43 protein-coding genes and 2 tRNA genes (2 of these 45 running past the window's edge) are annotated in these 57,671 nt (G+C 59.3%); 22 read left to right on the forward strand and 23 right to left on the reverse strand.

What is annotated here, in order from left to right:
- From ACZ5RI_RS14815 to ACZ5RI_RS14835, 5 genes are all read right to left on the reverse strand, one after another.
- Window positions 1-1,356 carry the start of an efflux RND transporter permease subunit gene (locus tag ACZ5RI_RS14815; protein WP_464513977.1) on the reverse strand. It extends 1,980 nt beyond the left edge of the window, so only the first 1,356 of its 3,336 coding nucleotides appear in the window; the start codon lies at window positions 1,354-1,356; its stop codon lies beyond the left edge, outside the window.
- Between the two features lie 4 nt (window positions 1,357-1,360).
- Complete coding sequence (locus ACZ5RI_RS14820; protein WP_464513978.1) at window positions 1,361-4,474, reverse strand: multidrug efflux RND transporter permease subunit; 3,114 nt, start codon at window positions 4,472-4,474, stop codon at window positions 1,361-1,363.
- 52 nt (window positions 4,475-4,526) lie between these two features.
- Entirely contained in the window at window positions 4,527-5,999 is a 1,473-nt protein-coding gene (locus ACZ5RI_RS14825; protein WP_464513979.1) for an efflux RND transporter periplasmic adaptor subunit, read from the reverse strand.
- A gap of 243 nt (window positions 6,000-6,242) precedes the next feature.
- On the reverse strand, window positions 6,243-6,821 hold the full coding sequence (locus ACZ5RI_RS14830) for an invasion associated locus B family protein (RefSeq protein WP_464513980.1): 579 nt from the start codon (window positions 6,819-6,821) through the stop codon (window positions 6,243-6,245).
- Window positions 6,818-7,480: an invasion associated locus B family protein gene (locus tag ACZ5RI_RS14835; RefSeq protein WP_464513981.1), complete on the reverse strand. Its 663-nt coding sequence runs from the start codon at window positions 7,478-7,480 to the stop codon at window positions 6,818-6,820. The genes ACZ5RI_RS14830 and ACZ5RI_RS14835 overlap by 4 nt, the downstream gene beginning before the upstream one ends.
- A gap of 1,067 nt (window positions 7,481-8,547) precedes the next feature.
- On the opposite strand from ACZ5RI_RS14835, the gene ACZ5RI_RS14840 reads away from it, so the two are divergent.
- Window positions 8,548-8,976: a helix-turn-helix domain-containing protein gene (locus ACZ5RI_RS14840; RefSeq protein ID WP_464513982.1), complete on the forward strand. Its 429-nt coding sequence runs from the start codon at window positions 8,548-8,550 to the stop codon at window positions 8,974-8,976.
- Window positions 8,977-9,121: 145 nt separating this feature from the next.
- Here ACZ5RI_RS14840 and ACZ5RI_RS14845 read toward each other — a convergent pair whose 3' ends face one another.
- From ACZ5RI_RS14845 to ACZ5RI_RS14855, 3 genes are all read right to left on the reverse strand, one after another.
- Complete coding sequence (locus ACZ5RI_RS14845) at window positions 9,122-9,985, reverse strand: universal stress protein (protein ID WP_464513983.1); 864 nt, start codon at window positions 9,983-9,985, stop codon at window positions 9,122-9,124.
- A gap of 116 nt (window positions 9,986-10,101) precedes the next feature.
- Window positions 10,102-10,725, reverse strand: coding sequence for a helix-turn-helix domain-containing protein (locus ACZ5RI_RS14850; protein WP_464513984.1), 624 nt, complete (start codon window positions 10,723-10,725; stop codon window positions 10,102-10,104).
- A 339-nt stretch (window positions 10,726-11,064) separates the two neighbouring features.
- Window positions 11,065-13,251: an acetate--CoA ligase family protein gene (locus ACZ5RI_RS14855; RefSeq protein WP_464513985.1), complete on the reverse strand. Its 2,187-nt coding sequence runs from the start codon at window positions 13,249-13,251 to the stop codon at window positions 11,065-11,067.
- Window positions 13,252-13,830: 579 nt separating this feature from the next.
- Between ACZ5RI_RS14855 and ACZ5RI_RS14860 the strand changes: the two genes are divergently transcribed.
- From ACZ5RI_RS14860 to ACZ5RI_RS14880, 5 genes are all read left to right on the forward strand, one after another.
- Window positions 13,831-14,109: a hypothetical protein gene (locus ACZ5RI_RS14860; protein WP_464513986.1), complete on the forward strand. Its 279-nt coding sequence runs from the start codon at window positions 13,831-13,833 to the stop codon at window positions 14,107-14,109.
- A 256-nt stretch (window positions 14,110-14,365) separates the two neighbouring features.
- Complete coding sequence (locus ACZ5RI_RS14865) at window positions 14,366-14,773, forward strand: hypothetical protein (protein WP_464513987.1); 408 nt, start codon at window positions 14,366-14,368, stop codon at window positions 14,771-14,773.
- Window positions 14,774-14,885: 112 nt separating this feature from the next.
- On the forward strand, window positions 14,886-15,935 hold the full coding sequence (locus ACZ5RI_RS14870; protein WP_464513988.1) for a C45 family peptidase: 1,050 nt from the start codon (window positions 14,886-14,888) through the stop codon (window positions 15,933-15,935).
- A gap of 11 nt (window positions 15,936-15,946) precedes the next feature.
- Window positions 15,947-16,546, forward strand: coding sequence for an imidazoleglycerol-phosphate dehydratase HisB (gene hisB, locus ACZ5RI_RS14875; protein WP_464513989.1), 600 nt, complete (start codon window positions 15,947-15,949; stop codon window positions 16,544-16,546).
- Between the two features lie 46 nt (window positions 16,547-16,592).
- Window positions 16,593-18,110: a carboxylesterase/lipase family protein gene (locus tag ACZ5RI_RS14880; protein ID WP_464513990.1), complete on the forward strand. Its 1,518-nt coding sequence runs from the start codon at window positions 16,593-16,595 to the stop codon at window positions 18,108-18,110.
- Window positions 18,111-18,197: 87 nt separating this feature from the next.
- Here the strand turns inward: ACZ5RI_RS14880 and ACZ5RI_RS14885 are convergent, their stop codons facing one another.
- From ACZ5RI_RS14885 to ACZ5RI_RS14895, 3 genes are all read right to left on the reverse strand, one after another.
- Complete coding sequence (locus ACZ5RI_RS14885) at window positions 18,198-20,501, reverse strand: beta-glucosidase (protein WP_464513991.1); 2,304 nt, start codon at window positions 20,499-20,501, stop codon at window positions 18,198-18,200.
- A 196-nt stretch (window positions 20,502-20,697) separates the two neighbouring features.
- A complete protein-coding gene (locus ACZ5RI_RS14890; protein ID WP_464513992.1) occupies window positions 20,698-21,219 on the reverse strand; it encodes a hypothetical protein in 522 nt (173 codons plus the stop codon).
- 172 nt (window positions 21,220-21,391) lie between these two features.
- Window positions 21,392-22,288: a hypothetical protein gene (locus ACZ5RI_RS14895; protein WP_464513993.1), complete on the reverse strand. Its 897-nt coding sequence runs from the start codon at window positions 22,286-22,288 to the stop codon at window positions 21,392-21,394.
- A gap of 315 nt (window positions 22,289-22,603) precedes the next feature.
- Here ACZ5RI_RS14895 and ACZ5RI_RS14900 point away from each other — a divergent pair, with 315 nt between their 5' ends.
- Entirely contained in the window at window positions 22,604-23,302 is a 699-nt protein-coding gene (locus ACZ5RI_RS14900) for a response regulator transcription factor (protein WP_464513994.1), read from the forward strand.
- Between the two features lie 74 nt (window positions 23,303-23,376).
- Entirely contained in the window at window positions 23,377-23,964 is a 588-nt protein-coding gene (locus ACZ5RI_RS14905) for a thermonuclease family protein (protein WP_464513995.1), read from the forward strand.
- 505 nt (window positions 23,965-24,469) lie between these two features.
- Here ACZ5RI_RS14905 and ACZ5RI_RS14910 read toward each other — a convergent pair.
- On the reverse strand, window positions 24,470-26,284 hold the full coding sequence (locus tag ACZ5RI_RS14910) for an ABC-F family ATP-binding cassette domain-containing protein (protein ID WP_464513996.1): 1,815 nt from the start codon (window positions 26,282-26,284) through the stop codon (window positions 24,470-24,472).
- Between the two features lie 178 nt (window positions 26,285-26,462).
- Here ACZ5RI_RS14910 and ACZ5RI_RS14915 point away from each other — a divergent pair, with 178 nt between their 5' ends.
- Window positions 26,463-28,052, forward strand: coding sequence for a hypothetical protein (locus tag ACZ5RI_RS14915; RefSeq protein ID WP_464513997.1), 1,590 nt, complete (start codon window positions 26,463-26,465; stop codon window positions 28,050-28,052).
- Between the two features lie 20 nt (window positions 28,053-28,072).
- On the opposite strand, the gene ACZ5RI_RS14920 is transcribed toward ACZ5RI_RS14915, so the two are convergent.
- Window positions 28,073-28,148, reverse strand: a tRNA-Ala gene (locus ACZ5RI_RS14920).
- A 281-nt stretch (window positions 28,149-28,429) separates the two neighbouring features.
- Between ACZ5RI_RS14920 and ACZ5RI_RS14925 the strand changes: the two genes are divergently transcribed.
- The 8 genes from ACZ5RI_RS14925 to mtnA all read left to right on the forward strand — a co-directional run bounded on the left by ACZ5RI_RS14925 (window position 28,430) and on the right by mtnA (window position 34,654).
- Complete coding sequence (locus ACZ5RI_RS14925) at window positions 28,430-28,735, forward strand: YggT family protein (protein ID WP_464513998.1); 306 nt, start codon at window positions 28,430-28,432, stop codon at window positions 28,733-28,735.
- The gene (locus tag ACZ5RI_RS14930; protein ID WP_464513999.1) at window positions 28,732-29,034 is read left to right on the forward strand and encodes a DUF167 family protein; all 303 of its coding nucleotides are present in this window, start codon (window positions 28,732-28,734) and stop codon (window positions 29,032-29,034) included. The genes ACZ5RI_RS14925 and ACZ5RI_RS14930 overlap by 4 nt, the downstream gene beginning before the upstream one ends.
- A gap of 275 nt (window positions 29,035-29,309) precedes the next feature.
- Window positions 29,310-30,590, forward strand: a complete 1,281-nt coding sequence (locus ACZ5RI_RS14935) for an ActS/PrrB/RegB family redox-sensitive histidine kinase (RefSeq protein WP_464514000.1) — start codon at window positions 29,310-29,312, stop codon at window positions 30,588-30,590.
- A 163-nt stretch (window positions 30,591-30,753) separates the two neighbouring features.
- A complete protein-coding gene (locus ACZ5RI_RS14940; RefSeq protein WP_464514001.1) occupies window positions 30,754-31,290 on the forward strand; it encodes an ActR/PrrA/RegA family redox response regulator transcription factor in 537 nt (178 codons plus the stop codon).
- A 215-nt stretch (window positions 31,291-31,505) separates the two neighbouring features.
- Window positions 31,506-32,381, forward strand: coding sequence for an S-methyl-5'-thioadenosine phosphorylase (locus ACZ5RI_RS14945; protein WP_464514002.1), 876 nt, complete (start codon window positions 31,506-31,508; stop codon window positions 32,379-32,381).
- Between the two features lie 2 nt (window positions 32,382-32,383).
- Window positions 32,384-32,944, forward strand: coding sequence for an adenine phosphoribosyltransferase (locus ACZ5RI_RS14950; protein WP_464514003.1), 561 nt, complete (start codon window positions 32,384-32,386; stop codon window positions 32,942-32,944).
- A gap of 28 nt (window positions 32,945-32,972) precedes the next feature.
- Window positions 32,973-33,578 (forward strand): glutathione S-transferase family protein, encoded by a 606-nt coding sequence (locus ACZ5RI_RS14955; protein WP_464514004.1) that lies wholly within the window; start codon window positions 32,973-32,975, stop codon window positions 33,576-33,578.
- Entirely contained in the window at window positions 33,575-34,654 is a 1,080-nt protein-coding gene (mtnA, locus tag ACZ5RI_RS14960; protein WP_464514005.1) for an S-methyl-5-thioribose-1-phosphate isomerase, read from the forward strand. The genes ACZ5RI_RS14955 and mtnA overlap by 4 nt, the downstream gene beginning before the upstream one ends.
- Window positions 34,655-34,682: 28 nt before the next feature.
- Here the strand turns inward: mtnA and ACZ5RI_RS14965 are convergent, their stop codons facing one another.
- The 5 genes from ACZ5RI_RS14965 to ACZ5RI_RS14985 form a co-directional block, all read right to left on the reverse strand.
- Entirely contained in the window at window positions 34,683-36,203 is a 1,521-nt protein-coding gene (locus ACZ5RI_RS14965) for a hypothetical protein (RefSeq protein WP_464514006.1), read from the reverse strand.
- An 86-nt stretch (window positions 36,204-36,289) separates the two neighbouring features.
- Complete coding sequence (locus ACZ5RI_RS14970; protein ID WP_464514007.1) at window positions 36,290-36,994, reverse strand: acid phosphatase; 705 nt, start codon at window positions 36,992-36,994, stop codon at window positions 36,290-36,292.
- An 11-nt stretch (window positions 36,995-37,005) separates the two neighbouring features.
- Window positions 37,006-39,423, reverse strand: a complete 2,418-nt coding sequence (locus ACZ5RI_RS14975; protein ID WP_464514008.1) for a TonB-dependent receptor — start codon at window positions 39,421-39,423, stop codon at window positions 37,006-37,008.
- Window positions 39,424-39,697: 274 nt separating this feature from the next.
- Window positions 39,698-40,594 carry an RNA polymerase sigma factor RpoH gene (rpoH, locus tag ACZ5RI_RS14980; protein ID WP_464514009.1) on the reverse strand — a complete coding sequence of 299 codons (897 nt, stop codon included), beginning with the start codon at window positions 40,592-40,594 and terminating at the stop codon, window positions 39,698-39,700.
- Between the two features lie 136 nt (window positions 40,595-40,730).
- The gene (locus ACZ5RI_RS14985; RefSeq protein WP_464514010.1) at window positions 40,731-41,747 is read right to left on the reverse strand and encodes an RluA family pseudouridine synthase; all 1,017 of its coding nucleotides are present in this window, start codon (window positions 41,745-41,747) and stop codon (window positions 40,731-40,733) included.
- Between ACZ5RI_RS14985 and ACZ5RI_RS14990 the strand changes: the two genes are divergently transcribed.
- The 3 genes from ACZ5RI_RS14990 to ACZ5RI_RS15000 all read left to right on the forward strand — a co-directional run bounded on the left by ACZ5RI_RS14990 (window position 41,737) and on the right by ACZ5RI_RS15000 (window position 43,791).
- Complete coding sequence (locus tag ACZ5RI_RS14990) at window positions 41,737-42,102, forward strand: hypothetical protein (RefSeq protein WP_464514011.1); 366 nt, start codon at window positions 41,737-41,739, stop codon at window positions 42,100-42,102. The genes ACZ5RI_RS14985 and ACZ5RI_RS14990 overlap by 11 nt on opposite strands.
- Window positions 42,103-42,233: 131 nt before the next feature.
- Window positions 42,234-42,309 (forward strand) — tRNA-Glu (locus ACZ5RI_RS14995).
- A 189-nt stretch (window positions 42,310-42,498) separates the two neighbouring features.
- Window positions 42,499-43,791 carry a M1 family aminopeptidase gene (locus ACZ5RI_RS15000; RefSeq protein WP_464514012.1) on the forward strand — a complete coding sequence of 431 codons (1,293 nt, stop codon included), beginning with the start codon at window positions 42,499-42,501 and terminating at the stop codon, window positions 43,789-43,791.
- 10 nt (window positions 43,792-43,801) lie between these two features.
- Here ACZ5RI_RS15000 and ACZ5RI_RS15005 read toward each other — a convergent pair whose 3' ends face one another.
- From ACZ5RI_RS15005 to ACZ5RI_RS15015, 3 genes are all read right to left on the reverse strand, one after another.
- Window positions 43,802-47,515 carry a translocation/assembly module TamB domain-containing protein gene (locus tag ACZ5RI_RS15005; protein WP_464514013.1) on the reverse strand — a complete coding sequence of 1,238 codons (3,714 nt, stop codon included), beginning with the start codon at window positions 47,513-47,515 and terminating at the stop codon, window positions 43,802-43,804.
- Window positions 47,515-49,383 (reverse strand): autotransporter assembly complex protein TamA, encoded by a 1,869-nt coding sequence (locus tag ACZ5RI_RS15010; RefSeq protein ID WP_464514014.1) that lies wholly within the window; start codon window positions 49,381-49,383, stop codon window positions 47,515-47,517. Before ACZ5RI_RS15010 ends, ACZ5RI_RS15005 begins: the two co-directional genes overlap by 1 nt.
- A gap of 282 nt (window positions 49,384-49,665) precedes the next feature.
- Window positions 49,666-51,948, reverse strand: coding sequence for a TonB-dependent receptor (locus tag ACZ5RI_RS15015; RefSeq protein WP_464514015.1), 2,283 nt, complete (start codon window positions 51,946-51,948; stop codon window positions 49,666-49,668).
- Window positions 51,949-52,262: 314 nt separating this feature from the next.
- On the opposite strand from ACZ5RI_RS15015, the gene ACZ5RI_RS15020 reads away from it, so the two are divergent.
- Together ACZ5RI_RS15020 and ACZ5RI_RS15025 are read left to right on the forward strand one after the other, a co-directional pair.
- A complete protein-coding gene (locus ACZ5RI_RS15020; RefSeq protein WP_464514016.1) occupies window positions 52,263-53,972 on the forward strand; it encodes a LytS/YhcK type 5TM receptor domain-containing protein in 1,710 nt (569 codons plus the stop codon).
- Between the two features lie 184 nt (window positions 53,973-54,156).
- Window positions 54,157-55,977, forward strand: a complete 1,821-nt coding sequence (locus ACZ5RI_RS15025) for a carbon starvation CstA family protein (protein ID WP_464514017.1) — start codon at window positions 54,157-54,159, stop codon at window positions 55,975-55,977.
- Window positions 55,978-56,108: 131 nt separating this feature from the next.
- Here the strand turns inward: ACZ5RI_RS15025 and btsR are convergent, their stop codons facing one another.
- Both btsR and ACZ5RI_RS15035 read right to left on the reverse strand, forming a co-directional pair.
- A complete protein-coding gene (gene btsR, locus ACZ5RI_RS15030) occupies window positions 56,109-56,831 on the reverse strand; it encodes a two-component system response regulator BtsR (RefSeq protein WP_464514018.1) in 723 nt (240 codons plus the stop codon).
- A gap of 103 nt (window positions 56,832-56,934) precedes the next feature.
- Window positions 56,935-57,671, reverse strand: partial view of a tetratricopeptide repeat protein gene (locus ACZ5RI_RS15035; protein WP_464515614.1) — the 3' end only. It continues 940 nt past the right edge of the window; only the last 737 of its 1,677 coding nucleotides appear in the window; its start codon lies beyond the right edge, outside the window; it ends in the stop codon at window positions 56,935-56,937.

Raw genomic sequence — 57,671 nt, forward strand, 5'->3', positions numbered from 1 at the left:
CATCAGCAACAGCGGCAGGAATACCGCAATCAGCGACAAGCTCATGGCGATTACAGTGAAGCCGACCTCTTTGGCACCCAATAAGGTGGCCTGAAACCGGTTCATTCCGCTTTCGATATGGCGGGTGATATTTTCCAGCATGACAATGGCGTCGTCGACCACGAAGCCCGTCGCCACGGTCAGCGCCATCAGCGACAGATTGTCGAGCGAGAAGTCGAGGAAGTACATCACCACAAAGGTGCCGATCAGCGACAGCGGCACCGCCACTGAGGGGATCAACGCCGCCCGGCCATTGCGCAGGAACAAAAACACCACCAGCATGACCAGACAGACCGAGATCAGCATGGTGGTTTCGACATCGTGCAATGAAGCCTGAATCGAGCTGGTACGATCATTGGCGGTGATGATGTCAATCGAGGCCGGCAGCACTTTTTTCAACAGCGGCATCGCGGCTTTAACCGCATTGACGGTCTCGATGATATTGGCACCGGGCTGACGATACAGTGTGACCAGAATGGCGGGCTTGCCATTGGCCATACCAAAATTCTGATTATTCTCGACCCCGTCATAGACCCGCGCGACATCGCGCAGCCGCACAGCTGCACCGCTGCGATAGGCGATGACAAGATCGCGGAAGTCGTCAGCTTTGCGGCCCTGATCGTTGACATAAACCTGCAGCCGCTGTGGACCGACCGAGATCGCCCCCTTGGGTGCATTGGCATTGGCGGCAGACAGCGCAGCGCGGACGTCTTCCAGACCGATGCCGTATTTAAATAACGCATGCGGATTAAGATCGACGCGCACCGCAGGCAACGACGAACCACCAACCGAAACCTGACCGACACCTTTGACCTGACTGAGCTTCTGCTGCAGCACGGTCGAGGCGACATCATACATCTGACCGGGGGTCAGCTTGTCGCTGGTCAAAGCCAGAATCAGCACCGGCATGTCCGACGGATTGATCTTGCGATAGGTCGGCAGGCCCTTCATCGATGACGGCAGATCAGAGCGGGCGGCATTGATGGCCGCCTGCACATCGCGGGTTGCCCCGTCAATATCACGCTTGAGATTGAACTCGAGCACAATACGCGAGGAACCTTGCGAACTGGTCGAGGTCATTTCCTCGACCCCGGCGATCGAACCGAGATGGCGCTCCAGCGGCGTGGTCACCGATGAGGACATCGTCTCGGGACTGGCCCCTGACAGCGAAGCCTGCACAAACACCACCGGCATATCCACACTGGGCAGCGGCGCCACCGGCAGCAGGAAATAGGCGACAATACCGGCAATCGCCAGACCAAGGGTAAGCAGTGTGGTGGCAACCGGCCGCTCGATGAAGATACGCGAGATGTTCATCGCATCAGCCTTCCGTCTGGTCGGACGCACCGGAAGCAGACCACCCCATCCGTGCACGGAACGTGTGCATCAGCTGGTCGAAATAGATGTAGATCACCGGCGTGGTGAACAGGGTCAGCATCTGGCTCAGCGCCAGACCACCAACGATGGCCAGCCCGAGCGGATGGCGCAGTTCTGAACCCATGCCCGAACCCAGCATCAGCGGCAGGGCACCAAACATCGCGGCCACAGTGGTCATCATGATCGGGCGGAAACGCAACAGGGCCGCCTGGAAGATCGCATCCCGCGGCGACTTACCCTCGTGCCGTTCGGCCTCCAGCGCAAAGTCGATCATCATGATGGCGTTTTTCTTGACGATACCGATCAGCAAAATAATGCCGATGATCGACACCACATTGAGATCATGCCCGGTGATCATCAACAAAAGCAGTGCGCCGACACCCGCCGACGGCAGGGTCGAAAGAATGGTAAGCGGGTGAATATAGCTCTCATACAAAACGCCGAGCACAATATAGACCGCCCCCAACGCCGCCAGAATCAGCAACAACTCGCTGAGCAGCGTGCTCTGGAAAGCCAGTGCCGATCCCTGGAACTGGGTGGTAATGCTCGCCGGCAGATTAACCTGGTCTTCGGCTTTATTGACCGCCGAGACCGCCGCACCAAGCGAATAGCCATCGGCGACGTCGAAGGAAATCATTGCTGCTGGGAACTGGCTTAAATGATCGGTTTCCAGCGGCATCGGTTTGACCGTGATGCGCGCAATCGCCGACAAGGGGACCTGACCGCTGCTCGAAGACGGGATGTAAATGTTTTCCAGCGATTCAAGCGTGTTATTGACCTTGGGATCGGCCTCCATAATCACGCGATACTGGTTCGACTGGGTAAAGATGGTCGAAATAATGCGCTGGCCAAAGGAATCGTACAGCACATTGTCGATGGTCGCAGCGGTGATGCCGTAACGGGCTGCGGTATCCCGATCAACCTCGATTGAGGCCCCCATGCCCTGATCAACAAAGCTGGTTGAAACATGCGCCAGCGCTCGTTGTTTCTTCAACTGCGCAATCAGCTTGGGCACCCATTCGTTCAGCACTGCCGTGCTGGCATCTTCAAGCACAAACTGATACTGGCCGCGGCCGACCGTGGCATCGGTCGACAGATCCTGCACCGGCTGCAGGAACAGCTTCATGTCCGGAATGTTCGCTGTCGCCTTACCCAGACGCTTGACGATGGTCCGCACGCCATCACGCTTGCTCTTATCCTTCAGATTGATGAAGAAGCGGCCATTGTTGATGGTGGCATTGGTACTGTCGATGCCGATAAAGGACGAAACGCTTTCTACCGCCGGATCTTTCAGGATCTCAGTGGCGACAGCTTCCTGCCGCCGCGCCATCTCGGCAAACGAAATGGTCGGCCCGGCCTGAGTGTAACCCTGAATAAAGCCCGTATCCTGTAACGGGAAGAACCCCTTGGGGATAAAGACATACAGCAGCACGGTCAGCCCGACGGTGCCGAGGAAGACCTGCAACGTCAACTTCTGATGGTCGAGTACCCAGATCAGCTTGCGCTCGTACCAGTCCACCATCATCTGATAATATTCTTCCGATTTGCGGGCAATCAGCCCCATTTCGGCTTTGGCGGGGCGGTGGCGCAACAACTTGGCGCACAGCATCGGCACCAGGGTCAGCGACACCACGGCGGAAATCAGAATGGTGATGGCCAGCGTCACGGCGAATTCGCGGAACAGGCGACCGACCACCTCCTCCATAAACAGCAGCGGGATCAGCACGGCGATCAGCGAAATGGTCAGCGACATGATGGTGAAGCCGATTTCCCCCGCACCTTTCATGGCGGCATCGAACGGCTTCATCCCGGCTTCCAGATAGCGCGAGATATTCTCGATCATCACGATGGCATCATCGACCACGAACCCTGCGGCGATGGTTAGTGCCATCAGCGACAAATTGTTGAGCGAATAGCCCAGCAGATACATTGCGGCATAGGTGCCGACGATCGACAGTGGCACCGACAACGAAGGAATGATGGTCGCCGACAGGTTACGCAGGAACAGGAAGATAACCAGAACAACCAGCACAACCGACAGGATCAGCTCGAACTGCACATCATCGACCGAGGCACGGATGGTGTTGGTGCGGTCGCTGATAACCTCCATCTTGACCGAGCCGGGCAAGCCCTGCTGAATCTGCGGCAGGATTCTCTTCACCGCATCGGCAACCCCGATGACATTGGCCCCCGGCTGACGCTTGATATTGATCAGAATGGCGGGGGTGGTGTTTTTCCAGCTCGACAGCTGATTATTCTCGGCCCCTTCCGCCACATCGGCGACGTCTTTCAGATAGACCGGACTGCCATTTTTATACGCGACAATGATTTTGCTGTAATCGGTGGCCTGTTCAAGCTGATCATTGGATTCAATGGTGTAGGAACGCGCCTTGCCATCAAAGCTGCCCTTCGGACCGTTCGAGTTGGCGTTGGAGATCGTCGTGCGTAAATCGTCGATCGCCAGACCATAGGCGGCCAGAGCCTGCAAATTGGCCCGCACCCGCACGGCCGGGCGCTGGGCACCATTGATGCTGACCAGACCAACCCCCGAGACCTGGGAAATTTTCTGCGCCACCCGGGTTTCAGCCAGATCTTCGACCTGCGTCATCGGCAGGGTCTTCGACTGAATCGCGATGGTCAGAATCGGCGCATCTGCCGGATTGACCTTGGCATAGACCGGTGGCGCCGGCAGCGTTGACGGTAGCGAATTGTTGGCCGCATTGATCGCCGCCTGCACTTCCTGTTCGGCGACGTCGAGTTTGAGCGACAAATCAAACTGCAGCGTGATGATCGAGGCCCCACCCGAGGAGACCGACGACATCTGCTTGAGCCCCGGCATCTGGCCGAACTGGCGCTCCAACGGGGCGGTGACCGCGGTGGTCATCACATCGGGGGCAGCCCCTGGCAGGAAGGTCTGCACCTGGATGGTTGGGTAATCCACCTCGGGCAAGGCCGACAGCGGTAACGAGCTGTAACCGAGTAAGCCGGCCAGCATGATAGCAACCATCAGCAGCGAGGTCGCCACCGGACGGGTAATAAAGGGCGCAGAAGGATTCATCGATTCCCAAGCCTTATGTCAGGCACACAGCAAACGGACGCGAGCCACCGACTTACATCGGTGGCGGCCCACCGGGACCACGCCCACCAGGGCCACGCGGCTGATCCTTGCGCTTCATGAGTTCGTCTTTATGGGCCTTCATCCAGGCGTCGCGTTCGTCTTTGCTCATGGCATGGACTTTTTCACGCTCTTCCGGCGTCAACTTGCGGAACAAGGCGTGATTACCCCCCGGCCCACGCACGGCGGCGGGGCCGGCGCTTTCCGCCGGTGCAACATCGGCGACCTGTTTCCCACTCGGGATCGAAACGGTCACACCATCGCTTAAGCGGTCGGCACCATCGGTCACCACGGTTTCACCGGGATTAAGCCCCTTGGCGATGGCGATATTGTCGACATCCTGCGCCCCAGTGATCACGGTACGCATCGCCACGGTATGATCCGCCTTGACGACAAAGACATAGATCCCTTGCGAGCCGCGCATGATGGCGGTGACCGGCACGATGACCTGATTGTGCAGTGTATCGACCAGTAATTTGATGTTGACGAACTGATTGGGGAACAGCGCCGCATCGTCATTATCAAACAATGCGCGCATCTTCACCGTACCGGTGGTGGTGCTGATCTGACTGTCGACCGCATCCAGACTGCCGGTGGCAATTTTCTGGCTCATGGCACGGTCATAGGCTTCGACCGGCAGCTTGGCCCCGGCGTTCATCCGGGCAACCACCTGGCTCAGCGTATCTTCCGGCACCGAGAACAGCACCGACATCGGGTTCATCTGGGTCACCGTGGCGATGCCGGTGGACTGACCGGCGCTGACATAGTTTCCGACATCAACACCGCGCAAACCAATCCGGCCCGTAATCGGCGAAATCACCCGGGTAAAGCCAAGGTTAATCGCGGCCGTCTGCACGGCGGCTTCATCGGCCTTAACGGTGCCAGCATCCTGTTTGGCGGTGGCTTCAGCCGAATCCAGATCCTGCTGCGAGGTGGCCTTGGCGGCGAATAAGGCGCGCTGGCGCTTTAATTCGACCATCGCATTGGCCAGCGCCGCCTTATCCTTGGCGAGCGTGCCCTTAGCCTGACCTAGCGACGCCTGATAGCTGCGCGGGTCGATGATGGCCAGCAAATCACCGGCACGCACCATCTGCCCTTCGCGGAAATTGACGCTTATCACCTGACCGCTGACCTGCGGGGTGACCGTGGCGGTGGCGAGCGGCGTCACCGTACCCAACGCGCTTAACGTGACCGCAATATCGCCCCGATGCGCGGTGGCGACCGCAACGGGCTGCGGATCGGCATTGGCCGACGGCCCACCCAGCAGGCCATCCTGGCTGCCCGGCATCATCACCCAGACAAAAAGCCCCAGACAGACCATACCGAGGACAACCCACATGGTTACCTCGCCACCCGGCAGGCGGCGGGCACTCCAGGCCCTGGCACCGGCAACGGTGGATTTTACGGCGCGCCCCAGCGCACCGCCGACCTGTTTCAAGCGGTTGGAATGACTATCGTGTTTCATCATGCGAACGGGCGCCCCTAGTTACGGTCGGTCTTTGCACGGTGTATGCTGGCAAATTCCGTCGTCAGAACTCTTTATACGTTAATACAGCTAGCAAATATCAGACAAACGTTCCGTATATTTGTCGCGTTTGTCGCAAAGCCCTATACACAACCGCGCGAGTTTAGCCATTATAACGAGAATTTAAAGAAAAACGGCCCGGCGAAGCGCCAGGCCGTTTCCATACTTAAGCAAAATCCTGCCGCTTTAATTGGCAGCCGGTGCCGCCGCAGCACCCGCAGCCGCGCGGGTATTGGAGACCACCGTCTGATAGGCTTCATTGAAGCCTTCAAGCGGGAAACCAATCTTGATCTTCTTGCCGTTGGTGTAATCCACCACTTCAACCGCACCCTTGGTGGCGCGGCCAAGCGACGAGATCACATTGCCATCGGCCGGCAACACAGTCTGACACCCCTGCTGGACGCAGATGTTATATTGCAGCGTGCCAGAGGTGAAAGTGTCGGCCGAAATCGTCACGCCGCTCTGCAGCGCGACATTAAGCGGCACCACAGCTTCAATGAAGGAGCTCTTACGCTCGGGCACATACAGCACCGTGACGCTCAGCACCCGCATGCCGGTCTTCTTGTTGACCAGCATTTCATTCATGCGGCAGGTCGAAGCGCCAGCCTGCTGGAAGCACTGCACTGTCCAGTCACCGATCTGCTTGTTCAGCGAGGGTTCCGGGGCGCGCTGCTCGTCAGCCGGGGCAGCAGACGCTGCGCCAACCATCATGAGAGCCGCCGAGAAACCGGCGATCAGTCCATTACGAACATGCCTGGCAATCATAGCCACAACCTCCACCACAGATTTGCACGCTTGGCTTCGCCAGTCTTGTAAGCCTTGTAGACTTCGGCGAACCGCTTCAACGAGAACGGAACCTCAACACCATTGCGGTCCTGCGGCGTCGTGATGACGAAGGCGGCATCCTGCGCTGACAGCATGGAATCCTTCATCTTGTCATCGAAGGGCACCACCGCGCTGCAACCACCGGCATCGCAGGTGGCGAAGGGCAGATTCTTCACTGCATCACCCGCCAGGCGGAAGCCCAGGCCCGGACGCAGCAGAACACCGAGCGGAACAGTCAGAACCAGCGACGGCTGCTTCTTGCCCTTCTCGGTCATGATGGCCAGACGGCCGATGCGCTGGCCGCTCTTGTCATCAATGACTTCGCGGTCGATTTCACAATACCGCTCCGCTTCTTTGGCGGAGGGGCAAATCAACTGCCAGCTCTGCGTCACAGCGCCGGGCTGGTTGGCGGCACCGATCTGATAGACCACAGCCGTTGTGGAATCCGAAGGCGGACCGGTCAGAACACCGCGGCCGACCCAACCGACGATCAGACCGCCGATGACGATCAGAACTGTGACGATAACGCGCTGCAGCGCAAGTGGCATACCTTTAAAGGCATTGGCCGCCTGCTTCAGCTTGGGAAGCTTTTCGCTCATCTTAAGGGGTTCGCTTTGCTTATAATTTCCAACTGTCGCCGTTTCCGCCTGTAGCGCGAAACTGGAAAATCTCGCCTACCGCATGTCGGCCATGACTGGCAACGTAAATCTTCGTAAGCTGTAGAATCCGCAAGCCTACGCGGATGGAGTGCGGTTGAACGGCGCAGGCGCTTAAAAGTCAAGCGATAAAAGCTTATGCCGCCCGCATCGCGCCACCATGACAGCCTGAACGGCAGCATCAAAACGCCGCGCCGGATGGCGGCTGTGCGTGGGCGGCCCGATTTCAGCGCCGGACAAAAGTGAACCTTGGCTACATCTGCTACGTGCAATGCCAATGGACCGGAAATCAAGGCAACAGAATTCACTAAATTTACGCAAGGTATCTCTGACAAAGTTTTAAATAGTTTTCGCACGATAATGTTGCAGATCTTATTTTGGCCATGTGATGACAAGAAAAAGCCACAACTGTAACGATCTATGTCAACGGCCCAAATGATGGGATTCGGACGCGACGCGGCAGAAATTTTCTATTACACAGATGCGTTGAGTCGCCCATGACGAAGGAAAGCCCAATACGACCGTACAATACGTGTCATGACGGGTGCGCCATTCAAGAATCCCGTCTAACACGCATTTGTGAAAGGGATTACAGTGCGTTATTGCGCCGCCGGGACACTGTTCCAAAATGGCGAGTAATTGCATTTTTCTTGTTCAAATAGCCAAGCTTTGGCAAAAATGTCAGGCATTTTGGTACCCCACGGCATGATAAGTTCACAACGAAGCCGCGTACCACGTGTTGGACACCCGTAAAAGTTCTCGCCTCTACGAAGAATATGGGTTGACTTTTTTACTTGGCGGGTCTTTTGCGGACCCTATATACAGGTTGTGAAGGATAGCGTTTAGACTATCATTAACCTGTAACACGAAATGTGAATGCGTTCGCAACAGGATTGTATAGAAGTCTGCAGCTCATAGAGACACAACGGCCGTCCACGTGGGTCCCCACACCCGATAGAAATGCGTGACAGTTGCAGTAGCAGTGCCAATTCGTACACGAAGGAACGAGTATGACCAGTTATACCGAGGAAAATTCTCCCCATCCGCTCGACATTGCTTTGGGTTCGCGCATTCGTCTGCGCCGCCGCGAGCTTGGCATGTCGCAAGAACAGCTTGCCCGTCAGATCGGGATTACCTTTCAACAGGTGCAGAAATACGAGCATGGCGCTAACCGCGTCAGCTTCTCCCGTCTGGTCGAAATCGCCCAGGCCCTGCGCTGCGGCGTCGTCGATCTGATCGGCGATCTGGACAAGTCGAAGGATTCTTCGCTCTTTGCCCAGCACATTGCTCGCCTCAACGAGCCGGGTGCCGCCGAGCTGCTGGAAGCCTATTCGGCGATCAAGTCGCCCAAGCATCGCCGTGCGATTCTTAACCTCGCCAAGCAGTTGGCCGAGGGTAAGCTCACCGCGATGGTCGGTGCCGACGAAGACGAAGAGTAAAATACGACTATACGCCTGAGCTCTTGTAAGCGGATCGGATAGCCCCCTTTTCGAGACGCCACAGGAATTTTCAGGCCAAGCGTAAAAAAACATCCCGGTTCCTGCGAACCGGGATGTTTTTTATTACCCTTCCGACCGTACAGCGCTAATGCACCATGAAGACCGGCAGCTGCAGGTGGGTGACGATATGCTCGCTGACGCCGCCGAAGACCGCCTCGGCCATGCGGCCACGGCTGTATCCACCAATGATCAGCATATCGGCCCCGCCCTCCTGCGCGGCGGCCAGCAGCGCCTCGGCCACCTTACGCCCGCCTTTGGGGATGATACGGGCGGTGGCGCTGAGGCCATGCAGATGCAGATAATCCATGGCCTCCCCCACCGGCGGAGCGGCCCCCGGCTCCCCCACCGTCAGGAAGGTGATGGTTTCGGCCTTGGCCAGATAGGGCATGGCCTCGACCAGCGCGCGGGCGCAGGAGATGCCGTCATCCCAGCCCACGGCAATATGGTGGCCGATCACCTTTGGCGGCTGTGACGGGGTCAGCAGCACCGGACAGGCGCTTTTGAACAGCACCCGGCAGAAGGCGTCGAGCAGGTCGTGGGCGTCGCCGGTGCGCAGCGGCGGAAACACCACCAGATCGCTAAGCCGCGCCGCCCGTCCCATGACATGAGGCAGATAGCCGGTAATTTCGCTGTAACAGGCGCTGAGCTGGCCATGATTTTTCGCCTCGCTCTGGACCTCGACGCCGCAGCGTTCGGCCACCGCGGCCAGATTGGCGCGGGCGGCCTTGCCAGCGGCGCTGGCGATATTGGAGGCGGTATCAATCAATTCCTGCACAAAATCCGGGGACAGTGGCAGTTCCCCAAACGGCAAGGTTTCCCGCGGGTCCGCGTGGACAAACAGCGCGGCAACATGAGCCCCAAAGGGCTCGGCAGCAGCAAAAGCGGTGGTCAGTGCGCATTCATCGCGCGCCCCCCCGGTCACAGGCACCAGGACCTTGCGAAAGGACATCACCAGCCTCCGATCGACCAAATTTCTCGCAGAAGTATAACGCAAAAGGCGGCAGACGTATTGCGCTTTGTCTGCCGCCTGTCATTTTCAATAGAGCCTGATCTGGCCACCCTTTTTTAAGCGGCAAGGCCTTCAGCGATCGCCTTCAGGCAGCTTGGGTCACGCACCACGATCTGCCGCCGCCGCGGCGTATCAATGATCTGGCGGCGCTTGAGATCGCTTAAAGCCCGGCAGGTTGTCTCGATAGTCAGGCCGAGATAGTCGGCAATGTCTTGGCGCCCAAGCGGCAGGTTGAGCATGAAACTGTCATCCTTGCCCTGCCCAGGATTAAAGTTCAGAAAAAACGAGGCGACACGCTGGCGGGCGCTTTGATGGCCCAGCATAGTGACATGCTTTTCCGCCGCGTTGAGGCTTTTACCCAGCATGGCGAGCCGGCGCAGGTTGATGTCGGGGTCGGTGGCGCTGTGATACAGCACGCAGGCCCGCGGGCAGCGCATTGTCACCACTTCGCCCACCGCCTCGGCGGTTGAGGTGTAGGTCTCGGAGAACTCGAAACCAAAAATTTCGTCTGGCAAATAGAAATTAACGATCTGACGGCGACCATCGGCGAACACCCGCGTCAGGCGAACAGCCCCCTCAAGAACCCGAAAGGTAAAAGTCGACTTAGAACCTTTAGTATAGATCGTTTCATTACGGGCAAACGTCTGAATGGCCCAGTTCCGGTCCGAGCCACTGGGCACAGAGCCGGTTTCCGCCGCAAAAAAACGGCAGCCTTGTCGACAACAGTTCGCAGAACTTGACCCCTGCTCCGATTGGGCCAAACGCTCCTCGACCGTTGTGCTTATTGTGCTAGACATCGTTACACTCCCCAATGAGTGAACTCATTAATGGTGTATTATCAATAAACACGCATAGGGAGAGTACGGGAGCCTGACTACATAGTACAGGTATAAAGGCGCCCAACCCTTTGGTTGGACGCCTTTAATGCGAAAGATTACCGGCTTTGCTTAATCAAGCGTAAACATGCATACGCACAGCCTGTGAATAAAGTCTTCTTATCCACAAGCTGTGTATAAGTGTTACGGCTTTACCGCAAACCGCGCGTCGCGGGCACCTTCCGGCGCCTTGACCAATTTGATACGGGCATCGAGACCGATGACGCCGTTCGGATCAGCCAGCAGCGGGTTGATGTCGAGCTCGGCGATTTCCGGGAAATCGACAACCAGCTTGGAGATCTTGAGCAGAGTCGTCACAATCGGCTCAAGCGGCACGGCCTTACGGTCGCGGAAGCCCTTGAGCAGCTTGTAGATCCGGGTCTTCTTGATCATGGTTTCGGCAATTTCCGCCGTCAGCGGGGCCAGAGCCATGGCGCTGTCGGCTTCGACTTCCACCGAAACGCCACCCTTGCCAACCATCATGAAGGGCCCGAAAGCCGGATCAGAGGCAACACCGATCAGCAGCTCGTAGGCACCGGGGCGGGAGACCATTTCCTGCACCAGGAAGCCTTCCAGCTTCGCCTTCGGGCAGTTCTTGCCAACCGTCACCAGCATCTCTTCCGCCGCCTTCTGGGCGTCGGCCGGGGTCTTCAGGTTCAGGGCCACGCCACCAACATCCGACTTGTGCGAGATGTCCGGGGACATGATCTTGATCACGATCGGAGCCTGGAACTTTTCCTGCAGCTTGGCGACATCAGCCGGGGTAGCGGCCGTGGCACACTTGGCCGACGGAATGTCATAGGCTTCGAACACCGTCGCCAGGCTCGGCGCATCCAGCCAGGTCAGGTTCTTGGCGACAGCGTCGTCAATCAACTTCTTGGCGGTGGCATAGTCAGGCTTGTAGCCGGGGATATCGTGAACTTCGCCCTTGGCCAGCGTCTTCTGGACGGCATTGTACTTGGCCAGATGCATGAAGCTGCGGATGGCCTTTTCCGGGGTATCAAAGTTCGGGATACCGTTGGCGTCGAACAGAGCGCGCACTTCGCGGGTCTCGTCGTTGCCACCCAGCCAGTTGGCGATCAGCGGCTGGCCCAGCTTGTTGCGGGCTTCCACCACGGCCTTGGCCTTGTCCATCGAGACAGCGGTTGCCGTCGGGCAGTGAATGACCACCACACCGTCAATACCTTCAACGCCGTCAAGCGCAACGATCGAGTTGTAATAACGCGGACCGTCGGAATCGCCGATGATGTCGATCGGGTTGGCGTGGGACCACACGTCCGGCAGGCAGGCGTTGAGCTTGTCCATCGCCGCCTTCGGCACATCGATCAGCTCGCCGCCGAGGTCGGACAGCTTGTCCACCGCGCACACGCCGGCGCCGCCACCGTTGGTGACGATGGCCAGACGGTCGCCGTTCACCATCAGCTTCTTCGAGAAGGTCTCGATGCTGTCGAGCAGCTCGTCCAGATCGTTGGCACGGATGATACCGGCGCGTTCGAAAGCGGCATTGTACACGCCATCGACACCCGCCAGCGCACCGGTGTGCGAGGCAGCCGCCTTGGCGGCAATGTCAGAACGGCCCGACTTAATGGCGATAACCGGCTTCTTGGAGGTGCACTTCTGGGCAGCTTCCATGAAGCGGCGCGGGTCAAACCCGCCAGCGCCAGCCACGGCTTCGACATACAGAACCACCGCATCGGTGTGCGGATCGTCGGCCAGGAATTCCAGCATATCGGCAAAGTCGATATCCGACTGGTCACCCATCGAGGCGAGGTAGGAGAAGCCGATCTTGCGTTCTTCGGCCCAGTCGCACAGCGTGGCGACCATGGCACCGGACTGCGCCACGAAGGCGATGTTGCCCTTGCGCGGCAGGGATTCGGCAAAGCAGCCGTTGAGGCCGATATGCGTCGACACCGTACCAAGGCAGTTCGGACCAAGGATGCGCAGGTCGAATTTCTTGGCTTCGGCCAGCATCTTGTCCTGCAGGGTCTCACCGGTCTTTTCGTCCGCAACGATGTCGCGAAGGCCAGCGGTGATCACCACGGCACCACGGGTGCCTTTTTCGCCGAGCTGGCGAATGGTATCCGGGATAGCCTTCGGCGGGATGCTGAGGATGGCCAGATCGGGAACGATCGGCAGGCTGGCGATGTCCTTATAGGCAATCACACCGCCAATGGCGGGGGCCTTCGGATTGACCAGCATGATCGGGCCTTCAAAACCCTGACGGAAGAGGTTGCGCGCGACGATGTTGCCGACAGCGCGGTCCCGGTTGGTGGCGCCGATCAGGGCGACACTCTTGGGAGCGAATACTGCGTTTAGATTTTTAATGCTCATGAGCGTCTTTTCTCTGGAAAAAAGCCCTCTCTCCTACCCCACCGGTCGGTTCATTGCCACATTTTCTGTCTGTGCAAATGCATCCTGAACGGCGAATCGCGCACGATTTTTGCGCAAAACAGGGCTGTTGCGCACGGATATGACAAGCAGCGTCCTTATGCCATACCACCCTTATGGTCCCAACATCTGGGAAAATCACTTTCGGGTTGCGAACCAGCGCTGTACCGACTCGGTGCAATTGCGCCCGGTTACCAAACCCAGCCATACCGTGGCACCGCTGGTCATAAAGCGGTGCAAAAAACATGGCGCCAGCAGGCCGCATCGGTTAGGATATGCAGGCAGGATAAAATCTAATTAAACCCCGCAACAGCTTGACTTTTGTTGAGCTGCTCCCAACTTTAGGTACGCTTACGGTGTGCGGATATTGTCTGCCGCAGTACCGGGACTTAAAAAATACCGGTTGGGCTTTAAGAACTGTTCGCTTAAGGCCCGGCGGATTTTCGGTCAGTTTCAGACCAGAACCCTGGCGTTGGACTGGCAATTGGATCGAACGGGCAGCAAAGGAGCGCAAGAAGCGCCATGGCAAACGAAGATACGGCAAAAATTTCCGAAGAAGTCACCGGCCTGAAGGCGGATATCGCCAGAATCGCTGAGTCGGTGAGCGAATTTATCCGCACCCGTGGCCAGGACGCCGCCTCCCGCATTCAGGGTACGGCTGAAGAGACCTGGAACGAAACCAAACAGAAGCTGGGCTGCGTCAAGCAGAAGATCCAGGACGAACCGGTTGCCGCCACGGCCGTGGCTTTTGGCGTCGGTCTGGTCGTCGGGCTGCTGCTGTCTGGCCGCCGCCGCCGCTAAGGCCAACATGCCTTGATCGAAACGGCGATTGCCTTTGCTATCGGTCTGGTGCTGGGCCTGATCTTCAAGATCAGGCGCCGCCAGAAAGAGGACGCTGAGACAGACACCGAATAAAATATCCGTAACGGGAATTCCCCTCGCCCGTTACGGATATCCTCTGCACTCTAGATTTTGTGCCTGATGGTATATACGGACAACCGTAGCTGTGCCCCGGGCCAAGCCTTACAAACCAGATTTTCAGAAGAAACGGATTGCCATGAACAACTGGCCGGCACGCATTGCCGTCACCATCGCCTGCACCCTGATTGCCCTGATCGGCGTTGGTGCGGCGGGGGCCTTTGTCTGTTTCGCGATCTACGCCTTTCTGACCCAGGTGATGGCCCCGCCCTATGCCGCGCTGTGCGTGGCAGCGATGGTGCTGATCCTGACCGCCTTATTGCTCGGCTTTATTCTGCTGCTGGTCAAAGTCCGTGACTATGGCGACGAGGCTGAGGATACCGGCAATCTTATGGGCCTGCAGCTCGGCAAACTGATCAGCGGCGACCTTCTGGCCCTGATTGCGCGCAACCCGCGCGCCGCGGTTCTGGCGGCGATTGCCGGTGGCGTGGTGGTCGGCATCAGCCCGCGCCTGCGCCAGGCGCTGCTGGATCTGCTGCGCCGCTAATCCTGCCCAAGGCGGGACTTACCGCTGACAGCGCCCCGACAACAGGCTATAGCAGAACCGTCACGCCCATTGGCGGTGCGCGAAGCTGGGGCACATATCAGGATAGCGGTTGATGACGTCGGGGCTGATCAAGATACCCTTTGTCGATTTACGCGGAAATTTCTCGCCGCTGGATCTGGTGTTTCTGCGGCGCCGACAGGCGCGCGTGCTGCTTGAAGCGGTGCGCGACACCTTTGGCGCCAGCGCCAATATCCCAAGCACCACATTGCTGAAGCTGGCCGACCGCGCCTCGCAGCACTGGCTGAAGCAGGCCGGCAATCCCTATCTGTGGGAAATCACCCGGCTGGCTGAAGAAATCGACGTGCCCGGCGTCTTCACCGTCAACGCCTGTCTGGAATGGGGCTGCACCAGTGGGGTGTGGGACAGCCCCGATGGCCCCTTGCTGCGCCGGGTGATGGACTGGCCCTTCCCGGTGCTGGGCGAACATCTGGTGGTGCTGCATTTGTCGGGGCAGGCGGGCAGCTATTACAATATTACCTGGCCCGGCATCAGCGGGGTTTTCCACGGTCTGGCACCCGAGCGCTTTGCCGCCGCCATCAATCAGGCCCCGATGCGTCGCACCTCGGCGGGGCTGGCCGGGGTGGCGGGCGACTGGGCCATGGGCCGCATCGCGGTGGGGCGCAATTTTGGTCTGCCGCCGGGGCATCTGTTACGGCAGGTTTTCGAGCTGGCCCCCGATTACACCGCCGCCCGGGAAATGCTGAGCCAAAGCGAAATCGCCGTACCGACCATCTTCGTGCTGGCCGGAACCGAAAATGGTCAGGCCTGCGTGATCGAGCGGACGGAAAACGCCTGCACCATCCGCGAAATGGCCGCCGGGCCAAACGGCAACCGGGTTTGCGCCACTAACCATTTCGAGGCCCCACCCGAAGGTGCCCGGGAAGACTGGCGCCCGCGCCCGATCGACAGTGCAGGAAAATATGCGCAGGCCTGCGCCCTGCCCGGCGACGGCGGACAATTTTTCTGGTTTACTGCACCGATTGCCAATGCCAACAGCCGGGTGGCCTTTGCCGCCCGCCCGCGCGGCGGCCGCCTGTCTTTGATGGGGACCGAGGGGGCCAGTCCCGTCACCGAAGTTTTTCGCCTGCCACAAGAAGATTAAAGGGGAAAGCCATGCGCACCGCGACCGTCGAACGCAAAACCCATGAAACCGAAATCGCCGTCTCGGTTGATCTGGACGGCACCGGGATCGGCGATATCGACACCGGCATCGGCTTTCTCGACCATATGCTGGAAAGCTTCGCCAAACATTCCCTGATCGATCTCAAGGTCCGGGCGCAGGGCGATCTGCATGTCGATTTTCACCACACCACCGAGGATACCGGCATTGTCATCGGTCAGGCGGTCAAAAAAGCGCTGGGCGATTATGCCGGCATCAACCGTTTCGGCACCGCCGCCATCCCGATGGACGAAGCCCTGACCCGTGCCGCAGTCGATCTGGCCGGGCGGCCCTATCTGGTGTGGAAGGTCCGGATTCCGGCCCAGAAGCTGGGCGACATGGATACCGAGCTGTTCAAGGAATGGTTCGCGGCCTTTGCCATGAATGCCGGCATCTGCCTGCATATCGAAAACCTCTATGGCGACAACAGCCACCACATCGTCGAAACCGCCTACAAGGCGCTGGCCCGGGCGCTTCGCCACGCCGCGACAGTGGACGAGCGGCTGGAGGGCGCGGTGGCGTCGACCAAGGGCGTGCTCGGCGAGGCCGACTAACGTCCGCGTAAAGAGCGGCATCTGAAAGCGTAGAGGAAAAGCAAACATGCGTTGCTGGAAATACGCACGACGTATCGCACCACTTTTTGTTGTTACCCTTGGCGTTTCAACGGTTTGTCTGGCCGCCGACATCACCGGACCGGTCACCACCGAAAGCGGACAAGTCACCGGCGTGGTCCGCGGCGACGTTGAAACCTTCTTCGGCATCCCCTATGCCGCCCCGCCGGTGGGGGATTTGCGCTGGAAGGAACCCGCACCGCCCAAGACGTGGAAGGGCGTGCGCCCGGCGGCCAGCTTTGGCCCGGCCTGCCGCCAGACGGTGGACTGGATCAAGGAGCCGCAAAGCGAGGACTGCCTGTTCCTCAACATCTGGGCACCCAGAACACCGGCCCCAAAGGGTAAGGCCTATCCGGTCATGGTCTGGTTCCACGGTGGCGGACTGTTCGGCGGCTCGGGATCACAACCCGGCTATGACGGGGCCAAACTGACCCGTCAGGGCGTCATACTGGTGACGATCAATTACCGGCTTGGGGTGCTGGGCTTCTTCGCCCACCCCGAGCTGACGGCGGAAAATCCCCATCAGACTTCGGGCAATCAGGGCTTCCTCGACCAGATTGCAGCCCTGAAATGGGTCAAACAGAATATCGCAGGCTTTGGCGGCGATCCCGGTAACGTCACCATTTTCGGCGAATCCGCCGGATCCGCATCCGTCAATGTGCTGGTGAATTCGCCACTGGCCCAAGGCTTGTTTCAACGTGCCATCGGAGAAAGCAGCAGTATCTGGAGCCGCGTTGGCCTGAAGACCGCCGAAGCCAACGGGGCAAAATTCGGGGGCGCCCTGAAAGCCGGATCGCTCAAAGCGCTGCGGGCGATGGCTGCAGACAGCCTGATCAAACAGCCCTGGCAGCCCGATTTTACCGTCGACAACTATGTTTATCCGGCCAACCCGGCCACCCTCATGGCTGCAGTACAGAAAAAAGCCGTACCGACACTGCTGGGCTGGAATGCCAATGAAGGTGTCGATCTGGCGGCAGAAGAAATCGGCAAATCAAACCCGTCTCTGGCGGAGTACCAGGCCGCGATCAATCGCATAATCCACCCCGCCGCACCGGCCCAGATTCGCAACCACTATCCCGCCAACACGCTGGAACAAGCCAAAACCTCGCTCTATCAGCTGGTGACGGACAGTATGGGAAACGACATGTGGAACTGGGCGAAGCAGCAACGGACTGCCGCACCGACCTATGTCTACTTCTTCGTCCACTGGCCGACAGAACCGCTTGAGACCTGTAATTATGGTTGCAAAGCCGGACATGGTGCCGAAATCCGCTTTGTCTTCGATCAGCTTGATCAGGATGCCCGGCCGTGGAGCGCCGATGACCGCATGATGGCTGACCGGCTGGTGCAGTACTGGACCAACTTCGCCAGAACCGGCAACCCCAATGGCGACGGTGTGCCGACATGGCCCCGCTTCGATGGCACCCCAGCCAGCGTTCAGCGCCTGGGCACCGATGATGAAATCAAAAAACGTGGCGAATTCGTCGATTTCAGGCAGTGGGAATAGATACGGCCAAAACGATAGCGTCTTTTACGCAAGATGCACCAACGCCGCCCGATGGGCGGCGTTGTCGTTATTGGCGATCCCGCAAGATCAGGGTTTTATCCACGCTTCGTTGATGTGCACGGTGGCAGTGGCGGCGATCTGGGTCGAAGACGAACCCAGCATCACCAGATACTCGCCCGCCGCAACATGCCATTGCCCGGCAGTTTCATCGAAGCTGGCGATCAGGCGCGGATCAACACTGACGGTGGCGCTGCGCTTTTCACCGGGGCGCAACGATTGCTTGCTCCAGCCCACCAGCCGCATCACCCCACCCGGCGGTAGCATATAAACCTGCCCCACCGCCTTGCCTTCGCGCGCCCCGCTGTTCTTCATGACGAAGCTCACCGTCGCGGTATTGCCACCCGACGCCGTCAGCCCGCCATAATCAAAACTGGTATAGGACAGTCCGTAACCGAACGGGAACAAGGGCGCGATTTTCTTGGTCGCAAACCATTTGTAGCCGACATTGGCACCTTCGAAATAATCGATATCGAACTGGCTGCGGGTGCCGTTCCACACCACCTGACTGTCACGCTGGCCAAAGCCCTGAATGCGGGGCCGGAGCAATTGCGCATCCGACGCCGGAAAGGTCACCGGCAGACGGCCGGACGGATTCACTTTGCCGAACAGCACATTGCTGATCGCCGCCGCGCCACGGTTACCGGCATACCAGGCTTCCACCACCGCAGCGGTCTTGCCGAGCCACGGCATCGCTACCGGCCCGCCATTTTGCAGCACCACCACGGTGCGCGGATTGGCCCCCGCCACTGCATCGATCAGCTGGTTCTGATTGCCGCCCATGCTGAGAGAAAATACGTCGAAGCCTTCCTGCATCCACTGCATAGTGAAGACGATGACAATGTCACTGGCCCGTGCCAGACGGACCGCCTTGGCGACGTTCTGGCCATCGTAATAGGTCACGCGGGCATTGGGCATCACCGCGGCCGCATCATGGATCGCCGAAAAGGGCGATGGCGGCGCGAAGATGACCGAGCCACGGGGAATACGTGGCAGCTCGCCGGGGACAATGCCGGGCACCTTACCCTCGATCATCTCTTTAAGCTGCATATAGCCGATCGGGATGACCTGTGACGAGCCACCGCCCGACACCACACCGACATCAGCAAAGCCGCCAATGATCAGAATACGGCGCGACCGTGGCCGGGTCAGATCCAGTGGCAGCACGCCAGTGTTCTTCAGCAGCACGATGCCTTCTTCGGCAGCGCGCTGGGCCACCGCCAGATCGGTATTGGTATCGATCGGGCGCTTGACCACCGGATCATCGACCAGCCCACGGACGAACATCGTGCGCAGGATACGGTGGACCATATCGTGCAGCCGGGTTTCGGGCACAGCACCGATCTCGACCGCGCCTTTGAGCGGCGCACCGAAATATTCCATTTTGTCGGAAAAGCGCGAGGATTGCTGATCAAGCCCGTTGACGGCGGCTTCGACCGTGGAATGGACAGCGCCCCAGTCCGACATGACGAAGCCCTTATAGCCCCAGTCGCCCTTCAGCACCTTGTTGAGCAGGAAATCATTCTCGCAACCATAAACCGTGTTGATGCGGTTATAGGAGCACATCACGGAACCGGGATCAGCCCGTTCAATCGCCAGCTCGAAGGCCAGCAGATCGCTTTCGCGTAATGCCGCTTCCGAGATGTTGGCGCTCATCGTCATGCGCCCGGTCTCAAGATCGTTGATGGCAAAATGCTTGATGGTCGAGATGACATGCAGATTCTGAATACCGCGGATGGCCTCGCCCACCATCACGCTGGCCAGCAGCGGATCTTCGCCGGAATATTCAAAGGTGCGGCCGCCGCGCGGCTCGCGCGTCAGGTTGATGCCGCCGGCAAGCTGGACATTGAACCCCTTGTTGCGGGCTTCGGCCCCCACCATCGCCCCGCCGGCATAGGCCAGCGCCGGGTTCCAGGTCGCGGCGGTCATCAGCGAGGATGGCAGCGCCACCGCCGTATCGCCCTTGCGCATAAAATTGCCGTTGGCCACGCCCAGACTGGCATCGGATTCTTTCAGCGCCGGAATGCCAAGGCGCGGGATGCCCGGCACATAACCGGCAGAATTGGGCATGTCGTCTTTATAGATCGCCGGTACGCGCGGCTCGTATACGCCGAAATAGCCCGAAACCAGTGTCAGCTCCTCATCCCGCGTCATCTGCGCCTGTACCAGATCGGCACGCACATCGGGGGGCAGCGATTTGTCCATCCAGGGCTGATCGGCAGTGGGCGTGGCGGGCTGTTCGCCACTTTGTGCAGCAGACGCCGCAACACTTATCGACAACGGGCCAATTGCCAGAACAGCAACCAGGGCCGGAACAAAACGCCATGCAGACATTATCAAATCCCTTGGGCCGCCCGGCAACCAGGCCAAACCGCCGTTTTTTTACGCTTATGCCACCACTGCCACCACAAACTGAATGACACATCTGGGCGCAGCCGCCTTTGGCTGCCCCTTCAGCATGTATTCAAAAATGATTACAAAGCGTTAGCAGGGGAAAATTATCCCCCCACCACCGGTCACGGCGGTGTGATTACCGCCCCGCCGCCGGCCGTGGCGGCATCAGGACATGGCGGGCTGCCACCCCAACCACCCGCAACGCAGCGCGGATCCGCTGCGCAAGCCTGTCACCGGCATGTGGCCCGCGATGGCGCGGGCAACGCGTCGTTTCAGGCATGGCGGCAAAGGCGTGCGCCATATAGGGGCCGATATCGAACAGGCTCACCCGCACCCCACCCACCACCAGCGCATTTTCGCCATGCACGATGTCGGCGGCCTGACGAACCACCAGCCCCATCTCGCGATGGCCCTGACGGAAAATCAGCACAGGCAACGTCTTTGGCAGTGGCGCCCCGGCGATGGTTTCAATTGGAATGCAATGACCTTGCGAGCAGATAGCGGGGTGGCCACCTGCATTTTCCACCGCATCCGGCGCAACCATTTCGATGCGCGCCACATCGGTCAGCGGCACCGCACGCAAAGCGTTCGCGGCATCACGAAACAGCATATAGGACATATCAGCATGTATGGCGGCGTTGGTGCGAGGATCAGACATGGCCTTATCCCTCATTACTGTTCTACGAAGTGGCAATCGTTACGACCGCTTTCAAGAGCCATCGGCGTAACAAAGCCTCTAATCTTTACACTGTGACAAGACCACCGCGGGTGTGGCCGTGTCAGGGCGCGTTTACATGCATGCCAGCGCGCCCCAACCCGTACACAGAGCTTCAGGCCGCATCCACTTCCGAAATAAGGTTTTTCACCGTCTCTTTGAGCACCCCGGCTTCGGCGGTCAGATCATGTGACGCGGTAACCACCTGATGGGTTTCTCCCCCCACGCCCCCAGCCGCCTTTGGCGCGACCTCGTCGGCCTTGGTGGCGAAAGCTTCAATCCGGCGGGAAATGTAATCGATCTTCAGCATGGTGTTATCGAGCCGCTGCGCAATCTCGTGGATATGACGTGGATGGCGCTCGAAAATGGCCAGACGATGCACCAGCATGACGATGGCCAAAATCGACGCCAGCGCCGCGATAATGGCAGCCCAAATAACTTCGCCCCGAATCCGGGCATAGGCCGCATCCCAGCCACCAAGATCACGCGCGGCCTGAGCATGGGTGCTGATCACCGCATCAATCGACGACAGGAAGTCCTGCCGGAACGCATCGCTCATGGTGTAGAGGTAATATTCCGTGGCCACCTTGAGGTTCTCGTTGAGGGCCTTTTCATTGAGCGTATCGTTCATCGAAACATAGTCGTTCCAGGAATCGCGCCATTTGACGAAAGCCGGCCGCTGAAGCGGATCGAGATATCTTTCATAGTCGCCGATCAGGGCCGCAACGCCACCAATGGCTTCATGCACCTCGGCGCGCTGTTTGGCGCGGGCCGGTTCGGTCATGGCGATCAGTGACAGGTTTTGCGCCTGACGCACCGCCGAAGCTTCCTCAACAATTTTGGTCAGCAAAAGATCGGATTGGCGGGCAATACTGGCGCGGGCCTCTTGTTCGGCCCCCGCCGTAGACAGACGGCTCAAAGCGAAACCACCAAGCCCGATCGCGGTGCAATACAAAACCGCAAAAGCACCAAAAATCGCGGCATACGGCACAGAACGTCTGAACAAAGTCATCGCTGCCTCCCCGGCATAGTTGCTCGAAGCACCTCGCGTGACTGACCGGCCATGGCGGTCGAACCAGTACCACGGATGGCACCGACCATATCAACCCTTGGTTAAGCTTTGTTTGAGATTCGCCACAACAACTGCCCCGAATTGCAACGGCAATCCTCATCTTGCAGTCATCGTAAAAAAAAGTGCGAATGATACCGGTCTCATAACCAATGGTATACGGAATGCATACAATTTTAGTTTGTGTGCAAACGAGCAACAGCTCTACCTTAGAGAGAGATGAAAACGGAATCATCCCGCGCGGAGGCGGCAGAAGCGATGCAGAAACGGCTTCTTATCGTTGAAGACGACACAGACATCCGCGAGCTGCTGCAAAGATGCCTGATCTCTGAAGGCTACGCCGTTACGGCGCGCGCCAGTGGCCGCGAATTGGCCGGTCTGCTGACCCACCAGCACCATGATCTGGCGCTGATCGATATCAATGTGACCGATCCGGATGGCCTGATGCTGACGCAACAGCTCAGGACGCGTTTTGCCATCGGCATCATCATCATTAGCAGCCGGGCAGAATTGAACGACCGCATCGCCGGGCTCGATATGGGGGCGGATGATTACCTGATCAAACCCTTTGCCATGACCGAACTCTATGCCCGGATTCGCAGCGTGCTGCGGCGCCAGGATCACGCCCTGCCAGTGCTCGAAAGCCATATGCAATTTGACGGCTGGACGCTGGATACCAGCTCGCGCACCTTACGCGATGAAGATGGCCACGCCGTTGCCCTGACCTGCGGGGAATATCGTTTGCTGGAAACGCTGGCGCGCCGGGCCGGGCGGGTCTTAAGCCGGGCGCAATTGCTCGACGAAATGCATGACAATGACGATTTCGCCTTTGATCGCAGCATCGACGTGGCCATCATGCGCCTGCGCCGCAAGCTGGGTGATGGCGGCCCCAATGCCAGACTGATCAAAACGGTCCGGGGCGGCGGCTATATCTTCGCAGCCAAAATCTCGTCTTAAAGCCCACAAACCCACAACCCCGTTGCCCGCTCATGGCATAGTGCCTGCCACGATTCGGACGAGGAAGTTGTGCCATGCCCCCAAGATCACGATCACGTCGCCCCAGCGCCTTTGGGCGGCAACGCTCTTATGGCTGGGTGATCGTACCACTGGCACTGGCCGCGGTGATTGTGGCCCATTTTCTCGCCCCCGGTGGAACGCACACACGGCAGGAGCGCGCCAGCCCCACGGCTCAAAGCGGCGAAACATCCCTCGCCGGAGCTGCCCGCATTACCGATGGCGACACCATCCGCGTCGGGGCCACCCGCATCCGCTTCTATGGCATCGACGCGCCGGAAAAGGCCCAGAGCTGCTATGATACGGCGGGGCGGCCCTGGGCGTGCGGCATTGCCGCCAGACAAGCCTTAAGCGCCCGGATCGCCGGGCAGCCGGTACAATGCCAGAAGCGCGATACCGACCGCTATGGCCGCACGGTGGCGGTGTGCCGCGCCGGTGGTGCCGATCTCAATGACTGGATGGTGCGGCAGGGCTGGGCCGTGGCCTACCGCCAGTATGGCACCGACTACGCCCCCGCCGAGGAGGAGGCCCACAGCCAGCATCGTGGCATCTGGGCCGGCCATTTTGATCTGCCGAGCGACTGGCGCCGCCATCATCGCGGTTAACAGACTTTACTGGCGCAGAAAAAAACAAGCGGCTCATCACGCCTGAGGCCGCTTGTCGGTAGTTGAGAGGAACTTTGTCTGTATGCCGATCCGCCCAAAGTTTCGGAGCCTCGAAGTCGAAGCGGATGGTTCTGTTCTAATCGTCTGTTTCAGACGTCTCCCCCAAAAAGCCATTCGCGCCTTAAAATGTGAGGTTTTTTAAAGCCCGCCGCTCAATGGTAGCGGTTCCAGTGCTAATTACTTATGCGGGAAGTGTCAAGGAAAACGCATACAATTTGTCTGGATGCGACAAATATTGCTAGAACAATATCAGATTAAATCAGATTTATCGGCTCAATATAACACATTACGGCCGCGTACAGCGCTGTCATTGACCAAACTGCATTTGTCCTGCGCTGTCAGAACCATATTCTTATACCATTAGCGCCATAATCTTTGCGGCTTCAGCCATCCGATCAACACGAGCTTCGGCTTATCCCACGCGAGCGACCACGCCAGCAGAGTATCAGCTGGCAGAGCCTTCGATTTCCTCGCGCCGCATTTCCAGCTCAAGCCAGCGGTCTTCGGCAGCGGCTTTTTCCACCTCGGTATCGCCCAGCGCCTTACTGAGATCGGCAAAGCCCTGCGGATCACGCCGGTACAGATTGGCGTCGGCAAGCTTGCCCTGCAGATTGGCAATCTTTTTATTGAGCGCGTCGATCTGGCCCGGCAGGGTTTCCAGCGCATGCTTATCCGAGAAGGTCAGCTTGCGTTTTGGTTCGGCGCGGGGGCGCGGCTTGGCCTCCCCCTCGGCGGTATCAGATTTTTCGCGTGCCACCTTACGCGCTTCAACGCCGCTGCCGCGCTGGGCCAGCATATCGCTGTAGCCACCGGCATATTCGGTGAAGCTGCCATCACCTTCGGCCATCAGAATACCGCTGACCGTGCGATCAAGGAAATCGCGGTCATGGCTGACGAGAAGCACCGTACCCGGATAATCGGCGATGGTGTCTTCCAGCAGATCAAGCGTTTCCAGATCCAGATCGTTGGTCGGCTCGTCCAACACCAGAAAATTCGCCGGTTGCGCCAGCGCCTTGGCCAGCAGCAGCCGAGCCCGCTCGCCCCCCGACAAGACCTCGACCGGTTGCTTGGCCTGTTCCGGGGTGAAAAGAAAATCCTTCATGTAACTGAGCACATGACGGATCTCGCCCCCCACCTCGACCTTGTCACCACGACCATCGGTCAGCACCTCGGCCAGGGTCTGGGTCGGGTCCAGCTTGCGCACCTGATCCAGCGTGGCGAGCTTGAGATTGGTGCCCAGCGTGACCTCGCCACTGTCGGCGGCCAGTCGTCCGGTCAGAATATTGATCAGCGTTGATTTACCCGCACCATTGGCCCCGACCACGCCAATGCGATCGCGCCGCAGAATGCGGGTAGAGAAATCACGCACCACCGCACGCCCGTCATAGGATTTGTTGACGTTCTCGGCTGCAATGACACAGGTTCCCGCCCCCGTCGCTTCCGATATCGTCAGCTTGACCATACCGGGGCCGGTGCGCACATCGCGCCGCGCCGCACGCATCGCCGCCAGTTCTGCCATGCGCCGTTCGTTGCGCTTGCGCCGTGCGGTCACGCCATAACGCACCCAATGTTCTTCGGCGACGATCTTGCGATCCAGCCGGTGCTGTTCGGCTTCTTCTTCCTCCAGCAGCTTATCACGCCATTCGGTAAACGCGGCAAAGCCCTGATCGAGCCGCCGGGTGCGCCCGCGATCCAGCCACAGCACCGATTGCGACAGATTTTCGAGGAACCGGCGGTCATGGCTGACCAGCAGCAGCGCCCCCTTCAGCGACAAGAGTTCTTTTTCGAGCCACAAAATGGCTGGCAGATCGAGATGGTTGGTCGGCTCGTCCAGCAGCAGAATATCGGGCCGCGGGGCCAGCACACGGGCCAGCGCGGCACGGCGCTTTTCACCGCCGGACAGATGGGCGGGATCTTCCACGCCGGAAAGCCCCAGATGGCCGAGCAGATAATAGGCCCGGTTAGAATCTTCACCGGGGTGCAATCCTTCGGCGACATAGGAAAACGTATCGCTGTAGCCGGTCAGATCCGGCTCCTGCGGCAGATAGCGGATCGAGGCCCCCGGCTGAATGAAGCGGCGGCCACCATCGGGCTCCATCAGCCCGGCGGCAATCTTCATCAGGGTCGATTTACCCGAACCGTTACGCCCGACAATGCACTGGCGCATCCCCGCTTCGACGAACAATTCGGTATCGTCCAGCAGCAGGCTCCGGCCGATGGTCAGGCGGATATTCTGTAAGGTTAAAAGCGGTGCGGCCATGGTGTCCGATAAACTTGCCTTAGGGATGGGGAATATGACGGACTAGCCGATACACTGTCTGGCTGGCCATTTCCACCGCCGAGCAAAACGGGCACCTAAACCAGAGCCGCTTTCGGCCTTGGCCTGAGGGCGGCGGTTTCCTATACACGCAGGGGCGAAAACACGGGGCAGGGTACAAATGAAACTTCATGGGCAAAACCCTGGCTACAGCTGGGTTGATGGCGCGTTTGCCGCCCTGACGCTGGCCAGCCTCGGCCTGCTCCTTTGCGTGCGCTATCCGTTATCGGCCGACTATCTCAACCATATGACGCGGTTGTTTGTGTTGTCGGCCCCCGCCGATGCCCCGATCCATCAGTATTTCGTCACCCAGTGGCGGCTGGTAACCAATCTGGGGCTGGAAATCTTCGCCCTGCCACTGCTCAAACTGTTGCCGCTCGAACTGGTGATGAAGATCATCTGGGCCTTGTGCGTCGCCGGGATGGCCCATGCCAGCTGGGGATTGCAGCGCGCCCTGCATGGTAAAACCAGCCCGTCGCTGCTGCTGGCCGCCCCCTTGCTGATTAACCTGCCACTGACCATGGGCTTTTTCGGCTTCACGCTGGGCACGGTGATCGCGCTCTACGCCTTTGGCTTCTGGGTCCGTCGCCCGCCCACGCTTCGGCGCCGGATCGTGTTTAACCTGCTGGCCGCACTGGCCGTGCTGTGCCACATCGCAGCCGGGGCCACGCTTGGCTTCACACTGGTGGTCTGGGAAGCTGTTCGGGGCCGCCCCTGGCGGTTCAGTGGGGCCGCCACCGGCATCGGGCGTGCGGTCAGTGGTCTGATCCTGCCCGGCCTGGTCCTGCTGATCGTCAAGGTAAGCGGGCCACCCAGCTCGCCGTATCTGCCAGCGATTTTCTATTTCTTTAATCAGAAGATCTGGCTCTTTGCGACGCCGACCACCACCGGCACCGGTGCCGCTGATACCATCGGCACCCTGATTTTCTGCACGGGAAGTCTCTGGCTGGTGATCGCCGGGCGACGCCCCAACGGGATATGGGGCGTGCTGATTGCCTGGATACTCCTGTTACTGGCCCTGCCCCAAGGCATTGCCAACGCCAGCTATATTGATGCCCGACTGGTGCTGTTTCCCGCCCTGCTGCTGATCGCGGGCACCAGCCTGCCGATGCGGCCCGGCAACTCGCCACTGGCCCGCCGCGGCGGCAAAATCCTGGCCGCCGCCGCCATCATCGCCACGCTGGCGCGTCTGGGCCTGATGCTGCCCGACTGGCTTGCCCATGACCGGGATGTCGCCAACACCCGCGCCCTGGGCCGCGTATTACCGCAAGGGGCCAAGGTTCTGGTCAGCGGCGATGGCCTCAAAGCCCCCGAAGGCGAATGGGCCCCCGGCGTCGAGCATATTCCAACGCTGTGGTGCATCGACAAGGCCGCCTTTGTCTCGACCGTGTTTGACGATCCCAAGATGCAGCCGATCGGCCCCACGCCACAGGTGCGCAATTTTGCCCGCCCCAATGTCGGGCTCATTCCGTGGCCAACCCTGATGCTGGGGGCTGCGGCCGAGCGCGACCCGCGCATCACCCACAGCCACGATGCGCGCTATTGGTACCGCTTCTGGACGGTCTACCCCCACCACTGGCAGGAACGTTACGATTATCTGGCGATGCGTGCGCTGCCCGGCGAAGCGGTGCTGCCGCCACGGGCGGATCTGGTCCTGATCGGACAAAGCCGGGTTTTCCGCCTGTACCGCATCGTTAAGCCGCCACGCTGATGTGTTTGGAAAGCAGGATTTGGTGGAGCTGAGCGGGATCGAACCGCTGACCTCCTCGTTGCGAACGAGGCGCTCTCCCAACTGAGCTACAGCCCCAAACCCTGAAAAAGCACCCGGCGCGATTGGGACGGCCGAGGGGTGGCCGTATGTAGTAAAGCGCTCCCGGAACTGTCAAGCGTATTTTAAACACGCCACAGCTAAAGAATTTCCCACCATACACGGCCAGTGGCGGATTAACCCCATGCGGACGCAAGCAAATGTGTGCGCCAGATTTGGGTCGCAGCCAGGCTGACGCCTTGCGCATTACCCCTTACGCTGGCAAAACAGTGACCCAGGCATCATCTGGTGCCGCTGATGCAATGATAGGAGCCCTAGCCGTGATCAATCCCATCCTGTGGCTGATTCTGAAGCTGCTTGAATTTTACAGCTGGGTTGTGATCGCCGCCGTGGTGGTGAGCTGGCTCATCGCCTTCAATGTCATCAACATGTACAACAGCTTCGTGCACAGCATTGTGCGGCTGCTGGATACGCTGACCGAGCCGGTTTTCCGTCTGGTCCGCCGGATCATTCCGCCGATTGCCGGGCTTGATCTGGCCCCGCTGGTGGTGCTGTTTGCGATCTGGTTCCTGCAATACGTGGTCGAGTGGGTCTATATGACCTTCCTGCTGCGGCTAGGCATGTGAGCGATCCGCTCAGACTGGCCATCCGGCTGACGCCCAAAGGCGGGCGTGATGCCATTGAGGGCTGGGCGCGGGACAGTGCGGGCAATGTCCATCTTAAAGCCCGGGTGCGGGCGGTGCCCGAAGACGGCAAGGCCAACGCCGCCTTGCTGATTTTGCTGGCGAAAACCCTCGACATCCCCAAATCGCATATCACCATCATCGCCGGGGCGACCGCCCGGCTGAAGCGGATTGAAATCGCCGGTGACAGCGCAGAGATGTTTGACCGGCTAATTTCGCGCCTGGGGCCTGCGCCTAATTGACGACACGTATGAGTTGATGCAGTGCACACAAGGCCACCGGCGCGCTAAGTCCCTATAATTAATGGTGAAAATAATGTCGCAGGGCACGCCTTAGCACCTGCACACCGTCTTGCAAAAATGTCGCAGGAAGGATAGAGCCATTCTCAGTCTTTACGGACCTGAGGCGTATGGCGGACGCATCAATACCGGGCTGGGGTGCAGCCCTTGGTGGACAAAACACGAGTGCCTCCGGGCGCGTGCGTGTGCATACTCTCATCAATTTACGATGGATGGCCGTGGGCGGACAGACCGTTGCCCTGCTGGTGATCTATTTCGGCTTTGGCTACACCCTGCCGTTGGTGCGCTGCCTGATCTGTGTCGCGTGTCTGGCCGGGCTTAATATTTTTCTCGCCTTACGCTATCAACCCAACGAACGCTTAAGTGCGCGCGAAACCACGGTCTATCTGGCCTTTGACGTGCTGCAACTGGCGGTGCTGCTCTATCTGACCGGCGGCATTACCAACCCCTTTGCTATCATGTTCATTGCGCCGGTGGTGATCGGGGCGGCGACACTGGATTTGTCCAATGCCTTGCTGCTTGGCGCGCTGGCACTGACCGCGGGCTCGCTGATTGCAGTGGCCCACGAACCGTTGCCCTGGGCCGCCGATATGCCGATTGCCCTGCCGCCACTTTATCTGGCCGGACTGTGGGCCTCGCTGATCTTAAGCCTTGCCTTTACGTCGGCCTATGTCTGGCGCATTGCATCCGAAGGCACCCGCATGTCGGCAGGGCTGGCCGCCAGCCAGCTGGCGCTGGCGCGGGAACAACAGCTCTCCTCGATGGGGGCGCTGGCCGCAGCGGCGGCGCACGAACTTGGCACCCCGCTTGGCACCATCGCTGTGGTGGCGCACGAGCTTGAGATGGCGTTGCCGTCCGGCTCGCCCGAGGCCGATGATGCCGCGTTGTTGCGGGAACAAGCCGAACGCTGCCGCAAAATTTTGATGCGTCTGGCCAATCCGGGCGAAGAAATGGTCGGCGGCAACGAGCGTTTGCCGGTCTGCGCCCTGCTCAACGATCTGGCGGATGCCTATCGCGATCTGGGCATTGATCTGACCATCACACCGGCGGCCCCCAACCGCAGCCAGTCCCAGCCGCAGGTCTGGCGCGCGCCCGAGCTTTTGCACGGTCTGGGTAACATCATCGAAAATGCGACCGACTTTGCCACCACCAAGGTGACGATGGAGGCGGCGTGGAATTCGCGCGAACTGCGCATTGTCATTTCTGATGACGGGCCCGGCTTCTCGCCGGAAATCTTTGAACGGATTGGCGAGCCCTACACCACCTCGCGCCCCGGCTATCATGTCCTGCCTGAAAACACGCTGGCACCGCCTGCCGCGGAAAACGGCAAGCATGAAGGCATGGGGCTGGGCTTCTTCATCGCCAAAACCTTACTCGAAAAAACCGGCGGCACCGTGCGTGCCGTCAATCCTGCCGAAGGTGGGGCCCGCGTCAGCGTGGCCTGGCCACGCGGCGCTATCGACGGAGAAACTTCACCTTCACACCTTTCCAAAGATTGACGGTTTTGTCACAGTAGCCTCCGGCGCAAAGACCGCGCTGGTTCTTCACCGCATTCACGTGCGCGGCTGCCGGTGACAGAACAAGCCTGATACAGCAGGAGCTGCGGCAAAGCTGGAACAGCTTTTGCAGTGGAACTGCTAAGCGCGCAAAGGACGTTGCATAATGACGACCCAAGAAGACAAGTCCCTCCTTATCGTAGAAGACGATCACCCATTACGCGAGCGACTGTCCCGCGCCATGGAACACCGTGGTTTCAGCGTGCGATCCGCCGCTGGCGTGGCCGAAGGCAAGGCTATCGTTAAAGAGGCACCGCCGGCTTACGCCGTGGTCGACCTCAAGCTGGAGGATGGTAATGGCCTCGATGTGGTGGAGACACTGCATCAGGTACGACCCGACAGCCGTGTCATCATTCTGACCGGTTTTGGCAACATTGCGACTGCCGTAGCTGCGGTCAAATATGGCGCCATCGACTATCTGCCCAAGCCGGCCGATGCAGATGACATCATGAACGCGCTGCTCGCCGCGCCGGGGTCCAAGCCCAAGCCGCCAGAAAATCCGATGTCGGCCGACCGTGTCCGGTGGGAGCATATTCAGCGCGTTTACGAGCTGTGCGGCCATAACGTGTCGGAAACCGCCCGTCGGCTTAATATGCACCGGCGCACGCTGCAGCGCATTCTGGCCAAGCGCAGCCCGCGCTAGCCCCCTTTAAAAGCGCCCACATCGCCCGCGGCTGGTTTAAGCCAGAAGCGCGGGCGATATTTCCTGCAATACAACCACATCTAATAATTGTACTTCTATAATAAGCAACTTTGACGCACCACCCCGCGTCAATGATCCACGACAATCGTTGCGACAAACTGCTGGCAGCGCGGTGCGAGCGTGCTAAAACCGACTGCAACATTTCGGACAATCCCATGGGTAAAACGGTTCTCGGCGTCATTGGCGGCAGTGGCGTCTACAATATTGGCGGCCTGGAAAATCCTGAGTGGAAGAAAATCTCTTCACCATGGGGCGAGCCTTCGGACGAACTTCTGTTCGGCACCTTTGAAGGGCTCGACATGGTGTTCCTGCCGCGCCATGGCCGGGGCCACGTCCACAGCCCGACCACGATCAATTATCGCGCCAATATCGACGCCTTGAAACGCGCCGGCGTTACCGATGTGATTTCGGTCTCGGCGGTTGGCTCGCTGAAAGAAGAACTCGCCCCCGGCAGCTTTGTGCTGGTCGATCAGTTCATTGACCGCACCTTTGCCCGCGAGAAAAGCTTCTTCGGCACCGGTTTGGTGGCGCATGTGCCGTTCTCGCACCCGATATCGTCCGAGCTGGCGAGCGTCATTGCCGAGGCGGCGCGCGCCGAAGGCATCCCCCACGCCATTGGCGGCACCTATATCTGCATGGAAGGGCCGCAATTCTCGACGCTGGCCGAATCCAACCTCTATCGCAGCTGGGGCTGCTCGGTGGTCGGCATGACCGCCATGCCCGAAGCCAAGCTCGCCCGCGAGGCCGAGCTGCCCTATGCGTTAATCGCCATGGTCACCGACTATGACTGCTGGCACCCCGATCATGACAGCGTCACGGTCGAGGCGGTGATCAAAGTGCTGCATGCCAACAGCGCCAATGCCCGCAAACTGATCCGCGCCACGGCGCAGAAGATGGCCGCAGGCCGTACCCCCGCCCCCGCAATTGAAACCGCGCTGGAAAATGCGCTGATGACCGCCCCGGAAAAACGCGACCCGGCCCTGTTGGCCAAGCTCGACGCCGTGGCAGGCCGCGTGCTGAAGAAAGGCTAGTCATGGCTAACACGTATTCTGGCGATTTTTCCGGCTACAATTTTGCCGACTCGATCCGCACGATTCCGGATTACCCCAAGCCCGGCATCATGTTTCGTGACATCACCACCTTGCTCGGCCATCCGCAGGCTTTCCGTGCCGCGGTCGATGCCCTGGTGCTGCCCTATGCCGGCTTACAGATCGATAAGATCGCTGGCATCGAAGCCCGCGGCTTTATCTTAGGTGGTGCGGTGGCCCATCAGCTTTCCACCGGCTTTGTGCCGGTGCGCAAGAAAAACAAGCTGCCCTACAAAACCATCGCACAGGAATATGCGCTGGAATACGGCACCGACAGCATCGAAATTCATATTGATGCTGTAAAACCCGGCGAGACGGTTGTGGTGGTCGATGACCTGATTGCCACCGGCGGCACCGCGCTGGCGGCGATCGAGCTGCTGGAGCGGGCCGGGGCCAGGGTGGTCGGCTGCGCGTTTGTCATCGACCTGCCCGACCTTGGCGGGGCCGATAAGATCCGCGCACTGGGCAAGGATGTCGTCACGCTGGTTTCGTTTGCCGGCGACTGATTTTCACACATCACAGGAGACCAGCGCCATGAAGCTGTTCATGCTGCCGCCATCGCCGTTTGTACGCAAGGCCCGGATCATCATTCACGAGCTCGGCCTCACCCGGATGGTCGAAGAAGTGCAGGCCGATCTCGCTGACCGGACAGAGCTGCGTAAGGTAAATCCGCTTGGCAAGATCCCGGCGCTGGTGCTTGACGATGGTTCCATCCTGGTGGACTCGCCGGTGATCTGTGAATATCTCGACGATCTCGGCGGCGGGAAGTTCTTCCCAAAGCCCAACATCTGGGGCGATAGCAAGGGGCGCTGGAAGGCCCTGACCTTACAGGCGCTGGGCGACGGCATCTGTGATGCGGCGGTGGCGCACCGGCTGGAAACCATGCGCCCCGCGGAACAGCAAAGTTCCGAGACACGCGCAAAGCATATGACCGCGATAACCCTCACGCTTGATGTGCTGGAGCGCCAGGCATCGCGTTTTGCCGAAGCGCCGACCATCGGCGAAATTTCGGTGGGGTGTGCGCTTGGCTATCTCGATTTTCGGTTTGCCGACGTACCCTGGCGCGAGGGGCGCCCCCAGCTTGCCAGCTGGTTCGGCACCTTTGAGAAAATGTCTTCCATGCAGGCGACCAAACCGTGAAGATCAACGGCCAACCTTATCGCACCATCTGGCCTTTGGCCAATGAGACCGTCGAAGTCATCGACCAGATCAAACTGCCGCATGAATTTGCCACGGCGGCCTTAAAAAGCGCCGAGGATTGCGCCGACGCCATCCGCACGATGATGGTGCGCGGCGCGCCGCTGATCGGGGCCACCGCGGCCTATGGCATGGCGCTGGCCATGCGCGCCGATCCGTCGAGCCAAAATGTTGTCGCGGCGCATGATATGTTGCTGGCCACCCGGCCAACGGCGGTAAACCTACGCTGGGCGCTGGCGCGGATGAGCAAGGTTCTGACACCCGCCCGCCACGAGGCCCGCTTTGCCCTGGCCTGGGCCGAAGCAGCGAAGATCTGTGATGAAGATGTCGAGATCTGCCACCGCATCGGCGAGAACGGTCTGAAAATCTTCCGCGAAATTGCCGCGATGAATAACGGCAAGCTCAATGTGCTGACCCATTGCAATGCGGGCTGGATTGCCTGTGTCGACTGGGGCACCGCGCTGGCCCCGATCTATATGGCCCATAACGAAGGCATCGATGTCCATGTCTGGGTCGACGAAACCCGGCCGCGCAATCAGGGCGCCTCGCTCACCGCGTTTGAGCTGGGGGCCCATGGCGTGCCCCATACCATTATCGCCGATAATGCCGGTGGCCTTTTAATGCAGCAAGGCAAGGTTGATGTCTGTATTGTCGGCACCGACCGGGTGACCCGCAATGGCGATGTCGCCAACAAGATCGGCACCTATCTCAAGGCCCTGGCGGCCTATGACACCGGCGTGCCGTTCTATGTCGCGCTGCCGTCGACCACCATCGACTGGGAGATGGCCAAAGGGGCCGACATTCCGATCGAAGAACGCTCGGCCGATGAAGTGCTGAAAATGCGCGGACGGCTGGACGGCAAGGTCGTCACCGTAGACATCGCCGCCCCCGGCAGCGGTGCCGCCAACCCCGGCTTCGACATCACACCAGCGCGCCTTGTCACCGGGCTGATCACCGAAGCAGGCGTCTGCGCCGCATCCGACGCCGGATTGAAAGAGCTGTTCGGCACCGAACACTAACGCCAAAGGCGCGGTGATGGGTCAGCGCCTAATGTGCGCTGCCGCGCCGGTCGGCCAATGCGGCCAGCACCGCATCGGCCTTATCAAACGCGCCCATGTCACGCAGCACATGGGCGACCTGCATCCAGGGCTGCGCCTTGAAGGCACAGGTCATATCCTCGTCCCGGGCGCTGTCGAGCCATGCCACCAGTGCCGAAAGTGGCACATCCTCGTCCGCCAGACGCTGATAGACGAAACCGTCCAGCACCACGGCATTGGTGGCAGCCCCCTCCACCGCTGGCCCGACCGGTGCGGTAAGCAACGCCTCGTCAATATCGACAAAGGCCGCCGCCGCCCGGCGCAAATTGAGGGCACCAACAAATTCAGCCGTGTGATTGAGGCATAGCCCCGCGCCGATCTGAGCCGCTTTCAGGCGCAAGGCCTCCTCGCCGGGGGCGCGGAAGCGGCCATCGCGACAGCGCAAGCCCCGCCCGATGATGGCCGCGGTGAAATCCGCCTGACCATCAATGCGGCAGCCATCGGTCAGCCAGACATCACCACCGACATCGATCCCGGCACATTCCAGCGCGATGGCGCCGGGATTGTGGAACCAGCCGCCGTCACAGCACAGATTGAGGCCAATGCAGGCCTCGGCCAGATCGACCTGACCATGGAAATGGCAGGGGTGGCGCTCGACCACCGCGCGGGTGCCGAAGGCTGCCGGTTGCTGCCAGTCATAGCGCTTGTCGTTGAGCAGCACCTCGCCCTCGATCGTGGCGGCGCGGGCACACAAGGCCTTGCCGGATTCGGGGCTGAAAATCCCCCCGGCGCAGATCAGATTCCCGCCGATGTCCGCCTGCATCAGATTGATCGAGCCTGCGGCATGGAAGCCATCGGCCAGCATGACATCGTTACCGACTTTAAGCGCCGAAGCGGCCAGCGAACAGCCGAACAACCGCTCGGCCGCCAGCATAAAGGCCGACCAGCATTCAAAGCGCCCGCCGCGGGCATCCAGCCGGTTGCGGATCGACGCGTCGCGCAAATCAAGCCCGCCAAGCGCGAAGAAGCCACGGCCAACGCACAGACTGCCCTCGATCACCGCACGCTGGGCCGAGATCGAATGCAGATGGGTGCCGTCGAAACCGAGGCTGCGGGTGTGGGCGTCGCGCAGTTTGACATGGCCGACAATGGCGCTGTCACGGATGATGAGCGGGGCGAGCACCTCGCACCCCTCCAGATTGAGGTCGCCATGAACCACGGCATGGGACAGTACCAGCCCCGAGCCATGCAGCGGCCACGGCGCCATGCCTTCGGCCCAACGGGCCCCGGTAATCAGGCAGTACAGCACCTGAGCCCGAACGGCACAGGCCGCCAGCGGCCCGGTGTAAATGCCGGTTTCGGACAGCCAGGGAAACGCCAGCGCCTGACACGGCAAATCAATACCGGTGAGATCGGCGAGCGGCTCCCAGCGGCGTCCTTCGCGGGCGGCCACCACCAGCCGCTCTTCGGCCGTGCTTAGTCGTGTATCCGTCCCGACAGAGCCAAAAGGAAGTAGGTCGCGTCGATCCATTGCACTCTCCGGGTACGGGTTGCGTCAGACAGCATACCACAAATTGTGACAGACAACGGATACAATTATATCAGGAAAAACGCCGCTTAATATCCCTCTGTGCTAAGCCGGGCCGCCACCAGTTCGGCCTTAGCAGCGCTAAATTCCTGCTCGAATAGGGGATCGGCAAACAGACGCACCGCAATGGCAGTCCCCAGGGCCTGTCCGGCGATGATATCGCTGCGATAGTGCACCGCGCAGATCACCCGGTTTTCGGCATAGTCAGCGGCGCGGTCCAGAATGGCAGCTGCCTTTTGCGGCACCAGTCGGGCCAGAACCACCCCCATACTGTAGGCCATAGTGGTATGGCCACTGGGATAGGAAGTCAGCGGTTCGTCGTTGCGCGAACAAGGCTTCAGCGCAGCATCGACGACCCAGGGGCGCGGGCGTTTAAAATAGCCCTTGCCGCTATCGACAATTGCCACCTCGGTATCGCGGATATCATCAAACAATTTGGCGGTCGCTGGCAGCTTGGCCAGATCGAAGCCCGGCCCGATTACCCCGGCAAAAGCCGCCACCGATTTTGTCTTGCCATCAGCCGCGGCAACAGCCTGACGGCCTGCACCAGCAAGGGTTTGCACCCGCGCCACCTCAGCCAGATCCGCTTTTTCCGCCGGACTGCCAGCGGCGGGCGGGGCTGGCAGAATCTCTGCCGCCACGATCGGACTGGTGAGCGCGAAAGGCGCCGCCCCGGCAGGGACCAACGCCAGCGCCACCAGACAGCCAGCAGATACGAAAGAGATTTTGCGCATTATTCCCGCCCTCACAATTTGGCTTTCAAGGTGAACTGAACACTGCGCGCGGCCTGAAAATAATATTGATCAAGGCTGGCGCTGCGGCTAGCGAGGTCTTTGACCGACGTCCCCGAAGGGGCACTGTCATTAATACTCATACTGACAATGCTGCGATCATCGAACAGATTGTTGACACCAATCTTGGCCTCGAAATTGGCGAAGCTGTAACCAACGGTCAGATTGACCGTGCTGTAAGCACCAAGGTGATAGAAGGCGCTGCCACGATACCCGGCGGTACCGGCAGCAATCCCGTTGGCATCCACATGTGTACTGTCCAGATATTGCTGCCCCACCGTCTTATCGATCAGGGAGACGTTGATCCCGTTCCATTTGTAGATCAGGCCCGCCGCCGCGGTCCACAGCGGCGCATTGTTGAGCTGCAAGCCATCGGATTTGGCCGAATTAAGCGAACCATTGCCGAACAACATCAGACCATCGAGCCAGCCTGCATCACCGAACAACCCGGCGAAGCTATAGGTTGCCTCACCCTCAACCCCCTTATAGATCGCCTTGCCGGTATTAAGCGCACAATATTCACCGGAAGAACCGCCGATCGTTGAGCAGCTGACATAGCTGTAATTGTTATTGACGCCGATATAATAAAGATCGGCATCGAACGAGAAATTATCGGCGTAATACACCGTGCCAATCTGATAGTTGGTGGTGGTTTCAGCGGCAGGGAAGCTAGCCACCGTTCCCTTTTGCTCGAATACCGAAATATCGGGAACATAGATGCCCTGAGCATACTGGAAATAACCACTCCAGCTGTCACCCAGCCGGTAATTGGCAGTCAGGAACGGCAGTGCCCGCGAAGTGACAAAATGGTCCGGGCCGGAATAGGCCACAGGCGGTTTGGAGCCGGAGATCACCGGTGCGCTGATGCTATGGGTCCAGTCGATATATTTGAAGCCGGGGGTGATGGTCAGATCGCTGGTCGGCTTGATGTCGATTTCAATGAACGGCTGATATTGCAGCCAGCCGGAATGCTCCAGATACCCCACACCCGATTTGCCGTTATAGGTCGTACCCTTCTTGGCATTGGTATCGGCATAGTCCCAGGCACTGTCAAAGGGATCGCACCCGGCGGCAAAACATTTGGTGATGTCGAAATAGTATCGCTGGCGATTGGTCGCCGAGCCTTCCGTCCACAATCCAAGCCGCACCTGACCTTTGACCAGGCTGTAATCATAGTCCTTGCTGATGCGCAGAATATTACCCCAGACGCGATAGGCATTGAGCTTGGTATAGCCGGGAATGTCGCTGGCATATTTTGTACCGCTCACCTTGGTACCAAGCCCGTCGGTAACGCCGGCGGTGATTTCAGCCATGGTCTGCTCGGTACTGGTCGCACTGACGGTCTTATTGATATAGGCGTAAGTGTAGATCTGATCGTCAATCGTCAGCCCGTTCAGCACGGTGCCACGCAGACGCAGATAATCCATATCCGTCAGCTTATTTTCGTAATTATAGTCATAATAATTGGCCAGAGCAGGATTGGTATCCTGCAAACCGTAATCCTTACCATAGGTCATGACCTGTGCGGCGGTCTCGCCATTATTGTCATTGATATGCTGATGCAGATTGCTCCGATTGGCAAACACCGTCAGCGACCATTGACTGCCCAGCGGAACCTCAAGCTTGATCAGCTCGTTATCACGCATGGTATTCTGCATCGAAATATAACCGCTGCTGACGGTATCCTGCACATTAACCATCAGACGGGCACCGTTCAGTGCCTCGATCGTGCCAGTCTGCAGATTGCCGGTCAGATTCCAGGTATCCCAACTGCCATAGGTGACGGCCGCCTTGAACTGCGTTTCATCCTGCAGCGCGTCGGAATACATATTGATCGAACCGCCATAGGTCGCCGCGCCAAGGTTGCCTGCGTTACCGGGACCACGCTCGACATTGATGCTGCCGATGGTCGAAGATGGAAAATACGAACCGGAATGGTGGCTCGGACCGTTGGTATCGCCAAAGGGAACGCCATCAAAGGTCATACCGAAGCTGCCGTCCGGCATACCGCGCAGGGTGTTCTTGACATTACCATCCGACAGACCCGGCCCATTGATATCGAGACCGGTCATCGACGGCGCAATCGCCAGCACGGTGACATAATCCGCAGTGTCTGATGCGGTATCTTCAATATAGGTCTTGGTGATGATGGTTTGCGGCTCGGTGGTGGCGAGTGACGCTTTGGCCGGTGCCGCCTCGGCATTGAATTTGGTGCCGGTGACAACCACGGTTTCCACTCCGGTGCCATCCCACCCCGTGGCCAGCGCAGCGCTGTCAGTAGCCGCCCCTGCCGTCACACCAGCGGCCAGTGACAAAACCAGCATCGAGCCCGCCATCATTCCCCAATGGCGTACCATCACAGATGAAACCATTTGATCCCCCAGAACATGGGATCCCCGCACCATCGAAAAACCGCTTCCGGGATTTTGAGGATCGCAACACGTCAAGGCGGTGCAAGTACTGTGAATCTGTATCGGTTCCGCGTCAGTGCCATGACAAGCACCGTCACACGATCACAAAGGCTTCATGTTACCATTGAAAACAGACAGGTTGATGCGCCAAAGCCCAAGACAAAAAACAAAGCCAGCCTGACGAAGGCTGGCTTTGACCAATAAAGAACGACAAACCGGGGGCGCCAGGCGCCGCTCAGGCCACAGATTCAACCATCTGTGCCCGTTTGGCGGCCAGTGCCGCCTTCATTTTTTCCTGCAACCGTTCAAAGGCGCGCACCTCGATCTGGCGCACCCGCTCGCGCGAAATGCCAAAGCGGGTCGACAGCTCTTCCAGTGTGACCGGATCTTCCTGCAGCTTACGGGCACGCAGGATTTCGCGTTCGCGCTCGGGCAGCTCGACCAGAGCCGCCACCAGCAACTGACGGCGCTCGTCATATTCCTCGGACTCGGCCAGCACAGTTTCCTGGCTGTCGGTATCGTCGGCCAGCCAGTCCTGCCATTCGCTTTCGGATTCCGAACGCAGCGGTGCATTGAGCGAGGAATCCGGCGCCGATAGGCGGCGGTTCATATTCACCACCTCGGTCGGCGGCACGCCAAGCTGCTGCGACAGGGTCGCGACATGCTCGGGGCTGAGATCACCATCCTCAATAGCGTTAATGTGGCTTTTGGCCTTGCGCAGGTTGAAGAACAGCTTCTTCTGGTCCGAGGTGGTGCCGATTTTCACCAGGCTCCACGAGCGCAGAATAAATTCCTGAATCGAGGCCCGGATCCACCACATGGCATAGGTCGCCAGCCGGAAGCCTTTTTCCGGCTCGAAACGCTTGACCGCCTGCATCAGGCCAACATTGCCCTCGGCGACGATTTCCGCCACCGGCAGGCCATAGCCGCGATAGCCCATGGCGATTTTGGCCACCAGACGCAAATGCGAAGTTACCAGCCGGTGGGCAGCCTTGGGGTCGGCATGCTCCTTCCAGCGTTTGGCCAGCATATATTCCTCTTCCGGCGCCAGAAGCGGGAATTTACGAATTTCAGACAGATAGCGTTTTAATCCATTTTCACCATGAAGGACGGGAAGCCCACGTTCACTCATGTTAACTCCCTTAAATGGGCCAATCCGATCGATGGACCGATCCGCCGACCATAGCACACGGTGCGCAAAAACCGGATAACGGTAAAGAAAACCCCTTCCCGCCTATCAGATGCCAGCACACCAGATGTATGTATCATTACGGCGTTTTCAAGCCACGCAGCGCGGCGACCAATGTTGCGAAATCCTCCGGCCAGTCGGCCGTGAAGTGCATGACCTTATGCTGCGTCGGATGCTGAAAGCCCAGCACCCCGGCATGCAGTGCCTGACGGGTGAAAGCCCCGGCGATTTTATAGGCCTGCTCCTCGGCGTCGGATTTGGGCCGCGGCGACAGCCGACCGCGCCCGTATGTGGCATCACCGATCAGCGGATGGCCCAGATGGGTCATATGCACCCGGATCTGATGGGTGCGCCCGGTCTCGAGCCGACATTCGATCAGGCTGGCAAAGGGGCGATCCTCGTCACCATAGACCTCCAGCACCTTATAATGGGTGCGGGCCTCTTTGCCGCCGATGCGCAGCACGGTCATACGCTTGCGGTCATAGGGGTTGCGGCCCAGCATGGTATCGACCACGCCCTGACGATGGCGGGGCACCCCCCAGATCACGGCGGTATAGACCCGCTCGATTGAATGGTTGGCGAATTGCTTGGCGAGCGAGCCCATCGCCCGCTCGGTCTTGGCCGAAACCAACAGACCCGAGGTATCCTTGTCGATGCGGTGCACGATGCCGGGGCGCATTTCGCCGCCGATCCCTTTGAGCGAGGCCCCGCAATGGCCGATCAGCGCGTTAACCAGGGTGCCGTCGGGGTTGCCCGCCGCCGGATGCACCACCAGCCCAGCCGGTTTATCGACCACGATCAGATCATCATCCTCATAGACGATGGTCAGGGGAATATCCTGCCCCTGCGGCTCGGCCGGCAGCGGCGGCGGTAAAACCACCTGATAGACATCATCGGGTTTGACCCGGTGGTTGCCGTCTTTTATCGTGACGCCATCACGGCTGACCGCCCCGGCGGCTATAAGCTGACCAAGGCGCGAACGGCTGATATCGGCCAGAGAATCCGCCAGAAACCGGTCCAGACGGATCCCCGTCTGGTCGGAAGACGCCACCACCTGGCGTAGCGTATCATTATCGGAGGAATGCGTGTCTGACATCGATACCAATTTACCTGAAAGCCCTAAACCGGCACAAAACCGGTTTATGTTAGGGGTTGTGATTGCCTTGGGCGTGCTGATCGTCCTCGGACTGGGTGCGCTTATCGCAGGAATCGTGCTGGGCGGAAACAGCCATTCTGATTCTACCCCCACCATGGTTACCGCCGCTAAGCCAATCAAGGCCAGTAAACCGGTTTCGATGCATCTGGCCCCCGGCTTTAAGATTTTAAGCACAGACACCCAGCCGGGCCGGTTGATTTTGCATGTGCGCTCAACCACACAGGACGAAATCGATATTATTGATCTGGAAGACGGCCGCCTGATCTCGCATATCGACGCCACCGCCCCGCAATAAGCCCAGACGCCGGGGAACAGGGCCAGCCATAAGCCCGCCAGCCCCCGCCCCGGCGAAATTTAACGGTTTTGCGGCAGCAGGCTCTTGCAGTCTGCTGCCCGGGGCCGCTATAAGCGCGGCGCAAACCGCACGCTCCCATCGTCTAGCGGTCTAGGACGCGGCCCTCTCAAGGCTGAAACACGAGTTCGATTCTCGTTGGGAGCGCCAATCTTTCCCAAAAAACAGACGGAATTTTGCGATTTCGCGGCATAATTCCACGCGCATGGCTCAGATATTGACACTGGCCGAATTGCGTAGATTTTACACACCCGTTTTGCGGGTTCCCCAGCGGGGATAGGGACCCGCTTGCAGGGGATATCACATATGTGGGTGCGTACCTTACTTTGCGCGTTTGCCATGACGCTTTGCCAAGGGGCGCTGGCAGAAAACTCAATACCCATTACACACTACGATGCCACCGTCCACATAGAACCGGGTAAGCATTATCTGGAAGCCACGATCGAAATTACCGATCCGCCCGCATCCATTTTCTATCTGCATAAAGGCCTGAAAATATACAAAGCCACTGCAGACGGAAAACCTGTAACGTTTCATGACGCGGAACAGGCTCCACCGATAGCTTTTATTGATTTTACCCGCGCTGTAGAGGTGAGTGCGCCCCATCCGCATAAGTTGAAGCTTACCTATGGCGGCGAGATAAACGCAGCAGAGGTCGGCATCAACATGATCACGCCAGAACTGGTAGAGCTGGCGATCTATAGCAGCTGGTACCCGGTCTTTTCGCTGTCACAGCGTTTTACCTTCACGCTGCACAGTACGCTGCCGGATAGCTATGGCCAGATCAGCAACGGAAATCCGGTCAATCAGGTTCATAAAGGACACCAGACAACCGCAACCTTCATCTCGCATATCCCCGGCTTTGATATGGTGCTGGCCGCAGTCCCCGATCTTCAGACCGTTGTTACAGGACAAGGTGATGAAAAAGTCAGCCTTCATTTCAAAACTAAACCGAATGATGACGTTCAGATTACGGCGCATATTCTGACCGCCGGGTTGCACCGGCTGACGGAACTTTATGGTCCGACACCCTATCATGGCGGATTACGTGTTTTCTACACACCACGCCCCCCTACGACGGCTTATTCCCGCCTGCCACTGATCGTCATGATCATGGCTAATGAAAAGGTTCAAGCCGACAAGGAGATGTCGGCAAGGTTTCAACGGATAATCCTGCATGAAATGGCCCATTTCTGGTGGATGATTGCCGATCCCAATACAGAAAACGGTTGGATCGATGAATCCCTTGCCGATTACAGCTCTTACCGGCTGGCACAGGAATATTATGGCGATGACGCAGCTAAGGCCTATACCTCGTGGGCTAACAAACAGCTGAACCATAACAGCACCAGCGATGCTATCGCTGAAACCCAACCCGACGCGCAGGACAAGGAAATCAACTGGTACCCTCGCGGGGCACTAATGTTCATTGATGCCGAAAAGGCCTTCGGCCGGGACAAACTCGACGACGTTCTACGCGCATTGCATGGCCAGTATGCCCGTACCCATAACGCCACCACAGCGGACTTTCTAACGCTGGTAGCAGAGAAAATGGGGCCGCAGGCTGCCGTCTTCTTCCACGAAAGGCTCTATGCCAAACCGATTGTTAAAACGGACACAACAAGACACTGAACGAAGCGCATTAATATTCAAACTGATACGACAACCCGACGGTATCGCCATTATCCTGTGTCTGGGTGCTGGTGGTGGCGTTGGCCTTGGTCCCGGCGGCAACGGATGCCTGCAGCTTCAGATGCTTGGTCAGATCGACCTGCACCAGAGCGCGGGTTCCGCCCGACAGATCCTGTTTGGCGCCGACATAAACCCGCCGCGTGACATATTTTCCGGCTTCGACCGTGGTGGTGGTTTGCGAACTGTCGCCGGAAGAGCTGCTACCCACCGTCAGCTTGTCGAGCCGCAGATTGCTGCGGATCAGACCAACCGGATCGAAGCTTGCCCCACCAAGCCCCGACAGGCTTGCCACCGCTTGCGCAATCGACGCCATCTGCAGTGGCGATAACTGCTGCACACTCTGCTGGAACAAAAGTTGCGACAGGATTTCGTCCTGCGGCAGGCTGGGCGAGCTGGTCAGGTTAATTTTCGGCGCGGAAACCGTGCCGGTTACTTTCAAGGTCGCCGTGATGCTGTTGGCGGTGGTTTCCGCGGTGAAATCCAGCGTCGGATCAAGCTTGCCCTGCACGTTTATACCATCGAAGCCGATGGTGCCGGACTGAAAATCCAGTGTCGTGCCGGTGAGGCTATAGGTGCCGCGCCGCATGGTCAGCGTGCCATGGATCTGGGGCGATGTGGTGGTGCCCGCGACTTTCAGCCCCCCTTCCAGTTCGGCTTCCAGACCGCGGCCACGTACAAAAAACTGCCCCGGTGCCGACACCGTCAGATCCAGCGCGATGCGGCTCTGTTTCTGCGGGGCCTGCACCTGCGGCTTGTCACCCCGGCGGCGCACGTTCAGCACCGCCAGACTGGGCGGCAGCTTATCGGGAATCCGGATCTCGCCATTCAGTACACGGATGGTACCATCCAGCGTCATGTTACCTTTGACAAAGCCACTTAAACGCACCGCACCATCCAGACGAACCGCCACCCCATCGCGGTGGAACGGTTCGGCCTTATGGGCCTGCACTGCCAGCGCCACCGCCATATCGCCCGCGGTACTCACCGTACCGCGGCCTTCAATCCGCCCGGCCCCGGCGCGGGCATTAAATTGCGTAAGCGTGATCGACGGGCCATTGGCATTGGCCAGCAGGCTAATATCGCTCAGACTGAGGCCGGTGGCGAAATCATGGAAACGCCCATTTTGCAGGCGGAAATGACCGCGCACATCCGGCTGGGCAGCCGGGCCCACAATGACGCCCGCCAGATCGACCTGCCCCTGCAGCACACGGCCATCGGCAGTCAGCCGGGTGGTCCAGCCCTGTAAAGCGCCCGCCCCGTTGACCGACAGATTATAGGAATGTGCCGCATCCAGTGGCACCACGCCCCTGGCGGCCAGATGCATGGCCTTCCCCGTAAGCTTGACGTCAAGGCGCAAGTCTCCTTGCTCCCACGCCAGCGTTGCCGGTGCGGCCAGACCGATCTTCTGCGCGCCCCAGCGGCCATTGAGGTTCGCCACACGCAACATGCGGTGCACACCATCCAGCGTGCCCGTTGCATCCAGCCCGACAAGACCGGACGATGTGGAAAGCGCTGCACTCAGTTTGGTTTGCAGGGCATTCAGCACCCCATCAACGCCCAGCGTCATGCTGCCGGTGGCATCGGCCAGCGCCAGCTTGCTTGCGGCCAGGGTCAGGGTCAGATGGTTATTTTGCGGTGTGTACTGACCATTCAGCACCACCTCGCCAATATGGCTGTCGCCACGAACCACATCATGGGCCGCGGCTTGCAAGCCCACCAGCGGCTTGCCACCCATACTGCTCAGTACCAGATGGGCTTCCGCGCGCCCCTTAACCGGCGCACCGGTCAGCGGGCTTAAATCGGCAAGCGATGCCATACCAACATCAACCCGCCCGGAAAGCGGACCCATCTTCGTCAGCAGCACATCGCCACGGCCATGCAGGCTTTGCCAGTCGAGCGCCGATAGTGTGATATGGGTTTGCGGCCCCGCCACGGTCAGCGCCGCCACCAGATCAAGCGGCGCATGGGCCAGACGGCCATTGAGTTTAACCTCGACCCGGGGCCGTACCGGCAAACCACTGGCTTTGATGCGTAACGCCAACCGGTCAGACGGATAGCCCTTCACCCCGGCAACGCCATAGACATCGGCCAGCACCGCCATGTTGTCGGTCGGGCCGCTAAGGTGGGCAGTGGCGCTGAGCGCACCGGCAAATTGCGGCGAGATCAGCCCGACATCGCTCAGCTTGCCCTTCAGCTGATAATCCTGTTCGCCGTCTTTGGTGCGCCCGTCCCATTCGGCACGCAGCGCTTTGCCGCGCACTTCGCCATCCAGGCGCAGATCACCAACATCCTGACGGGCATGCAGATGCACATTACCCTTGCCGATCAGGCGGGCGAACAAAGACGGCCCGCGCGCGGTGATGGTGCCATCGATCATCGCATCGGTCTTATCGTGATAGCGGCTGAAATCGATCATCAGCTCGGCACTGCCACCGGCACTGGCTCCGGCCAGCGCCCCCAGCTTGGCCAGATCGGGCAGCCGCAAGGTGAAGCGCCCCTCGCTGGCACTGGCGGGCATGGTGCCGCTTAAAACCATCAGGGCATGCGATACACTGACGGTCAGCGGCCGGTCCGCCGCCGCCAGATCTGCCGTTACGGTGAAGCTGAGCGGGGTGGCAAGCACGCCGCCATCACCCGGCAGGCCAAGGCCCAGCACGGTGCCCTGCAAAGCGGCCTGACCGCCGGAACCCGCCGCTGACACGGTAATTGTTTGCGCCGATACGCTGGCATAATGGGGCTGACGGATGGCCAGATGGGCCTGAATATCCGGCGTATCACGGCTGCCGCCGATGTGGCCCTGCGCGCTGATCGCCGACCAGCCAATCGTAGCGCTGGGCTGCATCATCGGTGCGCTGGCGCTAAAATCGACATTCAGTTTCTGATCGTGCAAGCCCATGCGGCTTTGCAGCACCGCCCGCGCCGGGCCCGCGGCCAACGCCATGCGGATATCATTATGGCCATCCACCACCGCGCCATGGACCGACAGCGTTACCGGCCCCAGATCCGGCAGACCGGCCAGCCCGCCGATCAGCCCGGCGCCGGTTTCCGCGATATCGGCATCGCCCTGCAAAACACCATCGAGCCAGACGAGGTTCAGATGATAGTGACCGGGCTGATCCTGCCGCGTGATGTCGAGCCGCCCGCCCAGATCCTGCCGTGAGACATAGTGAAACCGGCCCGCCACGGTTAAGACCGCGGCATGGCCCAGCACGGCTTTATCGAGCACCACGCGCTGCACACGCATCGCGGCAATGCGGACACGCCAGCGTGACGGCCCGCCACCCTGACCTTCAGACACCGGCTGGCGCGCGATGGCGATACGATCCACCGACAGCTGCGTGATATTGGCGTGATGACTGATAAGCCCGGCCGGATGCCAGTCCAGTTCAAGCCCGTTCAGCCGCAGCCAGACGCCCTTGCGATCGGACAGGCGCACTTCACGGGCGGCAAGATGGCCGGTGAGATTGCTGTTTAAGCCATCGATTGCCACCTCGCCATCGCTTAAAGCCGTGACCAGCGCCGACAGCTGGCCATGACCGGAGGGGGTGCCCAGCAGATAGATCAGTACAAGGATGAACGCGGCCACCAGCCCACCCAACGCGATGGCAAGACGGATCAGCCATCGTATTACATACGGGGGCAGCCATGTGGGCAGGGCGCGCATCAGAACGCCTGCCCGATGCTGATATAAATCTGGAAGCTGTCATTCTCGGCCACTTTATTCAGCGGCACCGCCGCATCCAGCCGCACCGCACCAATCGGGGTGTAATAGCGCAGGCCCCCACCAACGCCATAATAAACCCCGCCATTGAACGGCAGTGATCTGGTGCCAGCCTGACCAACATCAAAGAAGCCGACCACACCAAAATCACCCCAGACGCGCTGGCGCCACTCAATCGTGCCCGCATCGACCGAGGTGGCCCCGGCCGGATCACCATTGCTGAAGGTCGGTCCAATCGACTGATAACGATAGCCGCGCACTGTACCACTGCCACCGGCATAAAGGCGCTGATCGGGTGGCAGGCTGAGATTGGAAGCCCCCTGCACGCTGCCGATCAGCCCGCGCAGCGCCAGCACCGATTTGCCATCCTCGAAAATATCGAAATAGCGCGACAACGAAACCTGCATCTGGGCAAACAGCTGCGTGGCCTGGCCCAGCGATACGGTGGGTGCCACCGACAGTGTGGCACGAAAACCCCGCACAGGATCGGCCAGACTGGTGGCGCCACTATCGGGGCCATCACGGACGCCAATATGGGTGCTGTCGAAACTGGCCGACAGCGGCAGTGCGAACAGTTGATAATAGTGTTTGGTATCGGCCTGTGCGACATCATCGAAGGTAACGGTCATGCCGGCCCGCGCGGTCCAGAGCTTGCTCAGCCGGCGTTGCAGATAGCCGCCGACGATCTCGGCCGTTTGATCATAGGCATCAAGATCCTGTTTGATGGCGCTGGCCACCAGTTCGAGCTGCTGGCCGGGATTAAGAAAATAGGGTTTGATAAACTGGGCGGTTAAATTATAGCCCACGCCGCTGGAGGCGCTGCCGCCCAGCCCGGTGGCCGCCGCCGACAGATTAAGCTGTTCGGCTTCACCGAGCAGATTGCGATGCGACCAGCTGGCACTGAGCGACGAGCCCAGATCGGTCGAATAATTAGCTGACAGCGCAACGCGGTGCCGCTGACGTTCCACCACGGTAACATTGACAGGGGCATTACCATCCGCATCCGGCGCATCCGGTTCGGCCACCGTCACTTCGGCAAAGCTGCCCAGCCCGAGCAGGTTCTGGCGACCGCGATCAATGGTGCTGGTGTGGTACTCATCGCCATGTTGAACGGCAAAGACCTGACGCACAAAGGCCTCGTCCATTTGCCCAAGGCCCGAAAAACGCACCGTGCCAACATTGGCCGCCTTACCCACCGTAACCGGAAAGCTGACATCCAGCACGGCGGCACCATCATCGGCCACCGCATCGGGTTCGGCCACCTTGGCAAAGGCATAACCATCCTCGCGTAAAGTTGCCTGCAGCGTCGCCCCGGCCCCCAGAACAGCGGCAGCTATGGCGGCATCACCACTTTTGAGGCCCAGCACCGCCGCCTCACGCGCGGGCACATCACCGATCAGACTGACCCGGCGCAGGTGGTATAACGGCCCCTTGTCGATGGCGACGACGATCTTGGGCTTAGCAGGCCCGGTATCTTCCAGCGCCGCCAGGGTGTCTGCCCCATCCAGACTGTGGCCATCCAGATCAATGGTGACCTGAGCATGGTAATAGCCAAAACTGCCCAAAGCGGTTTCAATCCGCCCGATATCACCACGGGCCCGGTCGATCAGCGCGGGCCAGGAATCCGGCGGCGCACCCCGTAAACTTTCCAGCTGCGAAGCACTTAAAATCGCCTCATCCAGTGCGCTATCGCCGGTCTCGGCGATGGAAAGCCCATAGCCCTTCAGCTCGCCGGCCGCGGTGCCGACAAAGGGCAGCGCCGCAGCGACGACTAGGCGTAACAGGGTTTTAAGGCATCGTTTGTCTTGCACGGGGCAAGGGTAGCACCCCAAACTTACGCTGTCCACGATAGGGTGCGCAGGCAGCGCCGTGCCGGACCATACCCGAATCCCGCCAAAAGGGAGTACCGATAGCGCACCACCCATTTTTACGTAAAATTTTCACCGTCTACGGATGAAACGGGGTTTAAAGCCCCGCCGTGATGAAACCGTTGGTAACCAGAAAATTAACGCGCCCGGCGGATTGTCACCCGGTACAAAAACAAAAAAGCGGGCAGCACGCCACCCGCTTTTTATAATAACCGATAGTGCAGATCAGAACTGCTTGCGCAGGGTGATAAAGAACTGACGCGGGGCACCCGCCATCAGCGTCTGGAATGTTCCGTTCGGGTCGGTGTTGGCGTAACCGTTGGTTCCGATGGTCGAGATGTATTTGGTATCGAACAGGTTGGTGACATTACCCTGGAATTCGACGCCGTTGAAATAATCATTCGACGAGATGCGATAACCAAAGCTGAGGTCGAACACCGTCTGGGTCGGTACGCTGGCGTCATTGGTATAGGTGTAATAGCGCCGCGACAGGAACGAGCCATTCAGATGTGCGAACAGCGATCCGTTATCGTAACCCAGCTCGCCTTTCAGAATATGCTTGGGCGCATCGACAACGGTTTTGTCCTTGGTTCTGGCGGTTAGATCGCCATCGCCATCATAGGTGTTGTCGTCATAGGTCGACTGGTTAAAGGCATAGGAGCCGAACAGCCACATATCATTGGCAAAATGCCAGGTGCCCGCCGCTTCAACACCCATCGTGGTGACCGAGCCGACATTGGCCAGCGCCGACGGATTACCGACAATGCCCGCCCCAACCGTGGTGGTAAGCAGGCGGTTCTTGAACTTGACGTAATAGCCGGTCAGCACGCCCTGCAGGCTTGTCGTATTATAGCGATAGCCCGCTTCAACCGTACGCGAGGTTTCCGGTTTCAGATTATCCTTGATGGCATCGAAACCGACCTGCGTGGTCGAGAACGGCCCGCTGGTCGCCGCGCTGACAAAGGCGTGTTGATTCTGGCTATAATCGGCGAACACTTCATTGGTATCGTCGATCGCATAATTCACACCGGCCTGAGGCAGGAAATCCCCCTCGGTACCGATTTTACCGCTGATGGTGCCGACAATCGCGTGCGAGACGTTGTTGACCTTCTGCGCCTTGAAGCCAAATTCGACTTTGAGCGCATCGCTTACCTGCCAGGTATCCTGCAGGTGTACGGCCTGAGTGACGGTGTTGAATTTATATTCCCATGACGTGGCAAAGGGATGGCTCGGGAACTCCAGATCGCCCCGCGGGCTGGACGCGCTCATGGCATAATAACGCCGCGCCTGATGGAAATTGTTGTTCTCGTACCAGTAACCAGCTTCGATGGTATGGTCTTCATACGTCCAGCGCAGCCAACCCACCGCACCATAGCGATTGATGCCATATTCGGTGGTGCGCATCGCCATCGGCGTACCATCCGGTGAAGCAACATACGGCGTATCCCAGGTGCCCATACCCTTGTTGTTATGACCATAGGTCGTAACATGTAACGTCAGATTACTGAGGATGTCCCAGTTTGCCGACAGCGAGCCCAGCGCGTCATTGCGCAAACCCGATGCATTATAATAGGCATCATCGACGCATTGCACCGGCGCGGGATACTGGTTCGAGCCATCACCACCGCCCACCGCGGCGCAGTCACCGCTGGGGTTGGCCTGATAGACCGACGCGATCTGGAGCGCCTTCTGCCAGTCATTCGAGATATTATCCCAGTTGTAGCCAACCCGGCGAATGAGGGCGAGCGACAAATCCTGATAATCGTTTTCGCGGCGCATGGAATAATCGAAGGTGCCGCTTAACGTCAGTGTACCGATCGGCTGTACATATTTGGCGTTGATCTGCTGCTGTTTCTGGGTGCCATCACCCTTCCACTTGTCACCATATTGTATGCCATAACTGACATAGCCGCTGCCGCCACCCGCCAGCGTACCGCTGTCGATGCGCAGGAATTCGTGATAGGTGTTGTCGCTGCCATAGCTTGATGCCGCGTAAACCCCGGCTTCGGCCCGCGGCTGAACGGAATGGAACGCCAGCGTACCACCCAGATTCGAGGTTGACGCGGTGCCCAGCGCCCCGGCGCCCTGAGCCAGATCGGCACCACCTAAGTTTTCTGACGAGATGGCGCGGCTGATATGCAAACCGTTGTGGTTGCCATAGGACATATCGCCCAGCGGTACATCGTCGAGCGTAAAACCCATCTGGTTCTGATTGAAGCCACGGACCGAAATGCGCACCGCCCATTCATAGGAACCATACGGGTCCGCCGCTTCGTAATTCACCCCCGGCAGCTTTGAAATCACCTTAATCGGGCTGGTCCCCGGCACCGCCAGGGTAATATCCGGCTGCGATATGGTCTGGATCTGTTTGGTTTCCCCCATCCCCAGCACCACAACCGTCTCAATACCGGTGGCAGCATCGGCATCGGCCGCATTATCCGCATTGGCGGCAACGGCCGTCCACAAGGCCACCGCAGCCCCACATAAAATACGTGCTTTGAGTTTCATTTTCCCCTCAACGACTTTCAGGTAATGGGCCCGCAGCAGGCCCGCTACGGGCTTGGCCCAGCGCCAATATCCAGCGCCCATATCCAGTGCCCATGCTTGGGCGGCGTAAATTAGGGGAGACGCGTGAAGGTAGTCGGATCATTTTGTGACGGATTGATTGCAATCACGACCAAAGCGTCGCAGCCGGAAACGCGCGCTTTCCATGCGTTAAAACCCCTTTTCTGAAAGGGGAAAACGCCGACCCCGCACCGGAATCGTTTTTTGATTTGAAACGGCCTAAACTGGCCGACGAACCATTCGGAGCATAATTTCACATGTTCGCCTGGGCTGATCTGGTGCTGCGGCTGTTGCAGCAGATGTGCGTTTATCTGGTGATCGCCTATCTGTTCTCCAAAACGCCGCTGTTCCTGCCACTGATGCAGGTGATGGTGCGCCCCTGGCGCAAACTGGTCTGCTATGGCGTTTTTTCGCTGTTCTGCATCATGGGGACCTATTTCGGTCAGCAGGTCGGCGATGCCATCGCCAACACACGGGCGATTGGCGCGGTGCTGGGCGGCATGCTGGGCGGGCCCATCGTTGGCCTGGCGGTCGGCATCACCGGGGGCCTGCACCGTTATGCCATGGGCGGCTTCACCGCGCTGGCCTGCGCCATCTCGACCACGGCCGAGGGGCTGATCGGCGGTCTGGTACATCTGTATTTCATGCGCCGCCATCAGGTGGCCCGGCTGTTATCACCGCCCGTCGTGGCACTGGTCACGCTGGTGGCCGAGCTGACCCAGATGGCAATCATTCTGATCGTCGCCCGCCCCTATGCCGATGCCGAACATCTGGTTGCCGCCATCATCCTGCCGATGACGCTGGCAAACACCATTGGCGCCACCATGTTCATGAGCATCCTTCTGGACCGGCGCAAATTATCCGAAACCAGTTCGGTGATTTTTTCCGCCAAAGCCTTAAAGATCGCTGCGCGGTGCGAAGGGATCTTACGCAAAGGCTTCAACGCCGAAAACAGCGCCGCAGTGGCCCGGATTCTGTATGAAGAAGCCAATGTCGGCGCGGTGGCGATCACTGACCGCGAAAAAATCCTCGCCTTTATCGGCATTGGTGACGACCATCATATTTCCGGCACCCCGATCACCTCGGCCATGACGCATGAAGCGATTACCGAAAATAAAGTGATCTATGCCGATGGTAACGAGGTTGCCTACAAATGCTCGATCAGCCCCGTCTGTCCCTTGGGTGCGGTGCTGGTCATTCCGCTGCAGGGGGAAGATGGCGCGGTCATCGGCACGATTAAGTTGTACGAGCCAAAATCCAAACTGTTTTCCACCTTCAACCGCGCGCTGGGCGAAGGCGTTGCCCGTTTGCTGTCGGCCCAGATTCTGGCCGGGCGCTATGAACAGCAAAAGCAGATGCTGACCCAGTCGGAAATCAAACTGCTTCATGCGCAGGTCAATCCGCATTTTCTGTTCAACGCCCTCAACACACTTCAGGCGGTCATCCGCATCGACCCGACCGAGGCCCGCCGACTGGTGCAGAACCTGTCCACCTTCTTCCGTAAGAACCTGAAACGCGCGGGCGAAGAAGTGGCGCTGCATGATGAACTCGATCATGTCCGCGCCTATCTCGAAATCGAAAAGGCCCGCTTCCGTGACCGGCTCGAGGTGGTGATTGACGTGCCCGAAGCGCTGTCCGAGGCCCATCTGCCCGCCTTTTCCTTACAGCCGCTGGTCGAAAACGCCATCAAGCACGGCACCTCGCAATTGATCGGCACCGGCCGGGTGCGCCTGTCGGCCAGCCGCGAGGGCGACGATCTGGTGGTGGTGGTTGAGGATAATGCCGGTCTGTTCGTTCCCCACCCAGGGGACGATGGGCTGGGGATGTCGCTGGTTGATAAACGGACACGCAACCGTTATGGCGCGCCCTATGGTTTATCGGTCAGATGTCAGCCGGAAGTTGTAACGCAGGTTATTCTGCGCCTACCCTTTAGCGGCCCGGCGCACGAAGCCGCACCTAAACCCTAGCGCGAAAACCACACTTTAAGTGTCAGATTCGGTTTTGGGGCGACTATCCGTAGCCGGATGGTTCCGCCGCTTGACCACGATTGACGACCGCTTAAAAACGCCCCTGCACCACTTACCAGATCAGGCCCCGCCCGCCCGCCGCACGCACTATATGTCCCCACTGTAATTAGAGGACCTAAAGGCCGTGCAACACGCAATTACCTTTGTGATCGCCACCTTATGTATTCTGGCGATCTGCTATCGCTTCTACGGCGTCTTCTTCGTTCGCAAAGTTCTCAACATCAACGACAAAGACCCGACGCCGGCACACACCCTCGAAGACGGGCGTAACTATGTCCCGACCGGTAAATGGGTAAACTCTGGCCAGCATTTTGCCGCCATCGCCGCGGCGGGGCCACTGGTTGGCCCGGTGCTGGCCGCACAGTTTGGCTATCTGCCCGGCTTCCTCTGGCTTTTGATTGGCGCGGTGTTGGGCGGTGCGGTCCATGATACCGTCGTCCTGTTCGCCTCGATGAAGCACAAGGCCGGTTCGCTGTCGGAAGTCGCTAAGGCCGAACTTGGGCCGGTGGCCGGTGTCTGCACCGCGCTGTCGATGCTGTTCATCATCACCATCACCATGGCGGGCCTGTCGCTTGTCGTTGTCCACGCGATGGAACAAAACCCCTGGGGCACCTTTGCGGTCGCCATGACCATCCCGATTGCGGTGTTTGTCGGCCTGTACGAGAAAATGGGCGGCAATGCCAAAATCGCCACCTATCTTGGCCTGATCGCCATTGCCGCTTCGGTGCTGGCCGGCCCCTACATTCAGTCTGGCCCGCTGGCCAGCTGGTTCAACTATAGCCACCACACCGTCGCTTTGGCCCTGCCGATCTATGCCTTCCTGGCCTCGGCCCTGCCGGTCTGGCTGTTGCTGACCCCGCGTGGCTATCTGTCCAGCTTCATGAAGATTGGTGTCTTTGGTGCCCTGATCATCGGTGTGATCTGCGTCAACCCGGCGATCCAGTTCCCGGCCCTGACCCAGTTCATTCATGGTAATGGCCCGGTGATGGCTGGCCCGGTGTGGCCGTTCATCTCGATCACCATCGCCTGCGGTGCCATCTCGGGCTTCCATGCCTTCATTGGTTCGGGCACCACCCCCAAGCTGGTCGATAAATGGAGCGACATCATGCCGGTCGCCTTTGGCATGATGCTGGTCGAATGCGTCGTTGGTGTGCTGGCCCTGATCGCAGCCACCTCGCTGCCGATGGCCGACTATTTCGCCATCAACGCCGCCCCGGATGTCTTCGCCAAACTGGGCATGCATGTGGTTGATCTGCCGCGTTTGCAGCAGGAAATCGGCATGAATCTGGCCGGTCGTACCGGTGGTGCGGTGACACTGGCCGTCGGCATGACCGTCATCTTCACCAAGCTGAGCTGGTTCTCACATCTGGCGGCGTATTTCTTCCAGTTCGTCGTCATGTTTGAAGCCGTGTTCATTCTGACCGCCGTCGACAGCGGCACCCGGGTTGCCCGCTATCTGATCCAGGACATGCTGGGCGATGTCTATCCGCCGATGAAACGCATCGACTGGATGCCCGGTGCCATCATCGCCTCGGTCATCGCCTGTGTGCTGTGGGGCTATCTCCTGAACTCCGGCGACATCAACTCGGTCTGGGCACTGTTCGGTGTTTCCAACCAGATGATGGCCTCGCTCGGTCTGATCATCGGCGCCACCATCATCCTGCGGCTGTCACGCAAATGGAAATATGCCCTGACCTGCCTGGTACCGCTGGCCTACCTCTATGTCACGGTGAACTATGCCGGCTATTGGATGATCGCCCATGTCTATCTGAACGAAGCGTCCAAGGGCTTTAACCCGGTCAACGGTGTGATCTCGATCATCATCATGGTGCTGGGCCTTGTCATCCTGATTGGCGCGATCAAACGCTGGATCGAACTGTGGCCACGGCGCGCCGGGAAAAAGGCCGCCGCCTATAGTCAGCTGGCGCAAGCGACCGGAAAATAACCGGCGCGCCATAAGAATCGGGGTCAGGCAACGCTCCATCCACGTATCCCAAATACCCTTGGAAACGTCTCACCCCGAACTTCAGCGGCCCAGGCAACTGGGCCGTTTTTTTTCGTAAAATATTTTTTGTTTCAGCGCAGGCCGAGGCGCTCTTTTAATCCGCCCAGATAGCGACGACTGACCGGAATGCTGCGCCCGCCATGGGTCTGGATCGAGGCCGAACCATTGTCGGCCAGCGTAATATCGCGGATCTGGTCGGGGTTGATCATGAACTGGCGATGGCAGCGGATCAGCCCGCTGCGGTCTTCCAGCGTACGCAATGTCAGTTCGGTGAAATGCTCTTGCCCGTCGGTGGCAATGACGTAAACCCCGCTGGCGCGCGAGGTGATGGCCTCGACCTCGTCCAGCCGCAACAGCCGGATGCGGTTAAGCCCCGTACACGGAATATGGCGTAATGGGTGCCCGGCTTCGGGCGGCAAGGCAGGGGCATCGGAACCGGCAATCAGATGGCGCAAGCGTTCCAGCGTCTTGGCCAGCCGGGCTTCCTGTACCGGCTTTAAAAGATAATCGCAGGCATTTTCGTCAAACGCCTTAAGGGCATATTCTTCGTAGGCGGTCAGAAAGACGATATGCGGCATGTGATCGGGATCGATCATCGGCAGCATTTCCAGCCCCGAAATGCGCGGCATCTGAATATCCAGAAACACCGCATCGGGCTTCAGCTTGTTGATCGCGGCAATGCCTTCCATCGCATTGGCGCATTCACCGACGATGTCGATATCGGCCTCGCGGGCCAGCAGCAGACGGATTTCCGCCCGCGCCAGTTCTTCGTCATCAACAATCAGGATCCGCACCGGGGAAAACACCTTACCAGCAGTTGCATACCGTGCCGGCGCTTATACCCCAGATTGGCGGGCAAGGAAAACCCAAGCTCATGGACCCCGTTTATTACAACCATCACGATAATGATAGCCCGTCGCGCTTCAGGGTGGCTATTACGCGATCCAGCACCCCGGCCCAGTCACCAGCCGCCTGCTGCCGCCACAGCCGCATGCCGGGGTACCAGGGGCTGTCGCCCCGCGCCATCTGCCAGCGCCAGTCCGGCAACCAGGGCAGCAGTAACCAGACCGGCTTGCCCATCGCCCCGGCCAGATGCGCGATGGCGCTGTCAACCGATAGCACCAGATCCATCTCACCGATCAGCGCCGCGGTGTCGGCAAAATCGGTCAGGGCCGCGCTGTGATCGTGCAGGCGTGCCTCCGCAGCCAGCAATGCCTGATCGCGGCGGCGGATATCTTTTTGCACAACATGAAAATCAAACGGCAGATCAAGCAAATCCTGCCACTGCGCAAGCGCCATCGAACGCGCACCGTCATCGACATGTTCAGCCCGCCCCGACCAGCACAGACCGATCCGTGGTCGTTTCTTTTGGCCCAGCCGCTGATGCCACAGGCCTGCATGATCCGCATCCGCTGACAGGTACGGAACCGGCGCGGGAATCGTCTCAGCCTCAGTGGCAAAGGCCAGCGGCAGGCTCATCAGCGGGCAATGCAGATCGAAAGCCATCCCAGCGCCATCTGCCGCAAGCACCATGTCCGCTGCACCGGGCAGGCTGGCCAGCAGCGGCAACAGCGACGCTGGCGCTTCCAGAATGACCCGCGCCCCGGCCGCCTGCACCATGGGGGCATAGCGAC

The sequence above is a fragment of the Micropepsis pineolensis genome (genome assembly GCF_055392125.1).

Excerpts from the sequence above, each read along its gene's own strand:
- rpoH (WP_464514009.1), bottom strand. The coding sequence starts at position 40,594 with ATGAGTGAACGTGGGCTTCCCGTCCTTCATGGTGAAAATGGATTAAAA.
- ACZ5RI_RS14890 (WP_464513992.1), bottom strand. The coding sequence starts at position 21,219 with ATGTCTGATCCTCGCACCAACGCCGCCATACATGCTGATATGTCCTAT.
- ACZ5RI_RS14870 (WP_464513988.1), top strand. The coding sequence starts at position 14,886 with ATGACGTCGGGGCTGATCAAGATACCCTTTGTCGATTTACGCGGAAAT.
- ACZ5RI_RS14910 (WP_464513996.1), bottom strand. The coding sequence starts at position 26,284 with ATGGCCGCACCGCTTTTAACCTTACAGAATATCCGCCTGACCATCGGC.
- ACZ5RI_RS14955 (WP_464514004.1), top strand. The coding sequence starts at position 32,973 with ATGAAGCTGTTCATGCTGCCGCCATCGCCGTTTGTACGCAAGGCCCGG.
- ACZ5RI_RS14895 (WP_464513993.1), bottom strand. The coding sequence starts at position 22,288 with ATGACTTTGTTCAGACGTTCTGTGCCGTATGCCGCGATTTTTGGTGCT.
- ACZ5RI_RS14825 (WP_464513979.1), bottom strand. The coding sequence starts at position 5,999 with ATGATGAAACACGATAGTCATTCCAACCGCTTGAAACAGGTCGGCGGT.
- ACZ5RI_RS14905 (WP_464513995.1), top strand. The coding sequence starts at position 23,377 with ATGCCCCCAAGATCACGATCACGTCGCCCCAGCGCCTTTGGGCGGCAA.
- ACZ5RI_RS14940 (WP_464514001.1), top strand. The coding sequence starts at position 30,754 with ATGACGACCCAAGAAGACAAGTCCCTCCTTATCGTAGAAGACGATCAC.
- ACZ5RI_RS14845 (WP_464513983.1), bottom strand. The coding sequence starts at position 9,985 with ATGTCCTTTCGCAAGGTCCTGGTGCCTGTGACCGGGGGGGCGCGCGAT.
- ACZ5RI_RS14900 (WP_464513994.1), top strand. The coding sequence starts at position 22,604 with ATGCAGAAACGGCTTCTTATCGTTGAAGACGACACAGACATCCGCGAG.
- ACZ5RI_RS14975 (WP_464514008.1), bottom strand. The coding sequence starts at position 39,423 with ATGGTTTCATCTGTGATGGTACGCCATTGGGGAATGATGGCGGGCTCG.
- ACZ5RI_RS15000 (WP_464514012.1), top strand. The coding sequence starts at position 42,499 with ATGACGCTTTGCCAAGGGGCGCTGGCAGAAAACTCAATACCCATTACA.
- ACZ5RI_RS14965 (WP_464514006.1), bottom strand. The coding sequence starts at position 36,203 with ATGGATCGACGCGACCTACTTCCTTTTGGCTCTGTCGGGACGGATACA.
- ACZ5RI_RS14885 (WP_464513991.1), bottom strand. The coding sequence starts at position 20,501 with ATGTCTGCATGGCGTTTTGTTCCGGCCCTGGTTGCTGTTCTGGCAATT.
- hisB (WP_464513989.1), top strand. The coding sequence starts at position 15,947 with ATGCGCACCGCGACCGTCGAACGCAAAACCCATGAAACCGAAATCGCC.
- ACZ5RI_RS14945 (WP_464514002.1), top strand. The coding sequence starts at position 31,506 with ATGGGTAAAACGGTTCTCGGCGTCATTGGCGGCAGTGGCGTCTACAAT.
- ACZ5RI_RS14950 (WP_464514003.1), top strand. The coding sequence starts at position 32,384 with ATGGCTAACACGTATTCTGGCGATTTTTCCGGCTACAATTTTGCCGAC.
- ACZ5RI_RS14840 (WP_464513982.1), top strand. The coding sequence starts at position 8,548 with ATGACCAGTTATACCGAGGAAAATTCTCCCCATCCGCTCGACATTGCT.
- ACZ5RI_RS15005 (WP_464514013.1), bottom strand. The coding sequence starts at position 47,515 with ATGCGCGCCCTGCCCACATGGCTGCCCCCGTATGTAATACGATGGCTG.
- ACZ5RI_RS14880 (WP_464513990.1), top strand. The coding sequence starts at position 16,593 with ATGCGTTGCTGGAAATACGCACGACGTATCGCACCACTTTTTGTTGTT.
- ACZ5RI_RS14835 (WP_464513981.1), bottom strand. The coding sequence starts at position 7,480 with ATGAGCGAAAAGCTTCCCAAGCTGAAGCAGGCGGCCAATGCCTTTAAA.
- ACZ5RI_RS14820 (WP_464513978.1), bottom strand. The coding sequence starts at position 4,474 with ATGAATCCTTCTGCGCCCTTTATTACCCGTCCGGTGGCGACCTCGCTG.
- ACZ5RI_RS14860 (WP_464513986.1), top strand. The coding sequence starts at position 13,831 with ATGGCAAACGAAGATACGGCAAAAATTTCCGAAGAAGTCACCGGCCTG.
- ACZ5RI_RS14865 (WP_464513987.1), top strand. The coding sequence starts at position 14,366 with ATGAACAACTGGCCGGCACGCATTGCCGTCACCATCGCCTGCACCCTG.
- ACZ5RI_RS15015 (WP_464514015.1), bottom strand. The coding sequence starts at position 51,948 with ATGAAACTCAAAGCACGTATTTTATGTGGGGCTGCGGTGGCCTTGTGG.
- ACZ5RI_RS14970 (WP_464514007.1), bottom strand. The coding sequence starts at position 36,994 with ATGCGCAAAATCTCTTTCGTATCTGCTGGCTGTCTGGTGGCGCTGGCG.
- ACZ5RI_RS14915 (WP_464513997.1), top strand. The coding sequence starts at position 26,463 with ATGAAACTTCATGGGCAAAACCCTGGCTACAGCTGGGTTGATGGCGCG.
- ACZ5RI_RS14830 (WP_464513980.1), bottom strand. The coding sequence starts at position 6,821 with ATGATTGCCAGGCATGTTCGTAATGGACTGATCGCCGGTTTCTCGGCG.
- ACZ5RI_RS14855 (WP_464513985.1), bottom strand. The coding sequence starts at position 13,251 with ATGAGCATTAAAAATCTAAACGCAGTATTCGCTCCCAAGAGTGTCGCC.
- ACZ5RI_RS15020 (WP_464514016.1), top strand. The coding sequence starts at position 52,263 with ATGTTCGCCTGGGCTGATCTGGTGCTGCGGCTGTTGCAGCAGATGTGC.
- ACZ5RI_RS14985 (WP_464514010.1), bottom strand. The coding sequence starts at position 41,747 with ATGTCAGACACGCATTCCTCCGATAATGATACGCTACGCCAGGTGGTG.